This window comes from Mesorhizobium sp. WSM4819 (assembly GCF_055811215.1).
Genome location: NZ_JBVVQO010000005.1, coordinates 56,082 through 111,815, shown reverse-complemented (window position 1 = coordinate 111,815; position 55,734 = coordinate 56,082). Strand labels below are relative to the sequence as shown.

Genomic DNA, 55,734 nt, shown 5'->3' with positions numbered 1-55,734 from the left:
GCGAGCTACCATTTCACCTGGGATCTCGAATTCTTCGGCTACACCGATCCCGGCCTGACTGCCTTTGGCTGGTGGAAATTCTACGCGCGCTGCATCGCTTCGACCTTCCTGTTCCTGGTCGGCGTCAGCCTGTTCCTTGCCCATGGCAAGCAAATCCGCTGGAACGGCTTCTGGAAACGCTTCGCCATGGTCGGCGGGGCGGCGCTCGCCATATCGGCCGCCACCAGGCTTGCCACACCCGACAGTTTCATCTTCTTCGGCATCCTGCACGAGATCGCGCTCGCCAGCCTGCTCGGCCTGGCGTTTCTGCGGCTGCCGGCGCTGCTGACGCTGGCTGTCGCAGCTTTCGTCATCACCGCGCCGCTCTACCTCAGGTCCGAGATCTTCGATCATCCGGCCCTGTGGTGGGTCGGCCTGTCGGCAACCAACCCGCGCTCCAACGATTATGTCCCGCTGTTTCCATGGTTCGGCGCTGTGCTTGTCGGTATCGCGGCGGCAAAACTCGCCTTCGCCTCCGGCGTGCTGACGCGGCTGGCGGGCCTGACGCCCGGCCGCTGGACAAATCCGCTGGTCTTTATCGGCCGGCACAGCCTCGCCTTCTATCTGATCCACCAGCCGGTGCTGATCGGCTCGCTCTGGCTGATTTCGCAAGTCATGCCGGCAGCGGTCGAAACCAGGCAGGTCACCTTCCTGAAAGAGTGCCAGGCATCGTGCGAGCAATCGCGCGACACGGAGTTCTGCAGCAGCTATTGTGTCTGCATGCTCGATACGCTCGAGGGCGAGGCCACGCTTGATCGGCTCTACCGCAACGACCAGGCTGCGGAATGGAAGGCGCATCTCGACGAGCTCGCCGGCGCCTGCACTGCCAAGGCCGACGGCACTTTGATGGAGGGAGGAGCACAATGACCGACCATCAGCAGAAACCGGGCCAACAGAAACCGGGACAGCAAAAACCGGGGTTTATACCGTGGCCGCCGCTGATCTATGTCGCGGCCATCGCCGTCAGCATCGCGCTTGGCTTGCTTTATCCGCTGCCATGGATCGGCGGCCTTTTGGGCGACATCCTGTTCGCTGCCGGCTGGGTGGCATTGTTCGGCGTCGTCGCACTCTGGTTCTCGGCGATCCGCATCATGATCCGGGCAAAGACGACGCTCCACCCGAACGCCGTGCCGGACCATCTGGTTACATCGGGCCCCTTCGCCGTCAGCCGCAATCCGATCTATCTGGCCAACACGCTGCTGATGATCGGCGTCGCCCTTATCTCGGGGAACGTATGGTTCCTGCCGCTGGCGATCATCGCCGCCTTCGCAACGCAGAAAATGGCGGTCGAGGGCGAGGAAAAGGTTCTGGCAACGAAATTCGGCAAGAAATACCGGGATTACGCGAAAACGGTGCGGCGCTGGATTTGAGGCAGCAGCCGATCAGGTGTTGACGCCGAGTTCCACCAGCCGCTCGACGCACGACTCTTCGGCCTGGTCGAGTTCGGCCAGGGTCTCTTCGAGATCGCGGCGCTTCTGGCGCAGATCCTCGCGCTTTTCCTCGATGCGCTTGATCATCAGGTTGAGCTGACCGACCTCGCCGGGCGGCTCCTTGTACATCTGGATGATTTCGCGGATCTCGTTGATCGAAAAGCCGAGCCTCTTGCCACGCATGATCTGGCGGATCAGATGCCGGTCCGATGGGCGAAATAGCCGCGTGCGGCCGCGCCGCACCGGCTGCACCAGCCCCTCGTCCTCGTAGAAGCGCAGCGTCCGCGTCGAAACGTCGAATTCGCGGGTCAGTTCGGTTATCGAATAATATTCCCGCATCATCACTCCAAATGCCCGGCCGCGCTGCGAGTTCCAACCATGCGGCCTCGCTATCCGCACGCGTGTCAGAATCGGCCAGAGGCTGTTCCAAAATCTCGCATAGCATTTACGTAAAAGTCAATTGAGCGGGCGTTGCTCACACGCCGAACCACCATGTGGCTAGGCCGAGAAAGGCAAAGAAGCCGACGACGTCGGTGACCGTCGTAACGAAGACCGCCGAAGCCACGGCCGGGTCGATCTTGAACCGGTCGAGCAGCAGCGGGATCAGGATGCCGGCAAGTGCGGCCACGAACATGTTGATGATCATCGCCGCGGCGATGATGCCGCCCAGATTGGGATCGCGGAACCAGGCGGCGGCGACGATGCCGATCAGGATGGCGAAGATGATGCCGTTGATGAAGCCCACCCCTATCTCGCGGCGGATGATGCGGCCGGCATTGTAGATGTCGAGGTCCCTGGTCGCCAGCGCCCGCACCGTGACCGTCATGGTCTGCGAGCCGGCATTGCCGCCCATGCCTGCGACGATCGGCATTAGCACCGCCAGCGCCACGATGTGCTCGATCGTGCGGTCGAACAGGCCGATCACCGAGGCCGCCAGGAATGCCGTCAAAAGGTTGACGAGCAGCCACGGAACGCGCGAGCGCGAGGTCGAAAGGATGCTGTCCGACAATTCTTCGTCGCCGACACCGCCCATGCGCAGCAGATCCTCCTCGGCTTCCTGCTGGATGACGTCGACCACGTCGTCGATGGTCAGCACGCCGACCAGCCGCTCGTTCTCGTCGACGACGGCAGCGGAGAGAAGGTCGTATTGTTCGAATTCGCGCGCCGCCTCCTCCTGGTCCATCGTCGCCGGAATGGCGTGCCTGGTCTCATGCATGACCTCTTCGACCTTGATCGAGCGCTTGGTGCGCAGGATCTGGTCGAGGTCGATGGCGCCGAGCAGCTTGAAGCTCGGATCGATGACGAAAATCTGGCTGAAGCGGTCGGGAAGGTTGTTGTCCTCGCGCATGTAGTCGATGGTCTGGCCGATCGTCCAGAATGGCGGCACCGCGACGAACTCGGTCTGCATGCGGCGGCCGGCGGTCTCTTCGGGATAGTCGAGCGAGCGGCGCAGCCTGATCCGCTCGGTGAACGGCAGTTGCGACAGGATCTCGTCCTGGTCTTCCTTTTCGAGATCCTCGAGAATGTAGACCGCGTCGTCGGAATCGAGGTCCTGCACCCCCTGGGCAATCTGGGCGTTGGGCAGGCTGTCGACGATGTCGCGGCGGATAGCCTCGTCGACCTCGGTCAGCGCGGAAAAATCGAAGTCGGCGCCCAACAATTCGACCAGCGCGCGGCGCTGTTCTGGATGAAGCGCCTCGATCAGGTCGCCGAGTTCCGATTGGTGCAGGTCGTCGACTTCACGCTTTAGCGTCAGCGTGTCGCGATCGGCGATCGCGGCGCCGATCTGGGCAAGGAACGACGACAGAATGGCGCCATCCTCGCCATAGATGTCGGCGCTGTCCTCAGCGGTCCTGGCGCCGGTCGTCTGTTCGTCCTGCCCTTCCACAAGCGCCTCCCGCCATTCAGAATTCCGGAAAAGCTGCGTGTCAGGTCTAGCGCATGACCATGAAAATCGGAATCGATTTCCAGAAAGGATCATGAGCAGCGTCAAATTGCTACAGCGTCTGTCAGATTTCGAGGTCGATGTCAGCCGGCGCAATCATCCACCAATCGCACAACGTCTTCGGCTCTCCCATAAGCGTCGCGCCGAGGCTCCTCGGTATGTTCCCTATCGGCGTCTCTGGGGGCTACCATTGCGGGCGGAGTCAATATTCTCACCGACGTGCCACCAGCCTTGGCGGCCGCCCGGCGCTTTCGACATTTGCGGATGGCGGCTGGAAACCTTATATAATCCAACTTGTGCATGCTGCGGCGTGCGCAGATCAATCGTAGAGAAGGATACAGATGCCGGACTCGGATGCGGCGATACCTCGAATTGCTCTCATTTCAACCCACGGCTACGTAGCAGCCAATCCGCCACTCGGCGCGGCCGATACCGGCGGACAGGTGGTCTATGTCTTGGAACTTGCCAAAAAGCTGGCCCAGTTGGGTTATGCCGTCGATATCTGGACGCGACGATTTGAAGACCAGCCTCCTGTCGATGACGTGGCCGACGGGGTTCGCGTCCTGCGTGTCGCCTGTGGCGGACCCGATTTTATTCCGAAGGAATATCTCCACCGCCACCTTCTCGAGTGGTGTGAAAACGCGCTGCGCCTGATTCGCCGGGAAAACCTCTCCTACGACTTCATCAACTCTCACTACTGGGATGCGGGCGTGGCGGGGCAGCGACTGTCGGAAGCGCTCACTGTCCCGCACATCCATACGCCGCATTCGCTTGGCATCTGGAAGCAGCGCCAGATGAAGACGGACTACCCTGACAAGGCCGATACATTCGAGGCCGAGTTCAATTTCAGCGAGCGCATCAAGCACGAAACGATCATCTATCGAAGCTGCGCCATGGTGATCGCAACAACGCCGCCGCAGGTCGACATGCTGGTCGAGGACTACAGCCTCGAGCGCGACCGCGTGCACATGATCCCGCCCGGTTACGACGACAACCGGTTCTTCCCCGTCAGCGAGGCGTCTCGCCGGTTGATCCGCCATCGGCTCGGCTTCGAAGGGCGAACGGTCCTGGCGCTCGGCCGGCTCGCCACCAACAAGGGCTACGACCTGCTGATCGATGCGTTTTCCGTGGTGGCGCCGCGTGTGCCGGATGCGGTCCTGAGGCTCGCTGTCGGCGGCGAGAACATGGACGAGCAGGAACAGAAGATCCTCAACCAGCTCAAGCAACAGGTCGAACAGCTAGGCTTGCAGGATCGTATCGTCTTCTCCGGCTATGTTGCCGACGAGGACCTGGCCGACACCTATCGGGCGGCGGACATGTTCGTCCTGTCGAGCCGCTACGAGCCGTTCGGCATGACCGCGATCGAGGCAATGGCCTGCGGAACGCCGACCGTGGTTACGATCCATGGCGGCCTCTATCGCGGGATCAGCTATGGCCGGCACGCGCTTTTTGGCGATCCGTTCGACAAGGAAGATCTCGGCATCACCATCGTCAAGCCGATGAAGCACCAGCGCCTCTACGGCCGCCTGGGCCGCATGGGCGCGCACAAGGCGCGCAGCCTGTTCACCTGGACAGGCATCGCGCAGCAGCTGGTCAGCCTTGTCGAAGGCCGTCCGGTGCTGAAGGCGGTCGACGATCATGACTGGGACGAGCCGTGGAACGACGGCGATTGAAACCGATCGCGCTTTTGTCGAGTGATCTCGACGGGACCCTGGCGGGCGACGCGCCGGCGACGTCACGATTTCGGTTGAAATGGCAAGCGCTCGATCCCGAGCACCGGCCGGTTCTCGTCTACAACAGCGGTCGCCTGGCCGACGATATCTTGAACTTCGTCGACGAAGTCGCTCTGCCGGCGCCGGACTATGTGATCGGCGGTGTCGGCACGATGCTCGCCGGTCCGCGGCACACCTCGCGCCCCACACACTTTACTGATTTGGGGCATTTTACCCAAAGATTTTCGGAAGGCTGGTCGCTTGAAAAGATCGATGCGGTGCTCGGGTCGCTCAAAGACACCGTCCGCCAGCCCGACGGCTATCAACACGCCTTCAAATCGAGCTGGTACCTGCTCGACGCAAGTCCGGAAGCCCTTGCCAGCATCGAGCGTGCTTTGGCCGAGGCCGGCCTGTCGGTGACGATGGTTTATTCGAGCGGACGCGATCTCGACATCCTGCCGCGCTCAGCAGACAAGGGCCAGGCGCTGGCCTGGCTGTGCAATGAGCTCGGCATCGGCCTCGATGAGGTGGTCGTCGCCGGCGATACCAACAACGACCGCAGCATGTTCGAGCTGCCCGGTGCGCGCGGGATTGTCGTTGCCAATGCGCTTCCCGAACTGCTTGACATGGCGCGGGCCAACCCGCTGATCTACAGCGCCAAGGAACAGTTCGCCCTTGGCGTCGTCGAAGGCCTCGTTCATTGGTCGGTGTTTGCGGACGCCCGATCCTGAACTGGAAATATTTATCTCCTTGTCACGGTTTGAGCGCCCATACCGTCGCGTGTAGTACGGCGCCCGCTTCGGCGATGAGACGTGCCGATTGCACCGGCTCAAAACCGCTGATCCGCTTCGTGCCAGCCCAACGACCGCGATCCGCAAAAACCTCGATCGATCCGTAGTCGAGGAATATCCGCAGCCGTTTTGGACGGGCTCCCTTGGCAATATAGTGGGGGGATTCCACTGCGTCGTCTCCATGACGAATGGCAAGTCCCTCGTCGTCGACGACAACCTTGAGCCGGACAGTTGGATGTTGCAGCTTCAGGTGGAAATGGGCACCCGGCTTTTCCAGCTCGAACAGGATTTCGACGGCGCCGTTGATAAAGCTTACCTGCTCTCCGGCTGCGAGGCGTGTCCGGTCCAGAATATGGCTCCGCAGGCTCTCGGCAGCGCCGATGGGCGGGGTGTGCAACTCGCCTGCAGACAGATGGATATTGCGAGGCAACGTCATGGCTGTGGGGAAATCGATTGCCGGCCCGGTGTCGGCCCAGTTGGCAAGCCAGCCTATGCCGACAATGGCATCGCCGTCGGCGAAGGCCTGGAAGGCGTAATTATCCGTCCCGAAGTCCAGTTCCTGTTCGAATTCCTTGGCAAAGGTCCGACCATCGAACCAGCCGACAATGGCCATTGTCAGGTTCTTGCGCCGGGTCGACTGGTCTTCACTGTTCATCAGCCCGAGAATCAGGACCCAGCGCGTCGCTGGGTCGGTCGCAGGCCCGTCGAGCGGCAGCAGACAGGGACATTCGATCGCCGTCGTACGATAGTGTTTCTCGACCAGAAGCTTGCCGACATACGTCCAGCCGGTGGCGGCCGTATGGTCACGGGTTTCGTAGAGCAGGACAACGCCGCCTTCTTCGCTCTGGCTGCCCAGCAGCATTTTCCAAAGGCCATCCGGTCCCCTGAAGACGTATGGGTCACGAAAATCCGCTGTCAATCCCTGGTCAAGCGGGCGGTATGGCAGGATGACATGCGCGTCTCCCGCCATGATGAGGTCGCTGGAAGTGGCCGTGAGTTGGATCTGCTGTTCCGGGATACGGTCCTGTACCTGCTCGGTGAAAAAGACGCGAATGCCCGGGCCATCGGCAAGCGGGATGGCCGAGCCGGAATAGGCGCCGCCCCGTTTGTCGGGCCTGGCGGTGAGATCTTCCGACGGAAACAGGAAGATTGGCATGTGACGCCACCGCAAATAATCGGAAGAGACGGCGTGCCCCCAATGCATCGTGTTCCAGCGAAGGCCATGCGAATAATGCTGATAGAACAGATGTGGGCGGCCTCCAAACCGGCCAAATCCGTTCGGATCGTTCATCCAGCCGAACGGCGGACGAAAATGATAGCTGTCGGGGATGTTCGGTGGGGCATTTCCCGGATTGGTGTGGAGAACTGTAATGCCGGTCTCCAGCACGTCGGCCAATGCGAACCAGTAGGCAACCGAAACCGAGGTCTGATCCGCATCGTAATCCAGTTCGACACTGCCGCCGCCGAAGACGTGAAAAATTCTGAACTCATGCTCTTCGGCGTTCGCGACGCTCACCTCGCCGAACTTGCCGCGAACGTTGGAAAACGACAGCGAGCCTGGAACGTCCGGCCTGGTCGCCTTGAGCCAGATATGGAAGGTGGCGTTGACCGGCAGATCGGCATGCAGGCTTCGAATGGTGTTCCCGGCCGCAATCCTTACCTGGCTGTCACTCATAAATAGGGCTCCGTTGCGTGCGGCTTTCCCAGGAAATACCGGATGCTCGACCTGGAATGCATTGCAGAAGGTTAAGGCTGGATTTTGACTTTGGCAAAGTCATTCCCCAGGATCGACAGTCCTTGAGGTCGATCGCCGCACGGATCGCCGCCTGCAGCTGCTGAACTCGCGGCGTAAGAAGGTTGACGGCTCGCAGAGCGTGATTGCATTGTCCGACGGCGCAACACCTTCTCTTTCCGCGGGTTTCGACCCGCGGCGCAATCCCGTGCAGCCATTGTCCAGATCGGCCAACCAGTTGTCCGCATACGATGGAACGACGAACGGGACCTCCGGACCGACTGCCGGGTTGGATCGGACGGTCGGTCCTGCGCTATGATTGAAAGCTGGATTTAGGAGGAGCTCATGGCCATCGGCCCTGACACCAAAGGCGTCTACACCATTGCCCCGACGCCGTTCGAGGCGGATGGCAAGATCGACTGGGAATCGCTTGATTCGATGGTCGATTTCTACGAGCGCTGCGGCGTCGATGGGATGACAATCCTCGGCATCATGGGTGAGGCCCCGAAGCTCGACGCCGGCGAATCGCTGGAGATCGTCAAGCGTGTCGTGGCGCGCACCAGGCTGCCGGTCATCGTCGGCGTCTCCGCCCCCGGCTTCGCCGCCATGCGCAGCCTTGCGCGCGCCGCGATGGAGCTTGGCGCGCAGGGCGTGATGATCGCGCCGCCGCCGGCGCTGCGCACCGACGACCAGATCGTCACCTATTTCCGCAACGCATCCGAAGCGGTCGGCGAGGATGTTCCTTTCGTCCTGCAGGATTATCCACTGACCCTTTCGGTCGTCATGACGCCGGCCGTCATCCGCCGCATCGTCACCGACAACCCGGCCTGCTTCATGCTCAAGCACGAGGACTGGCCGGGCTTGGAGAAGATCAGCGCGCTGCGCGGTTTCCAAAAGGACGGCTCGCTGCGGCCGCTGTCGATCCTTGCCGGTAATGGCGGCCTCTTTCTCGACTTCGAGATGGAGCGCGGTGCCGACGGCGCGATGACCGGCTATGCCTTCCCCGATATGCTGGTCGACATGGTGAAACTGTCCGCCGCCGGCGAGCGCGACAAGGCGCACGATCTTTTCGACGCCCACCTGCCCTATCTGCGCTATGAGCAGCAACCCGGCGTGGGACTTGCGGTACGCAAATATGTGATGATGAAGCGCGGCGCCATCGCGTCGGACGCCCAGCGCAAGCCGGGCAGTGCATTGTCGGCGGCGGCCAGACAAGAGGTCGACTATTTGCTCATGCGGCTGGAAAATCGCGTCCGCAAACAAGCCTTGAGATAACGCACTAGCGGGCGATTTGCCGCGCAATCACATCAATATATAGCCGCTTGCCTGGAAAGCACATTTTTCGCCGCGCATTGCCAAGTGTCCGTTTCGCGGCACGGTTCGGTCTTTGAAGCAGCTGGCATGTAACGGCGGGTCAAACCACGCGGTGAGGGCGCGGCATTCCGCATCCAACCAGCAACGGGTTCGCGTAGTGTTCAGTTTGCACAAACAGTCTTGGAAGGACTGCAAGGAAACAAAAAAACGCACATAAAAATAACAGCTTACTGGATAAAGCTGGTGCGGTCGAGAAGACTCGAACTTCCACGGGTTGCCCCACAGCGACCTCAACGCTGCGCGTCTACCAATTCCGCCACGACCGCACGTGGTAGGAGCCGGAACGAACCGGCTCGCGGCGTGTAGCAAATCGTTTCCGGCGAAACAAGGGCGCGTCGCGCAATAAATGCCCGCGCTTCGGCATAACCCTCCAAAGAGCTGAAACGCGCTCGCAACTGGACGTTTCAGCCGATTGCCGCCATATGTGGGGCTAATGCATGTCGCCCAAAAGTGCGCAGCGGTTTTGGGACAACGACATGCACAAATCAAGAATCTAAAGCGCGCCACGGTTCCCTTCAAACGCGGCGCGCTTTAGACGAGACACACCATGACAGAACGCAGCCAGATCGCCACGTCGTTCCTGCCCCTGCCCGGTTCGGCGCCGGTCGAATGGCGGATCGAACCCGGCCTCACCGCCTATCCGGATGCGCTTGCCGTGATGGAGGCGCGTGCCGAAGCGATCCGAGGCGGCGGCGCCGGCGAGATGGTCTGGCTGGTCGAGCACCCGCCGCTCTACACCGCCGGCACCAGCGCCCGCATCGAGGACCTGATCGAGCCCGACCGTTTCCCGGTGTTCGCGGCAGGACGCGGCGGCGAATACACCTATCATGGGCCAGGCCAGCGGGTCGCTTATGTGATGCTCGACCTGAAGCGGCGGCGCGAGGATGTTCGCGCCTTCGTCGCGGCACTTGAACAATGGATCATCGGCACGCTCGCCGCTTTCAACGTGCGCGGCGAACGGCGCGAGAACCGTGTCGGCGTCTGGGTGGTGCGGCCGGATCGCCCCGCCCTGCCCGACGGATCGCTCGCCGAGGACAAGATCGCCGCCATCGGCATCAGGCTGAGGCGCTGGGTGAGCTTTCACGGCATCGCCATCAATGTCGAGCCGGATCTCAGCCACTTCAGCGGCATCGTGCCGTGCGGTGTGCAGGACCACGGCGTCACCAGCCTCGTCGACCTCGGCCTTCCCCTGGCAATGGCCGATCTCGATCTTGCGCTGAAATCTGCCTTCGAGGATGTCTTCGGACCCACCGCAGCTCTGCTTGTCGAAACGGCTTGCAAGGCCGGCTGACGAAGCGGCGCTGAACCACCGAGCTCCGATGCCGCCCCTCACCCCGCGAAGAACGAGGCGCGCTGCCTCACATCGCTCCGATCCAGATCGCCATGGAAATGAGAAACGTGCTCATGCAAACCAGAGACACGACATCCTGAACAAGACCGGTCATAACGCTCTCCTGTTTTCAGTATGTTCGTATTTTGTTCTGAATTTGTTCGGATGTCAACGGCGGCAATCCGAGCGTGGCACGGATTTCGGGCGATCAGTTCGGCACGGTTAAGGAAAGGTTGAGAGCGGGTTTCTCTGTTTCCGCGCTGGCTGCGTGCGGGGAAACACGGTCGCTGGTGATCAGCCCGTTAGGTGTGTCGAGATTCAGGTCAGGCCGCGCCGACAATGGTGGCTTCCGAGAACCGGAGCGGAGCGTACTTCAGTACGTGAGCCCACATGACCCGAAATCAAGATCGATTTCGGTCATGCGCGAAATCAAAGTTCTACAGCGTCCTTTGCGCGCCCAAGAGGGCGCGCGGCGCTGTAGGGAAGCGCAGGAAACCGCCGTTCGCAGGCCGGTTGAATATCGATACACCTAAAGCGGAACAACCTTGCCGTCGGCGAGCGTGACGCGACGGTCCATGCGCGAGGCAAGCTCGTGATTGTGGGTGGCGATCAGCGCCGCCAGGCCCGACTGCCGGACCAGCGCCCCCAGTGCCTCGAACACATAGGAGGCGGTGACCGGGTCGAGGTTGCCGGTCGGCTCGTCGGCCAGCAGCACCAGCGGCGCATTGGCAACGGCGCGCGCGATGGCGACGCGCTGTTGCTCGCCGCCGGACAGTTCGGACGGCCGGTGCTGCGCGCGTTTGCCGATCTGCATGTAGTCGAGCAGTTGCGCCGATCGCTCGGCGGCCTCCTTGCGCGGCAGCCCTTTTATCAGTTGCGGCATCATGATGTTTTCCAGCGCCGTGAACTCCGGCAGCAGGTGATGGAACTGATAGACGAAGCCGACATCGTTGCGGCGGATCGCCGTGCGCTCGTCGTCGGAAAGCCGCCCGCAGGCGCGGCCGGCCAGAATGACATCGCCGGCGTCCGGCCGCTCCAGCAGTCCGGCGGTATGCAACAGCGTCGATTTGCCGGTGCCCGAAGGCGCCACCAGCGCCACGATCTCACCGCGCTTCAGCGAAAAATCGGCGCCGTTGAGGATGGTCAGCTTGCGCGGCCCCTGGACATAGTGCCGCTCGACGCTCTTCAGCTCGATAATGGCCTCGGCCATCATTCATACCTCAGCGCTTCGACCGGATCGAGCCTGGCCGCGCGCCATGCCGGAAACAGCGTCGCCAGGAACGACAGCACCAGCGCCATCAGCACCACCGAGATCGTCTCGCTGGCGTCCATGCGGGCAGGCAACTGGCTCAGGAAGTAGAGCTCGGGATTGAACAGCCTTTCGCCGGCCAGCCAGGAGAAGAACTGGCGAATGCGCTCGACGTTCAGGCAGATGATGACGCCGAGGAGGACGCCGGCGAGGGTGCCCACCACGCCGATCGCCGCCCCCGTCATCAGGAAGATGCGCAGGATCGCGCCGCGCGTGGCGCCCATGGTGCGCAGGATGGCGATATCGTGGCCCTTGTCCTTGACCAGCATGATCAGCCCCGAAATGATGTTGAGCGCCGCGACCAGCACGATCAGCGTCAGGATCATGAACATGACGTTGCGCTCCACTTGCAGCGCATCGAAGAATGTCCGGTTGCGTTCTCGCCAGTCGACCATGGTGATCGGCCGCTGCGACGCCTCCTCGACCTTCAGCTTCAGCGCGTCGACATTGTCGGGATTGTCGACATAGATTTCGATCGCCTGGGCCAGGCCATCCATGTTGAAATAGAGCTGCGCTTCCGAAAACGGCATGTAGACAATGGAGCTGTCATATTCCGACATGCCGACCTCGAAGATCGCCGTGATCGGGTAACCCTTCATGCGCGGTGTCGTGCCGAGCGGCGTCACATCGCCGTCGGGCGCGATCAGCGTGATGGTGTCGCCGAGCACAAGACCGAGATTGTCGGCCATGCGGCTGCCGATGGCGACGCCCTCGCCTGTGTCGAAGCCGGCGATCGAGCCCTGCTTGATATTGTTGGCGACGATTGAAATCTTGCCCAGGTCCTCGCCGCGTATGCCGCGCACCAGCGCCCCTGATCCGCCGCCGACATTGCCTTGCGCCAGCACCTGCCCGTCGATCAGCGGAATGGCGTATTGGACGCCGGGCACGCCGTTGATGCGGCCGGCGATCTGCGCATAGTCCTCCAGGGGCATCTCGAGCGGCTGCACAATCAGATGACCGTTGACGCCGAGGATGCGCGTCAGAAGCTCGGCGCGAAAGCCGTTCATGACAGCCATCACCACGATCAGCGTGGCGACGCCCAGCATGATGCCGAGGAACGAGATCGAGGCAATGACGGAGATCACCGTCTCCTTGCGGCGCGAGCGCAGATAGCGCCACGCGACCATGCGTTCGAACACGGAAAAAGCTCCGGCGGCCATGGGTTTAGCTGCTGCCGCTCCACTCATGCGGCAAGACCGAAGCGTTTCTTCACGTCCGCGACCGGCAGCGTTTCACGCTCGCCGTTCCTGCGGTTCTTGATCTCGACCTCGCCGGCGGCCACGCCGCGCGGCCCGACGATCACCTGCCACGGCAGTCCGATCAGGTCGGCTGTGGCGAACTTGCCGCCCGGCCGCTGGTCGGTGTCGTCGTAGAGCACGTCCTTGCCGACGGCGACAAACGCCGCATAGAGTTCATCGCAGATGCGGTCGCAGTCGGCGTCGCCGGCTTTCATATTGATCAGGCCGATGTCGAAAGGCGCCACCGCCTCCGGCCAGATGATGCCGTTGTCGTCGTGGCTGGCCTCGATGATCGCCGCGACCAGCCGCGTCGGGCCGATGCCGTAGGAACCTCCGGAAGCAAAATGATCCTTGCCGTCGGGCCCGGTCACCTTGGCGCCCATCGGCTTCGAATATTTGTCGCCGAAATGGAAGATGTGGCCGACCTCGATGCCGCGCGCCGAGACGCGATCGCTTGTCGCGACCTTCTCCCACGCCGCCTCGTCGTGCATCTCGTCGGTCGCCGCATAGGGCGTCGTCCATTTCTTGACGATGTCGCCGATCTCGGCATCGTTGGAGAAGTCCGTGTCCGCCCCCGGCACGTCAAGCGCGAGATAGTCGCGATGGCAATAGACCTGGCTCTCGCCGGTGTCGGCCAAGATGATGAATTCGTGGCTGAGATCGCCGCCGATCGGCCCGGTGTCGGCACGCATCGGGATTGCCTGCAGCCCCATGCGCGTGAACGTCCTGAGATAGGACACGAACATCCTGTTATAGGCCGCCCTGGCGCTTTCGAAGTCGAGATCGAAGGAATAGGCGTCCTTCATCAGGAACTCTCTGCTGCGCATGACGCCGAAGCGCGGCCGCACCTCGTCGCGGAACTTCCACTGGATGTGATAGAGATTGAGCGGCAGATCCTTGTAGGACTTCACATAGGCGCGGAAAATCTCGGTGACCACCTCCTCGTTGGTCGGCCCATAGAGCATGTCCCGATCCTGCCGGTCCTTGATGCGCAGCATCTCCTTGCCATAGTCGTCATAGCGGCCGCTTTCGCGCCACAGCTCGGCCGACTGGATGGTCGGCATCAGAATCTCAAGCGCGCCGGCCCGGTCCTGCTCCTCGCGAACGATCCGGCAGACCTTGTCCAGCACCCTCTTGCCGAGCGGCAGCCAGGAAAAACTGCCTTGCCCCTGCTGGCGGACCATGCCGGCGCGCAGCATCAGCCGGTGCGAGACGATTTCGGCCTCGCGCGGATTTTCTTTAAGGATAGGCAGGAAATAGCGCGACAAACGCATGGACCGGTCCGTGAGAGAGAGGATTGCCGCACCGGAATCGGCGCAGCGCAGGCTTGCTTGCCCCGGCTTCATAGCCATTTCATGACGGAATGGAAACCCGCCTCCCCCAAGCCAACTGGCAGCCAACTGGGCGGCCACTGGGGCGTCGCAAAGGCGCCGCAGTGCCGGGTTCGCCTTGCTGGTCGTTTTGCAAGCAACGCCTGCCATACTATTGTGCAGTGCAGCACGAGATTGCTTATTTCCGGGCAAAATTCTGCGTGACATTTTCACCCGGCTTGGTCTAATGTGCGCCGATAAACGAGAGGGCGGAAAGAAATCTGCTCTCCTACGCGGTCAAAGTCTTGGGAGGATGCGATCTAGGCGCGGTTACTCGCTGCCGCCGGATACCGGAAACAGATCGGACGCGTTTAAATTGCAAGGCCTCGTGCCTTGCATTTTTTTTGTGCAATCATTTGGTTAGCACGACAAATTGCTAAACCACTTTACCTGGTCCCCAGGACAGCCGGTTCGGAACCTGCATTGGCTTCCACCCCGGATTGGTGCTCGCATGCAAGATGTGGCCAGCCGTACCCGGCGGTCTAGTTTTCGGGACTCCGGCTGAAATCCGGCACGATGTGCGGGATGTCGTCGATGCCGAGGCCGAGGCCCCGCGTCATGCCATAAAAGATGCCAAGCAGAACCAGCGTGACGATCGTCGTCCGCAGCACCGCGCGCAGCATATGCGGTCCGCGCGGCGCGCTGGATACCGTGCCCAGCGTCACGTCCTCATCCTCGTCCTGCGTCCTCAGGCTGAACGGCAGGATGGCGAACAGCACCACCCACCATGTGATGAAGAACAGGGCGAGAAATGAAACCCAGCTCATGCTTGCTCCAGTTCGACCAGCGTGCCGAAGAAATCCTTGGGATGCAGGAAAAGCACCGGCTTGCCGTGCGCGCCGGTCTTCGGGTTGCCGTCGCCCAGGACGCGGGCGCCGCTGGCCTTGAGGTGATCTCGCGCGGCAAGAATGTCGTCGACCTCATAGCACAGATGATGCATGCCGCCCGAGGGGTTCTTCTCGAGGAATGCCGCGATCGGCGAACCCTCACCAAGCGGCTCCAGCAATTCGATCTTGGTATTGCCGACATCGACGAACACCACCGTCACGCCATGCTCCGGCAGCGCCTGCGGCGCCGTCACCCGAGCGCCGAGCGTGTCGCGATAAGCCGCTGTCGCCGCAGCCAGATCCGGCACGGCAAGCGCGACATGGTTCAGGCGTTCAAGCATTGGTTTTCCTCAGGGCAGTAAGGCAATAGGGCAGTATGGAAGTAGGGAAAAACGACTTTCTCCCCCTACTGCCGTACTGCCCTACTCCCCTATTCCCTTACCTTGTGACGAACACCGTCACCAGCGGCTTCTTGCCCCAGGCTTCATTGGCGGCGCCACGGACGGCGCGGCGCACTGCCTCCTGCACAAGGTCGAGATCTCTTCGGCGCTGACGGGGGATGGAGTCCACGGCGCCGATTGCCGCATCGATCATCAGGTCCTCCAGGCTCTCGCCGCGGCCATCGGCCTCGGCGACGCCGATGGCGACCAGATCGGGATCGCCGGCGAGCTCATATTTGTCGTCGAGCACGACATTGACCGCGACATGGCCGGCGAAAGACAGCTTGCGCCGGTCGCGAATGCCCATCGCCTGGTCGGTGCCGATCAGCCTGCCGTCCTTGTAGATGCGGCCGAACGGCACCTGGTCGATGATCGCCGCAGCACCGGGATAGAGCCGCAGCATGTCGCCGTTGCGCACCTGCGCCACCTGGCCGATGCCGGACACCGACATCAGCGATCCCTGCGCCACCAGATGCGCCGCTTCGCCATGCACGGGAACGCCGATCTGCGGGCGCACCCATTCATACATCTTGCGCAGCTCGCTGCGGCGCGGATGGCCCGAGACATGCACCAGCGCATCACCGTCCTCGATGATCTTGATGCCGAGATCGATCAGACGGTTCTTGATCTCGAGGATGCCCTTCTCGTTGCCGGGAATGGTGCGCGAGGAAAACACCACCGTGTCGCCTGCCGTCAGCGACACCGATTTCATCTCCTCGCGCGACAGTTTCGCCAGTGCCGCAAGCGGCTCGCCCTGGCTGCCGGTGCAAATGATGACGAGGTTCTCGCGCGGGATGAACCCAAAATCCTCCTCGGCGATGAATTCGGGCAGCCCAACCATGTAGCCGAGCTCGCCGGCAACATCGATGACGCGCTTCAGCGAGCGGCCGAGCACCAGGCACTGCCGGCCGGCATCGCGTGCCGCCTTGGCAATGGAGACGATGCGTCCGACATTGGAGGAAAAGGTGGTGACCGCAACGCGGCCCTTGGCGCTCTGGATGACGCCCTTGAGGCCCTCGCCAACCGCGACTTCCGACGGCGACACCCCTTCCCGCAGCGCATTGGTGGAATCGCAGATCAACGCCAGCACGCCGTTGTCGCCATAGGCGCGAAAGCGCGCCTCGTCGGTCAGCGGACCGATCGTCGGCGCCGGATCGATCTTCCAATCACCGGTGTGGATGACGGTGCCGGCCGGCGAGGTGATCGCCAGCGACATCGGCTCGGGGATCGAATGCGCGACCGGGATGGCCTCGATCTCGAACGGGCCGGCGCTGAACTTTTCACCGGCGCGGTAGATCGTCACCGGGATCTTTGGTGCGCCCTGCTCGCCCTGCCGCTTGGCTTCCAGCAATCCAGCGCCGAACGGCGTCATCCAGACCGGCGCCTTGAGCTTCGGCCATGTGTCGAGCAGCGCGCCGTAATGGTCCTCATGCGCGTGGGTGATGACGATGCCGCGCAGATTGGCGACGTTCTCCTCGATGAAGCGCGTGTCGGGCAGCACCAGGTCGACGCCAGGCAGGCTGGCATCGGGAAAGGTCACGCCGACATCGACGACGATCCATTCACGCGCATTGGCTGGCCCGTAGCCATAGAGGGCGAAGTTCATGCCGATCTCGCCGACGCCGCCAAGCGGCACGAAGACGAGTTCGGCGTTTTCCGCTGTCGCCATGATCATTCCTTTCCTGGCCGGTCAACCCAAGCCCGTCAAAATCTGGGGCCAGTCAAACCTGAGCCCGTAAAAAACTTGGCCTGTCAAAACCTTGGCCTGCCAAACCTGGGGGGCCCGTCAAACCTGGGCCGACGCGACCGCACCGAAATGCACGTCGCCGGCGGCGATCGTCAGAACCGAACCCTCATCGTCGCGGATCACGAAACGGCAGTCCTCGTCAATGGTCTCGAACGTGCCGCGCACCACATTACCGTCAATTCTGACAGCAACCTGCCCGCCAAGCCCTGCCGCGCGCGCCAGCCAGCGCCGCCTGACGGCGGCCAACCCGCGCCCATCGTTCCACAGCCGCGCATTCTCGCTCCAGGCATCCGACAGCGCCAGAAACAATGTCTCGGCATCGCAAGCAGCGCCCAGCGCGCCAAGCGATGTCGCGGGATAAGGCAAATCCTTGGGGTATGCCACAACATTGACACCGATGCCGACCGCCACCGCAAAGCGATCGCCTTGGAGTATCGCCGATTCCAGCAGGATGCCGGCAAGCTTGGCGCCGGAGGCAAGCACATCGTTCGGCCATTTCAGCTCGAAACGGTTTTTTCCATCGCTGCCGCCGTCGAGGCCGATTGCGATCCTGCCCTTCGGCACGACGGCGTCGAGCGCATCGGCCAGCGCCAGCCCGGCGACGAAGCCGAGCGTCGCGGCGAGGCGAAGCTCGGCATTGGTGACCACCAGCAGCGTCGCCGCCAGATTGCCCTCGGGGGTCGCCCAGACCCGGCCGCGCCGGCCACGCCCGCTTTCCTGTTTTTTCGAAACGACCCAGAGCTTGCCCGGATCTCCCGCCCGCGCACGGTCGAGCGCCAGCGCATTGGTGGAACCGACGGTGTCATGTGCCTCGAGCCGGAACCCTTCCGAGGCCGCTGTTGGAGCCAGCCGAAATGCCATCCCGTCAGAAGAATGTCTTGGCGGCGGCTTCGGCATAGGTGCCGATCGGCCCGCCGATCAGCACATAGAACAGCACGAAGGCGCCGCAGACGCCAAGCACGATGCGAAGCTCGGTCGCCATCGGCACGAAGCCGCCGACCGCTTCGTCGAACCACATGATCTTGATGATCCGCAGATAATAATAGGCGCCCACCACCGAGGCCAGCACGCCGATGATCGCCAGCGCGTAGAGGTTGGCGTTTATGGCGGCAAGGAACACGTACCACTTCCCCCAGAAGCCGGCGAGCGGCGGAATGCCGGCCAGCGAGAACATCAGGATGGTCAGGATCGTCGCCATGATCGGATTGGTCGACGACAGGCCGGCGAGATCGCTGATCTGTTCGACATTGCCTTCCTTGCGCCGCATGGCGAGGATGAAGGCGAAGGTGCCGAGCGTCATCACCAGATAGATCAGCATGTAGATGGCGACGCCGCGCACGCCGGCCTGGCTGTTGGCGGCGAGGCCGACCAGGGCGTAGCCCATATGGCCGATCGAGGAATAGGCCATCAGCCGCTTGATGTTGGTCTGGCCGATAGCCGCAAAGGCGCCGAGCAGCATCGAGGCGATCGAGATGAAGACGATGATCTGCTGCCAGTCGGCGGCGATCGGCTGGAAGGCGTCCATGGTGACGCGCACGATCAGCGCCATCGCCGCCATCTTCGGCGCCGCCGCGAGGAAGGCCGTCACCGGCGTCGGCGCGCCTTCATAGACGTCGGGCGTCCACATGTGGAACGGCACCGCCGATATTTTGAAGGCGAGGCCGGCCAGCACGAAGACCAGGCCGAACACCAGGCCAAGCTGCCGCTCGCCGCCGCCAAGTGTTGCGGCGATCTCCTGGAAGCCGGTGTTGCCGGTGTAGCCGTAGACGAGGCTGATGCCGTAGAGCAGCATGCCGGACGACAGCGCGCCGAGGACGAAATATTTCAACCCCGCCTCGGTCGAGCGCAGATTGTCCCGGTTGATCGCCGCCAGCACGTAGATTGCCAGCGACTGCAGTTCGAGGCCGAGATAAAGCCCGATCATGCCGTTGGCCGAGATCATCAGCATCATGCCGAGCGTGCACAGCAGGATCAGCACCGGATACTCGAACTTGTCGAAATGCTCCGCCTTGGCGAAGCGCATCGACATGACCAGCGTCACCGCCGACCCGACCAGCGCCAGCACCTTCATGAAGCGGGCGAAGGGATCCTGGACGAAGGCTTCGCCGTAAGCGTTGCCCTGCCCGGTGGAAAAGATCGTCCAGACGCCGGCAACCACCAGGACGGCCACGGCAAGGCCGCTGACCGTGGTGGTGGTGTTTGCGCGCGAATAGGCGCCGAGCATCAGCAGCGCCAGGGCGCCGACGGCGAGGATCAGCTCTGGCGTCGACAGCGACAGGCTGGAGAGAAGGTCCGGCGTCATGGTTCGCAAACCTCTCGGGTCAGTTCGCCGCCGCGGTCTGCGCGGTGTCGATGGATGCGGTGACATTGGTGACGAGCGCCTTGACCGATGCGGCGGTCGCGTCGAAGACCGGCGCCGGGTAGACGCCGAAGAAGATGACCAGCACGGCCAGCGGGTAGATGATCACCTTCTCGCGCGTCGACAGGTCGAGCAGGCCTTTCAGGCTGTCCTTGGTCAGCGCGCCGAAGATCACCCGGCGATACAGCCACAGGGCATAGGCCGCCGACAGGATGACGCCGGTGGCGGCGAAGAACGCCACCCAGGTGTTGACCCGAAACACGCCGAGCATGGTCAGGAACTCGCCGACGAAGCCGCTGGTGCCGGGCAGGCCGACATTGGCCATGGTGAAGATCATGAACACGGTGGCGTATTTCGGCATGTTGTTGACCAGCCCGCCATAGGCGTCGATGTCGCGCGTGTGCATGCGGTCGTAGATGACGCCGACGCAGAGGAACAGCGCGCCGGAGACCAGGCCGTGCGACAGCATCTGGAAAATCGCCCCCTGGACGCCTTCCTGGTTCATCGCGAAGATGCCCATGGTGACGAAGCCCATATGGGCGACCGACGAATAGGCGATCAGCTTCTTCATGTCCTCCTGCATCAACGCCACCAGCGAGGTGTAGATGATGGCGACGACGGACAGCGCGAAGACCAGCGGCGCAAACATCTCCGAGGCGATCGGAAACATCGGCAGGGAGAAGCGCAGGAAGCCGTATCCGCCCATCTTGAGCAGGATGGCGGCCAGGATCACCGAACCGGCCGTCGGCGCCTCGACATGCGCGTCCGGCAGCCAGGTGTGCACCGGCCACATCGGCATCTTCACGGCGAAGGAGGCGAAGAAGGCGAGCCATAGCCAGGTCTGCATGGAGGCCGGGAAGTCGTGCGTCAGCAGCGTCGGGATGTCGGTGGTGCCGGACTGGAAGAACATCGCCATGATGGCGAGCAGCATCAGCACCGAGCCGGCCAGCGTGTAGAGGAAGAACTTGAACGAGGCGTAGACGCGCCGCTTGCCGCCCCACACGCCGATGATGATGAACATCGGGATCAGGCCGGCTTCGAAGAAGACGTAGAACAAGACGATGTCGAGCGCGCAGAACACGCCGATCATCAGCGTCTCCAGCAGCAGGAAGGCGATCATGTAGGCCTTGACGCGCTTCTCGATCGATTCCCACGAAGCCAGGATGCAGAGCGGCATCAGGAAGGTGGTCAGGATGACGAACAGCATGGAGATGCCGTCGACGCCCATATGGTAGGAGATGCCGGAATCCAGCCAGGCAAATTTTTCGACGAACTGGAAGCCGGGCTCCGCATTGTCGAAGCCGGTCCAGATGAACAGCGAGATGATGAAGGTGATACCAGTCGTCCACAACGCGATGGCGCGGATGTTGCGGCGGGCATTCTCGCTGTCGTCATTGATCAGCAGAATGAACAGCACACCAACCAGCGGCAGGAAGGTGACCAGCGAGAGGATCGGCCAGGCGGTCATCAGAGCATCATCCAGGTGACGAATGCGGCAACGCCGATCAGCATGGCGAAGGCATAGTGATAGAGGTAGCCGGTCTGCAGCTTGACGACCCGGTTGGTGACGTCGACGACGCGCGCAGAAACCCCGTCAGGACCAAGTCCGTCGATCACGGTGCCGTCGCCGGTCTTCCACAGGAAGTGGCCGAGGCGTTTTGCCGGCCGCACGAACAGGAAGTCGAAGAGTTCGTCGAAATACCACTTATTGAGCAGGAAGGCGTAGAGCCCGCGATGCTGCGCCGCCAGGTTCTTCGGCATTTCCGGCGCGCGGATGTAGAATTGCCAGGCAATCGCAAAGCCGATCAGCATGGCGACGAAAGGCGACAGCTTCACCCAAAATGGCACTTCGTGGATGTCGTGCAGGATGTGATTCTCCGGCAGCGTGAACAGCGACGCCTTCCAGAACTCGGCATAGCCCTCGCCGATGAAGGCGCCATGGAAGATCACGCCGGCGAACAGCGCGCCAGCCGCCAGGATGTACAGCGGCACCAGCATGACCGGCGGCGATTCATGGACGTGGTGCATGACCTCGTGGCTCGCCCGCGGCTGGCCGTGGAAGGTCATGAAGATCAAGCGCCAGGAATAGAAGCTGGTGAAACAGGCAGCGACGACCAGCAGCACGAAGGCAAGGCCGGCGACCGGATTGTGCGCGGCAAAGGCGCTTTCGATGATCGCGTCCTTGGAGAAGAAGCCGGCGGTGCCGATGACCGTCACCGGAATGCCGACGCCGGTCAGCGCCAGCGTGCCGATCACCATCATCCAGTAGGTCTTCGGAATGAGCGTTCTGAGGCCGCCCATCCTGCGCATGTCCTGTTCATCCGAGACGGCGTGGATCACCGAGCCGGAGCCAAGGAACAGCAGCGCCTTGAAGAAGGCATGCGTGAACAGATGGAAGATGGCCGCGCCATAGGCGCCGACGCCGAGCGCCACGAACATGTAGCCGAGCTGCGAGCAGGTCGAATAGGCGATGACGCGCTTGATGTCGTTCTGGACAAGGCCGACGGTCGCCGCGAAGAAGGCGGTGAAGGCGCCGATGAAGGTGACCACGATCAGCGCCGAATGCGACAGTTCGAACAGCGGCGACAGCCGCGCCAGCATGAACACGCCGGCCGTCACCATGGTGGCGGCATGGATGAGCGCCGAGACCGGCGTAGGGCCTTCCATGGCGTCGGGCAGCCAGGTGTGCAGCGGCACCTGGGCCGACTTGCCCATGGCGCCCATGAACAGCAAGAGGCAGACGACGGTCATCGCAGCCTGCTTGTCGAGCGCATAGCCGAGGAAGGTCAGCACGGCAGCGCCCTGCGAGCCGCCTTCGGCCGGAATGAACGTCGCCGCATTGGCGAAGATGGTGCCGAGATTGACCGAGCCGAACAGCACGAACACGCCGAAGATGCCGAGCGCGAAACCGAAATCGCCGACGCGGTTGACGACGAAGGCCTTGATCGCGGCGGCATTGGCCGACGGCTTCTTGTACCAGAAGCCGATCAGCAGATAGGAGGCGAGGCCGACGCCTTCCCAGCCGAAGAACATCTGCACGAGGTTGTCGGCCGTCACCAGCATCAGCATGGCGAAGGTGAACAGCGACAGATAGGCGAAGAAGCGCGGCCGGTTCGGGTCGTGATGCATGTAGCCGATCGAGTAGATGTGGACCAGCGCCGACACCGTGTTGACGACGACCAGCATCACCACCGTCAGCGTGTCGATGCGCAGTGCCCATGCGGCTTCCAACCCGCCCGACTGGATCCAGCGCAGCACCGGCACGGTGAACACCTCGCCCTCGCCGAAGCCGACGGCGAAGAAGGCGACCCACGACAGCACGGCTGATATCACCAGGAAGCCGGAGGTGATGTATTCGGACGCCTTGGCGCCGAGCGACGTGCCGAACAGGCCGACGATCAGGAAGCCGAGCAGAGGAAGGAAGACGATGGCCTGATACATGGTGGTTTCCGTCAACCCTTCATCATATTCACGTCTTCGACCGCGATCGAGCCGCGGTTGCGGAAGAAGACGACGAGAATGGCGAGGCCGATCGCCGCTTCAGCCGCTGCGACCGTCAGCACGAACAGCGCGAACACCTGTCCGACGAGATCGCCTAGCGCTGCCGAGAAGGCGACGAAATTGATGTTGACCGCAAGCAGGATCAGCTCGATCGACATCAGGATGACGATGATGTTCCTGCGGTTGAGAAAAATGCCGAACACGCCGAGCGTGAACAGGATCGCCGATACGGTCAGATAATGTGCGATGCCGACGACCATCTCAGATTCCTTCGCCCGTCTTGACCTTGCGGATTTCCATTCCCGTTGCCGGCGTGCGGCCGACCTGGGCGGCGATCGACTGCCGCTTGATGCCCGGCTTGTGGCGCAGCGTCAGCACGATGGCGCCGATCATGGCGACCAGCAGCACAAGGCCGGCAATCTGGAAATAGTAGAGGTAGTCGGTGTAGAGGATGTCGCCGAGCGCTGCCGTGTTCGAACGCGCGGCAAGGTCCGGAGTGGGTTTTGCAACCGTTGCCGCCAGTTGCGGCGCGAATGTATAGCCGCCGAGTACGACGATCAGCTCAGCCGCCAGGATCAGCCCAACCAGCGCGCCGATCGGCGCGTATTGCAGGGCGCCTTCCTTCATCTCGGCGAAATCGACGTCGAGCATCATGACGACGAACAGGAACAGCACCATGACCGCGCCGACATAGACGACGAGCAGGATCATCGCCAGGAACTCGGCGCCGGTCAGCATGAACAGGCCGGCGGCATTGAAGAAGGTCAGGATCAGGAACAGCACCGAATGCACGGGATTGCGCGCCGAAATGACCATGAACGCCGACGCCACCGCGACAAATGCGAAGAGGTAGAAAAAGGCCGCCTCTAATCCGTTCAGCATGGGTTCCCCCGGGTTCCTGGTCCGAACAGGACGCCCGTCCTGTTCGATGTTTGCCACCGCCTCCGGTCGGCAAGTTTCGTGTTCCTTAGACGAGGCCTCTCGCCCCGTCCATGCGTCAAATGTCAGCGGTACGGCGCGTCCAGCGTGATGTTGCGCGCCAGTTCGCGCTCCCAGCGGTCGCCATTGGCCAAGAGCTTGTCCTTGTCGTAATAAAGTTCCTCGCGCGTCTCGGTCGCGAATTCGAAATTCGGCCCCTCGACGATGGCGTCGACCGGGCAGGCTTCCTGGCAGAAGCCGCAATAGATGCACTTCACCATATCGATATCATAGCGCACGGTGCGGCGGGTGCCGTCGTTGCGACGCGGACCGGCCTCGATGGTGATCGCCTGCGCCGGACAGATCGCCTCGCACAATTTGCAGGCGATGCAGCGTTCCTCGCCGTTCGGATAGCGGCGCAGCGCATGCTCGCCGCGAAAGCGCGGGCTGATCGGCCCCTTCTCGTGCGGATAGTTGATCGTCTCCTTCGGCGCGAAGAACTGGCGCATCGACAGGAAGAAAGCGCTGACGAAATCCTGCAGCAGCAGGGATTTTGCGGCTTGGGCTAGAGCAGACATCACGCAAACCCCGTGATCTTGAGGAACGCGGCGACAATCACCACCATCGCCAGCGAGATCGGCAGGAAGACCTTCCAGCCGAGCCGCATCAGCTGGTCGTAGCGGTAGCGCGGCACGAAGGCCTTCACCATCGAGATCATGAAGAACACCAGGCAGACCTTGAGCACGAACCAGATCAGCCCCGGCACCCAGGTGAAGGGAGCGAAGTCGAAGGGCGGCAGCCAGCCGCCGAGGAACAGGATGGTGGCCAGCGCGCACATCAGCACGATGGCGACATACTCGCCGAGGAAGAACAGCAGGAACGGCGTCGACGAATATTCGACCATATGGCCGGCGACGAGTTCCGATTCGGCTTCCACCAGGTCGAAGGGCGGGCGGTTCGTTTCGGCCAGCGCCGAGATGAAGAAGATGACGAACATCGGGAACAGCGACAGCCAATGCCAGTCGAGGAAGGTATTGGGCAGGCCAACCCTTGTGCCAAGGCCGTCCTGCTGCGACAGCACGATGTCGGACAGGTTGAGCGAGCCGACGCAAAGCAGCACCGTGACGATGACGAAACCGATCGAGACCTCGTAGGACACCATCTGCGCGGCCGAGCGCAGCGCGCCGAGGAACGGATATTTCGAGTTGGACGCCCAGCCGCCCATGATCACGCCATAGACTTCGAGCGAGGAGATGGCGAAGACATAGAGGATGCCGACATTGACGTTGGCGATCGCCCAGCCCTCATTGACCGGGATCACCGCCCAGGCCGAAATCGCCAGAACCGCCGAGACCAGGGGCGCCAGCAGAAAAACGCCCTTGTTGGCGCCGGACGGAATCACCGGCTCCTTGAACACGAACTTCAGCAGGTCGGCGAAAGCCTGCAGCGTGCCCCATGGGCCGACGACGTTCGGGCCGCGGCGCAACTGCACCGCCGCCCAGATCTTGCGGTCCGCGTACAGGATGTAGGCGACGAAGATCAACAGCACGACGATCAGCACGACCGACTTCAGCAGGATGAGCAGCGCCGGCAGCACGTAGAAGGAGAAGAAGGTGTCCATGCTATTCCGCCGCCTGCCTAAAACCGTTTTTCGCCAGCGCCGAGCATTCCGCCATCACTGCGGAAGCCCGCGCGATCGGGTTGGTCAGGTAGAAATCCTTGACCGGCGAGGTGAAGGCGTCCTTGCCCAGCCGCCCGCCGAGCTTCGCCACCTCAGCGATATCGTCGGCATTGCCGGCCGCGACCTGGTCGATGCGGGCAAGATGCGGGTATTCGCCATAGAGCTTTGCGCGCAGCTGCGGCAGCGAATCGAACGACAATCTCTTGCCCAGCACATCCGATAGCGCCCGCAGGATCGCCCAGTCCTCGCGCGCATCGCCCGGCGCGAAGCCGGCGCGGTTGGTCTGTTGCACCCGGCCCTCGGTGTTGACGTAGGTGCCCGACTTTTCGGTATAGGCGGCGCCCGGCAGGATGACGTCGGCGCGGTGCGCGCCGTGGTCGCCATGCGTGCCGATATAGACGACGAAGGCGCCGCCGGTCCTGGCCATGTCAATCTCGTCGGCGCCGAGCAGGAACAAAACGTCCATCTCGCCCAGCATGCCGGCGACGTTCTTGCCGCCCTCGCCCGGCACGAAGCCGACATCGAGACCGCCGACACGCGCCGCCGCAGTGTGCAGCACGGCAAAGCCGTTCCAGTCGGCTCTCGCAGCATTGACGGCCAGGCTGAGCTTCGCCGCCTGGCCGAGCACGGCCGCGCCGTCCGAGCGCGACAGCGCGCCCTGACCGACGATGACAAGCGGATGCGTCGCCTGCTTCAGCACCTGGAAGAATTTGCCGTTGCCGTCGGCCAAATCCTTCAGCGATTCCGATCCGGCGCCGAGCTGCTCATAGTCGTAGCGCGTATCGCCGACATCGCCGATGACGCCGACCGGCAGGTTGCCGAGCCGCCAGCGCTTGCGGATGCGGGCGTTGAGCAAGGAAGCCTCGAAGCGCGGATTGGCGCCGATGATCAGCACCGCGTCGGCCTGCTCGATGCCCTCGATGGTCGGGTTGAAGAGATAGCTTGCCCTGCCGAGCGACGGATCGAGCGCCGCACCGTCCTGACGGCAGTCGGTGTTCTTCGAGCCGAGCGACGCCATCAGCAGCTTCAGCGCATAGATCTCCTCGACGGCGGCAAGATCGCCCGATATGGCGCCGATCTTGTCGGGCGCGGTGCTCGACACCGCTTCCTTGATCGCGGAAAAAGCCTCGGCCCAGCTTGCCGGGGCCAGCTTGCCGTTCTTGCGGACATATGGCCGGTCGAGGCGCTGGGTGCGCAGACCGTCCCAGATGAAGCGGGTCTTGTCGGAAATCCACTCCTCGTTCACCGCCTCATTGGTGCGCGGCAGGATGCGCATCACCTCGCGGCCTCTGCTATCGACGCGGATCGCCGAGCCGACGGCGTCCATGACATCGATGGATTCGGTCTTGGTCAGTTCCCACGGCCGCGCCTGGAAGGCGTAGGGCTTGGAGGTCAGCGCGCCAACCGGGCAAAGGTCGATGACGTTGCCCTGCAGTTCCGAGGTCATCGCGCTTTCGAGATAGGTGGTGATTTCGGCATCCTCGCCGCGGCCGATCAGGCCGAGCTCGGAAATGCCGGCAATTTCGGTGGTGAAGCGGACGCAGCGCGTGCAATGAATGCAGCGGTTCATGATCGTCTTGACCAGCGGCCCGATATATTTGTCTTCGACCGCCCGCTTGTTCTCGTGATAGCGCGAGGAATCGACGCCGAACGCCATCGCCTGGTCCTGCAGGTCGCACTCGCCGCCCTGGTCGCAGATCGGGCAATCGAGCGGATGGTTGATCAGCAGGAATTCCATCACGCCTTCCCGGGCCTTCTTGACCATCGGCGTGTTGGTGAAAATTTCCGGCGTTTCGCCATTTGGTCCCGGACGCAGATCGCGCACGCCCATGGCGCAGGACGCCTGCGGCTTGGGCGGCCCGCCCTTCACCTCGATCAGGCACATGCGGCAATTGCCGGCGATCGACAGCCGCTCATGGAAGCAGAAGCGCGGCACTTCGGCGCCGGCGTCCTCGGCTGCCTGCAGCAGCGTGTAGTGGTCGGGTACAGTAATCTCTTTCCCGTCGACCTTGAGCTTTGCCATCAATTGCCCCCGGCGGTCTTCGCCGTCTCATATGCCTGGAACAGGTCTTCAAGGCTGATGCCGTTGATCATCATGCCCGCAACCTGCGCGTTTTCTATCTTCACGTTGCTCATGTTCACGTTGGTGAAATACGCGTTCGAAAGATTGGCGTCTTCCACCTTGGTGTTGCTCAGGTTGGTGCGGTGGATCCTGGCCGCCGACAGGTTGACGTCGTGAAACCGGGTGTTCGACATGTTGACGTCATCGAAACTGGAATTGCTGACGATGGCGTTGCGCACGTCGAGAACATCGCGCCTGTCGTGGACCTCCATCGCGTCGCCTACCTCTCGGCCTTGGCGGCCAGCGCCGCTGCCTGGCCAAGCCAGTTGTCGCGACCGATGCGGCCCTTGAACGACAGATAATCGTCGACCCAGGCGATCTCTTCCGGCGTCCATGTCGCGATCTGGCCGTAGGTCCAGATGCCCAGGCCGTTCAGCACCTGTTCCAGCTTCGGCCCGATGCCCGATATTGCCTTGAGGTCTGCCGGGTTTTCCGGACGATCCATTGCCTTGGGCTGCTTGAAATCCTCCGGCATCAACCCGGCCGGTGCGGCAGCCGCATCCACCACGCTGCGTGCATCATCCATGCTGTTCGCGGCTATGTCATTCACGTTCCTGGCGAAGGACTGCGCCTCGGCGATCAAGGTTTTCGTCGCCGCGCGCGCCTTGGTCGAGGAGCTTGTCCCTGTCTGCGAAAAGCGTTCTACCCTGGCATCGAAATCGTCGACGATCGGCTGGAAGAGCCGCTGCGAGGCCTCGGCGGCTCCCGAGAGCACGCCCATCCACAACCCAAAGGCATGATTGGCAAGCCCGATGCCGAGCGCCGACATCGCTGCCGCACCCGCGACAGGGTGCGCCAGGAGATTGACGGCGCTGGCCATCTCCTTCGGCATCATCCTGGTCAGGTCCTGGTTCATCTTCTCGAACGGGTCCAAATCTGGCATCAAATGTTCGGGTCTCGAATTCAGCGACATAGGTAGTCTCCTGGTCGTTTCTTCCGTATGCCCCGGCCTGTTTCCTCAAATCGGGCACTGGCCCGTATTTCAGATCGGGCATTCGCCCGTCTTTCAACTCTCGTCTATTCCGCCGCCACCATCACCGGCTCTGCCCGGTGCGCATTGCGCGAAAACTCGTCGATACGCCGCTCCACCTCGCCGCGGAAATGCCGCATCAGGCCCTGGATCGGCCACGCCGCCGCATCGCCCAGCGCGCAGATCGTGTGGCCCTCGACCTGTTTGGTCACGTCGAGCAGCATGTCGATCTCGCGCTTCTGCGCCTCGCCGCGCACCAACCGTTCCATCACCCGCCACATCCAGCCGGTGCCTTCGCGGCACGGTGTGCACTGGCCACAGCTCTCGTGCTTGTAGAAGTAGGAAAGCCGGGCGATCGCCTTCACGATATCGGTCGATTTGTCCATGACGATGACAGCCGCCGTGCCGAGACCCGATTTCAGGTCGCGCAGCGCATCGAAATCCATCGGCGCGTCGATGATCTGCTCCGCCGGCACCAGCGGCACCGAAGCCCCGCCCGGAATGACCGCCAGCAGATTGTCCCAGCCGCCGCGAATGCCGCCGCAATGCGTCTCGATCAGCTCGCGGAACGGGATCGACATCGCCTCTTCGACGGTGCACGGCGTGTTGACGTGGCCCGAAACGCAGAACAGCTTGGTGCCGACGTTGTTGGGCCGGCCAATGGACGAGAACCAGGCAGCGCCACGGCGCAAAATGGTCGGCGCCACCGCGATCGACTCGACATTGTTGACGGTCGTCGGGCAGCCATAGAGGCCGACATTGGCCGGAAACGGCGGTTTCAGCCGCGGCTGGCCCTTCTTGCCTTCGAGGCTTTCGAGCAGCGCCGTTTCCTCGCCGCAGATATAGGCGCCGGCGCCATGATGCATGTAGATGTCGAAATCGTATCCGGACGTGTTGTTCTTGCCGATCAGCTTGGCCGCATAGGCTTCGTCGATGGCGCGCTGCAGCGCCTCGCGCTCGCGGATGAACTCGCCGCGCACATAGATGTAGGCGGCGATCGCGCCCATGGCGAAGCCGGCGATCAGGCAGCCCTCGACCAGCGTATGCGGATCGTGGCGCAATATGTCGCGATCCTTGCAGGTGCCGGGCTCGGATTCGTCGGCATTGACGACGAGATAGCTCGGCCGGCCGTCGCTCTGCTTGGGCATGAACGACCATTTTAGCCCGGTCGGGAAGCCGGCGCCGCCGCGGCCGCGCAGGCCTGATGCCTTCATCTCGTTGACGATCCAGTCGCGCCCCTTGGCGATGATGCCGGGCGTGTTGTCCCAGGCGCCGCGCGCCATCGCACCGGCCAGCGACTTGTCGAAGCGGCCGTAGATGTTGTTGAAGATGCGGTCTCTGTCCTGAAGCATTGTTCGTCCCTCAGACCGGCTTCTTGCCGAAGACGCGGATATATTCGGCGACCCCGCCCTTGGCCAGCGCCTTGGCCTGCTTGACCCAATCTTCGTGCTCGATGCGGCCGTGGAAACTGAGATAGCCATCGACCCACTCGCGCTCGGCCTTCTTCCATGACGCGACTTGCGCATAGGTGAAGATACCAAGCGAATGCAGGATGCCTTCGATCTTCGGGCCGACGCCCGAGATCAGCTTGAGATCGTCGACCAGTGCCGGCCTTGCGATGCCGGCCGGACGGTTCTTGTCCTCGAGCGAAGGTTTGCCCGTCTTGGCACTGGTCGTCTTGACGGGTTTTTTGCCGGCAGCGCCGATCGGCGCTTCCTTCAACTCCGGCGCCTTGAAAGCAGCCGTCGGCTCAGCCTTGGTCTTGGGACCGCTGCGCTGTTTCAAAACTTTTTCGACTTGCGGCGCGGCCTTGTTGGCATTGGCCGCCGAATGCCGCGGTGCTCTGACGCTCGCCGCCTTTTCCGTCTCTGGTGCGACCTTTGCCGGGGAAGGCGTCTCCAGCGCCGGGCTGGTTTCGGGCGCATCGGTCTTCGGCTTGCTGGCTTTCGAAGGCGCAACGGGGGCCGCCGGTGCCTGTACGGCCGGAGCCGCTGGCGTCGCGACAATTGCCGCTGGTGCAGCCGCCCTGGCGGCCTTGGCAGCCGCCTTGGCTTCCCTGTCGCGGGTGGTCTTCAGGATTGCCTTTTCGCTCTTCAGCGTCGTCAGGCCGGTGATCGGCTCGGAGGTGATGCGGCCGTTCTGCGGCCCCGGCTTCACCGAGGCGCCCTTGCCGGCATCATAGAGGTCGATGATCTCGGCAAGCCGCTCCGGCGTCAGATCCTCGAAAGTGTCCTTGAAAATCATCACCATCGGCGCGTTGACGCAGGCGCCAAGGCATTCGACCTCTTCCCACGACAGCGTGCCCTTGTCGTTGGTGTGGAACTGGTCGTGATGGATTTTCGAGCGGCACACGTCCATCAGCGCTTCCGAGCCGCGCAGCATGCAGGGCGTGGTGCCGCAGACCTGGATATGCGCGCGGGTGCCGACCGGGTTGAGCTGGTACTGCGTGTAGAAGGTCGCGACCTCGAGCCCCCTGATGTAGGGCATATCGAGCATGTCGGAAATCGTCTCGATCGCCGCCTTGGTCACCCAGCCTTCCTGCTCCTGCGCCAGCATCAGCAACGGGATGATCGCCGACTGCTCGCGGCCCTTCGGATATTTCTTGATCCATTGCTTCGCCGCTGCCGCATTCGCCCGGTTAAAGGCGAAGGAGGCTGGCTGGAGGCTGGCTTCTGCGAGACGGCGGACTGACATTTATCGATCGACCTCACCAAACACGATGTCGAGGGAGCCGAGAACGGCGGTGACGTCGGCCAGCATGTGGCCGCGGCACAAAAAATCCATGGCCTGCAGATGCGCGAAGCCCGGCGCGCGCAGCTTGCAGCGATAGGGTTTGTTGGTGCCGTCCGAGACCAGATAGACGCCGAACTCGCCTTTTGGGGCTTCGACCGCCGCATAGACTTCGCCGGCCGGCACGCGATAGCCTTCGGTGTAGAGCTTGAAGTGATGGATCAGCGCCTCCATCGAGCGCTTCATCGCCGCGCGCTTCGGCGGCACCACCTTGCCGTCGAGGTTCGACACCGGCCCGCTGCCTTCCTTGCCGAGCAGCAGGTCGACGCACTGGCGCATGATTTTCGCCGACTGGCGCATCTCTTCCATGCGCACGAGATAACGGTCGTAGCAGTCGCCGTTCTTGCCGATCGGAATGTCGAAATCCATCTCGGCATAGCATTCGTAGGGCTGCGACTTGCGCAGATCCCAGGCGACGCCGGATCCACGCACCATGACGCCCGAAAAACCCCAGGCCCAGGCATCGGCCAGCGAGACGATGCCGATGTCGACATTGCGCTGCTTGAAGATGCGGTTGCCGGTGAGCAGTGCGTCGAGATCGTCGAGCGATTTCAGGAACGGGTCGATCCACGTGCCGATATCCTCGACCAGCTGCTGCGGCAGGTCCTGGTGGACGCCGCCGGGCCGGAAATAGGCTGCATGCATGCGCGAACCGCTGGCCCGCTCATAGAACACCATGAGCTTTTCGCGCTCGACAAAACCCCACAGCGGCGGCGTCAGCGCGCCGACATCCATTGCCTGCGTCGTCACATTGAGAATGTGCGACATGATGCGGCCGATCTCGCAATAGAGCACGCGGATCAATTGGCCGCGCTTCGGCACCTCGATGCCGAGCAGCCGCTCGGCGGCAAGCGCGAAGGCATGCTCCTGGTTCATCGGCGCGCAATAGTCGAGCCGGTCGAGATAGGGCACGGCCTGCAGATAGGTCTTGGCTTCGATTAGCTTCTCGGTGCCGCGATGCAACAGCCCGATATGCGGATCGACGCGATCGACGACTTCGCCGTCGAGTTCTAGCACAAGACGCAAAACACCATGCGCCGCCGGATGTTGCGGGCCGAAATTGATGTTGAAGTTGCGGACGGAGGTTTCAGCCATTTTGGCGTCTCAATTCGTCTTGGCTTTTTCGTCGCCTGGAAGGACGTAATCCGTCCCCTCCCAAGGGCTGAGAAAATCGAAATTGCGGAATTCCTGTTTCAATTCCACCGGCTCGTAGATGACGCGCTTGGCTTCGTCGTCGTAGCGCACCTCGACGAAACCGGTCAGCGGGAAATCCTTGCGCAGCGGATGGCCTTCGAAGCCGTAATCGGTCAGGATTCGCCTGAGATCGGGATGGCCCGAGAACAGCACGCCGTAGAGATCGTAGGTTTCGCGCTCGAACCAGTCGGCGCCCGGAAACACACCGGTGATAGACGGCACCACCGTCTCCTCGTCGGCCTGCACCTTGATGCGGATGCGAATATTCTGCTTCGGCGACAGCAGGTGATAGACGACGTCGAAGCGCTTGGCCCGCGATGGATAATCGGCGCCGCAGACGTCGATGATCGAGATGAACTGGCATTTTGGATCGTCGCGCAGGAAGCTCACCACCTCGATCAGATCCTGCGGCTCGAGCGAGATCGTGAGTTCGCCATAGGCAAGCACCGCATCGCCGATCCGGCCGCTCAGCTTCTCGCCGAGATAGGTCGAGAGTTCATTCAGGCTCATCATCGCGCTCACCGCTCGATCGTGCCGGTGCGGCGGATCTTCTTTTGCAACAGAAGGATGCCGTAGAGCAGCGCTTCCGCGCTCGGCGGACAGCCGGGCACATAGATGTCGACCGGCACGACGCGATCGCAGCCGCGCACCACCGAATAGGAATAGTGATAGTAGCCGCCGCCATTGGCGCAGGAGCCCATCGAGATGACGTAGCGCGGCTCCGGCATCTGGTCGTAGACCTTGCGCAGCGCCGGCGCCATCTTGTTGGTCAGCGTGCCGGCGACGATCATGATGTCGGACTGGCGCGGCGAGGCGCGCGGCGCAACGCCGAACCTCTCCGAGTCATAGCGCGGCATCGAGGTGTGGATCATCTCGACCGCACAGCAGGCAAGACCGAAGGTCATGAACATCAGCGAGCCGCTGCGCGCCCAGGTGATCAGCGCCTCGGTCGAGGTGACGAGAAAGCCCTTGTCGGCAAGCTCGTCGTTGATCTCGAGGAAGAAGGGATCATTCGCCCCCACCGGCTTTCCGGTGCTGGGGTCGAGAATGCCTTTTGGCTTCGGCGCGACGAGCGTGCCGGAATTGTCGCTCAATCCCATTCCAGCGCTCCTTTCTTCCATTCATAGGCAAAGCCGATGGTCAGCACCGCCAAAAACACCATCATCGACCAGAAACCGAGCATGCCGATCTGGCTGAAAGACACCGCCCACGGAAACAGGAAGGCCACTTCCAGATCGAAGATGATGAACAGGATCGACACCAGGTAGAAGCGGATGTCGAACTTCATGCGGGCGTCATCGAACGAGTTGAAGCCGCACTCATAGGCGGAAAGCTTTTCCGGATCGGGATTGCGGTAGGCCACCAGGAAGGGTGCGGCAAGCAGCGCCAGGCCGACGACCAGCGCCACGCCGATGAACAGGACGATGGGCAGGTACGAACTCAACAATGCGTTCATGCTGCAGCTTTCCGTTGGCGGCCAATCCACTCTGATTACAGCACCGGACCCACTTGCGGAAGCGTGACAGTTTAACCACTGAACCGTTTTAGGGGCTCTATGCTGCAACGCGGCGAGGGTTAGCGCAGGGCTTTCGGCGAAGCAAGTCAAACCTTGTTCAAAACACGGTACTCGACGGCATCTCCGGATAAACTGGTCCAATCCGCTCCTGTTTGATTTCCTTCGCGTTTTACTCCACTTTCTCTCCTGACATAGATGCCGCCAGAACCCTGCTAGCATGATGCGGAATCATCTCTCCCACCTTTGGTCGAACGCCGACAGAGTGCCGTCTGCATGAAGGAAAAAATCTCGAACGCCATGGCCCGGCGCATCGCGCTTGCCGCACAGGGGTTTTCCGATCCTCGCCCTAACGGCACGCCCGATCGCCGCCATCTGGCACGTGTGCTTGCCCGGACCGGTCTGCTGCAGATCGACTCCGTCAGCGCGGTGGTGCGTGCCCATTATATGCCGCTCTATTCGCGGCTTGGCCCCTACCCGCTCGCCCTGCTCGACAACGCCGCCGTGACGCGCAAGCGCAAAGTCTTCGAATATTGGGCGCACGAAGCCTCCTTTCTGCCGGTCGAAACCTATCCGCTGATGCGCTGGCGCATGGAACGGGCCGAACGTGGGGAGGAAATGTATAACGGGCTGGCCAAGTGGGGCCGCGAGCGCACCGCCTACATTGAAGACATCTTTCGCGAGGTCGTCGAACGCGGCCCGATCGCCGCTTCCGCCCTGGAAGGCCAGAAAGGCTCAGGCGGCTGGTGGGGCTGGAGCGACGCCAAGCACGCTTTCGAATGGCTGTTCTGGGCCGGCCGCATCACCACGGCGTCACGTCGTGGCTTCGAGCGGCTTTATGATCTGCCGGAGCGCGTGCTGCCGCCGGCAGTACTTGCCTTGCCTGTGCCCTCGCCTGAGGATGCGCACCGCGAATTGCTGCGCATTTCCGCCCGCGCCCACGGCGTCGCGACAGCAGGCGACCTGCGCGACTATTTCCGCCTCTCCCCCGCCGACATCAAAGGCCGCATCGAGGAACTGGTCGACGCCGGCGACCTCTTGCCGGTGACCGTCGAAGGCTGGAGCAAGCCCGCCTATCTTCACAGGAATGCCCGTTTTCCGCGCAAGATCGAGGCGCGCGCCTTGCTCGCTCCCTTCGATCCGGTAGTCTTCGAGCGGGCGCGTACGGAAAGACTGTTCGAGTTCCGCTATCGCATCGAGATCTACACCCCTGCCGAAAAGCGCCAATACGGCTATTATGTGCTGCCGTTCCTGCTCGGCGAAAGGATCGTGGCGCGCATCGACCTTAAGGCCGACCGCCCGGCCGGCGTGCTGCGCGTCCATGCCGCCTATGCCGAACCCGGCGCGCCGCCGCAAACCGCCGCCGAACTTTTTGAGGAATTGCAGCTGATGCAGGGTTGGCTCGGCTTGGAACGCATCGAGGTGACGCCGGCGGGGGATTTGGGCCAGGCTCTGGCGGATGTCGCGGTTTCGTGAGGTCGATGTCGGCGCTGCCCCTCACCTGCCTGCCGGCGTCCTCTCCCCGTATAGAGACGGGGAGAGGGATGCTATCATCGATGGTTTCGCCAATCGCCAGCGTGCAGGCGCCGCCGTTGCGGCCAGCTCTTTCTCCCCGTCACTATACGGGGAGAAATGCCCGGCAGGGCAATGAGGGGCAGCGCCGACGCGAAAATTGCCCCGCAGCGTTTCCCTCGCCGCGTCGTAGACGTGCGTTGACACGACTGCCTCCACAAGCCTAAATCCGGTTCAGACGGTCTCCTCTCGGCAAAGGGAGGAGCCAAGAGGGAATGCGGTGCGAAATCCGATTTCAAATCCGCGGCTGTCCCCGCAACTGTAAGCGACGAGCCAAGGCCGATAACCACTGGGAAAATCCCGGGAAGGCGGCACCAAGGCGATGACCCGCGAGCCAGGAGACCTGCCGTCTAGGACATAAGAATCCGATCGCCTGGCGGGTTTTCCGGGCAAGGAGCCTGATTTGGAACGCGACAGCAGTTTTTCGGCTGAGACAGCGGGCGTATTGCCCGGCGATGATGATGCTCTGGCCGACGTCACCGTGATCGTCTGCGCCTCCTGCCGTGACGAGACCGGCTCCGACGGCCATCCTCGCGCCGGCGAATTGTTGGCCGAAGACACGCGCCGCGCCGCCTCTGGCGAAAATATCCGTATCCGCAGCGTCGAATGCCTCGGCAACTGCAAGCGCCGCCTCAGCGCCGCTATCCTGCGCGACGGCTGCTGGAGCTATGTCTTTGGCGACCTGACCGCGACCAGCGGCGCCGATCTCATCACCGGCGCAAAACTCTTCGCCACCTCGACCGACGGCCTCATGCCATGGCGCGGCCGCCCCGATTGCCTGAAGCGCGGCCTCGTTGCCCGCATCCCTCCCCTCGACCTTTTGAAGGACCAGATATGACCACTTCCGTCTCGCGCGTGCCCTGCACCGTCGTCACCGGCTTCCTCGGCGCCGGCAAGACGACGCTGATCCGCCATCTGCTCGAAAACGCTGGCGGCAAGCGGCTGGCCATCATAGTCAACGAGTTCGGCGACATCGGCATCGATGGCGAGATTCTTAAGGGATGCGGCATCGACACCTGCCCTGAGGAAAATATCGTCGAGCTGGCCAATGGCTGCATCTGCTGCACCGTCGCCGACGATTTCGTCCCGGCGCTCGACCAGATCCTGTCGCTGACGCCCAGGGTCGACCATATCCTGATCGAAACCTCCGGGCTGGCCCTGCCCAAGCCGCTGGTCCAGGCCTTCCAGTGGCCGACGGTGAAGAGCCGGGTGACGGTCGACGGGGTCATTGCCGTGGTCGACGGACCGGCGCTGGCCGAAGGCCGCGTTGCCAACGACATGGACGCCCTGCAGGCGCAGCGCGCGCAGGACGAGACGCTCGACCACGACGATCCGGTCGAGGAGGTGTTCGAGGACCAGCTCGCCTGCGCCGACCTGATCATATTGTCGAAGAGCGACCTGATGGAGGCCACCGGCTCGGCCCGCGCCAATACCATCATCGGCAAGCACGCCGCCCGCGCGGTGAAGATCGTGCCGGCCTCGCAGGGCAAGGTCGATCCCTCCGTGCTGCTCGGCCTCGGCCTTGCCGTCGAGGACGACATCGAGAGCCGCAAGACTCACCACGATGACGAGCTCGATCACGAGCATGACGATTTCGACTCGTTCGTCATCGACATTCCGTCGATCGCCAATCCCGAAGAGCTGGCTTTGCGGGTCGCCACGGCGGCGGAAGAAGAAAACGTGCTGCGCGTAAAAGGCTTCGTCGAGGTCGGCGGCAAGCCGATGCGGCTGTTGCTGCAGGCAGTCGGGCCGCGCGTCAACCACTATTACGACCGCGCCTGGACCGCCGCCGACGATCGCCGCTCCCGCCTCGTCGTCATCGGCCTGAAAGGGCTGAACCGCCCGGCGATCGAGCGTATCCTCGCCGGCTGACCTCAGGCACGAGCCGCGATGCACATCCTCACCACCACATCCGCCTCGCTCGACGATCTTGCCGAGCCTGTCGATCTCAGGCAGACGCCTGCGGATGTCGTGGCGCTGTCCTTCACCGACAGCGATCTGGCCGGGCTGGCGGCGGCGTGGCAGGCGGACGCGGATCGCCTGCCGTCGATGCGGTTGGCCACCTTGCGCGATCTGCGCCATCCGATGTCTGTGGATCTGTGGATCGACAGCGTCGCCCGGCACGCCAGGGTTGTTCTGGTTCGCATCCTCGGCGGTTACGACTGGTGGCGCTACGGCTGCGACCAGCTCGCCTCGACCGCCCGCGCGCACGGCATAAAACTGGCGCTGCTGCCCGGCGAATGCCGCGACGAGGATCTGCGGCTGATCGAAGGCTCGACGCTGCCGCGCCAGGAGCTCGACGGCCTGCTTGGCTATTTCCGCGAAGGCGGCCCGGAGAATATGACGGCGCTGGTGCAGAGGCTGGCAAGTCTCGCCGGATCAGATGTGGCGGTCGCGGAGCCGGTTGTCGTGCCGAAGGCGGGATTTTATGAGCCGGAATTGGGGGTCGTAGAAAGACCGGACTTTTCAAATACCGGCCTTGCAGCCATAGAATCCGCCCCCATCATCTCCATCCTCTTCTACCGCTCGATGCTGCTCGCCGCCGACGTCGCGCCGATCGACGCATTGTTTGAAGCGCTGCGGCAGCGCGGCATGGCCCCCGTGCCGATCTTCGTCTCCAGCCTCAAGGACCCAGCCTCGCTCGCCTTTGTCGAACGCGCGCTCGCCACGCTGAAGCCGGCCGCGATCATCACCGCGACCGCCTTCGCCTCGGGTGCCGAGCCCGGCGTCGAAACCCTGTTTGACCGCGCCGGCGTTCCTGTCTTCCAGGTCATCGTCGCGACGACACGCCGCGATATCTGGCAAGACAACCAGCGCGGCCTGGCGCCCGCCGACCTGGCCATGCATGTCGTCCTCCCCGAACTCGACGGCCGCATTCTCGCCGGCGCCATTTCCTTCAAGGGCGAAAGCGAGGTCGATCCCGCATTGGCTTTCCGCGCCTTCGCCAACCGGCCGGAGCCGGACCGCGTCGCCCAGGTGGCGAACCGTGTCGAGGCGTTCGTGCGCCTGCAGCGCACGCCGCGCGAAAAGCGCAAGCTCGCCATCCTGATCCCCGACTATCCAAGCGCGCCCGGCCGCACCGGCTACGCCGTCGGCCTCGACGTGCCGTCCAGCGTGCTGGCGATGCTGCACGACCTGAGCGAACAGGGCTACGTCGTTGAAGGGATTCCGCAAACGCCGCGTGAATTGCTGGATGAGTTGGAGCGTGGTGGCGAAGGCTTGGGGCTGAAGGATTATCTCGACTTCTCGGCGGAATTGCCTGCAGCGGCCATCGCTGAGGTGACGGCCGCATGGGGTAAGGCCGAAGATGAAACAGGTTTGCGCGAGGCACCCCCCTCTGTCCTGCCGGACATCTCCCCCGCAAGGGGGGAGATTGGCAGTTCGGACGCCGTCGCTCGTTATACAACGCTGGTAGTTGGCGAAAGCGGGGATGAGAGCTCGATCTCCCCCCTTGCGGGGGAGATGTCCGGCAGGACAGAGGGGGGTGCCTCGCGCCAACATCCGAGTCTGGCAAACAGCAAACGCTTCCCCTTCCGCGCCGCCACCTTCGGCAACATCACCGTAGCACTTGCCCCCGACCGCGGGCGTTCAGTCGACCGTCGCGCCGACTATCACGACCCGACGCTGCCGCCGCGCCATGCGCTGATCGCCTTTGGCCTGTGGCTGCGCAAGATGCTCGATGTCCATGCCCTCGTCCATGTCGGCGCCCATGGCACGCTGGAATGGCTGCCCGGCAAGACAGTGGCGCTCAGCGAAACCTGTTTTCCCGAGATCGTCACCGGGCCCCTGCCCGTCATCTATCCCTTCATCGTCTCCAACCCGGGAGAGTCGGCACAAGCCAAGCGGCGCATTGCCGCCGTCACCCTCGGCCATTTGCCGCCGCCGCTGACCGGCGCCGGTCTGGACGAGAACCAGCAGCAGCTCGAGCGGCTGGTCGACGAATATGCCCAGGCTGAAGGGCTCGACCGCCGCCGCCGCGACCGCCTGGCGAGGCTGATCGTCGAAACCGCTGAAAAGACCGATCTCGCCTCCGAGGCCGGCGTCGCCGGAACCGACGCGCCCGACGAAGCGCTGCGCCGCATCGACGCCTGGCTCTGCGACCTCAAGGACTTCGCCATCAAGGACGGGCTGCACATCTACGGCCGCTCGCCCGAGGGCGAGGCCGATCCGCTGCGCCAGCAAAGTGCAGCAGCCGAGAAGTCAGCATTGATCGCGGCCCTCGACGGCCGCCATGTCGCTGCCGGGCCGGCCGGCGCACCGGCGCGTGGCCGGCGCGATGTGCTGCCGACTGGCCGCAACCTGTTCACATCGGATCCACGCACCATGCCGACGCCGACATCCTTCGATCTCGGCAGGGCGGCGTCCGACGAGGTCTTGCGCAGCTACATGCAGGCGCATGGCGACTGGCCGCGCTCGCTGGTCATCGACCTCTGGGGCTCGGCCTCTCTGCGCACCGGCGGCGAAGAGATCGCGCAAGGCCTGGCGCTGATGGGCTGCCGGCCGCAATGGGATGGCGCCACCGGCCGCGTCACCGGGATCGAAGTGCTGCCGCCGGCCACCCTTGACCGCCCGCGCGTCGATGTCACCTGGCGCATTTCAGGCCTGTTCCGCGACATGTTCCCGACCCAGATCGCCCTGATCGATGCGGCCGCCAACGCCGTCGCCGCCCGCGACGAGGACGCGACGGAAAACCCGCTCGCCGCAAAAACCCGCGCCGATGGCAAGGTCAGCCCGCGCATTTTCGGCACCTCGCCCGGCACCTACGGCGCCGGTATCGAGGCGTTGCTGTCGAGCGGCGACTGGGCGGCGCGCGAAGAAATCGGTCGCGCCTATCTCGACGCCACCTCGCATGCCTATGGCGGCGCCGAGGGCGAAGCGAATTCAGCGCCCGGCGCGTTCGAGGGTCGCGTCGCCGAGGCCGACCTCCTCGTCCATACCGGAGACGACCCCGGCCGCGACATTTTGGAAGGCTCCGCCGATGTCGCCTTCGTCGGCGGTTTTTCGGCAGCGCTTGCAGCGCTTGGCAAGAACGCCGACGTCATCGTCCTCGACACCACGGATCCGCAAAAGCCGAAGCCGCGCTCGCTTGGAGAAGCCGTATCTCGGGTCGTTCGCGCCCGCGCCGTCAACCCGCGCTTCATTGCCGGCCAGATGCGGCACGGGCCGCGCGGCGCTTCGGAATTCGCCGAGACGGTCGACCGTCTCGTCGGTTTCGCCGAGACCACCCATGCCATACCGGGCACGCTGATCGAGGCCGTGCACGACGCCTATCTCGGCGATCCCGAGGTGCGCGCCTTCATCCTGCGCGAAAATCCGGCGGCCGCGAAAATCATCGCCGAGCGTTTTTTGTCGGCGCGGCGGCGCGGTCTCTGGCACCCGCTGCGCAATTCCGTCGACGACGACCTCGCCGCCCTGATCGCCGAAGCCCGCGCGCTGGGGGTGGCGGCATGAACGCCTTCTCACGTCGCGGCGCCTGCCCTGCTTTGTCCGCGCCGATGCAGACCGGCGACGGGCTTCTGGTGCGGCTCAACCCGGTCGCTGGAGGACTCTCGCCGAAATCCTTGATCGGGCTCGGTGAATCCGCCTTGCGGCATGGCAACGGCATCATCGAAGTGACCGCGCGTGGCAGCCTGCAGATCCGCGGCCTGACGCCGGCCAGCGCCCGGCTGCTGGCAATGGAGGTCGACGCGCTCGGCATCGCAGTGCGCACCGGCGTGCCGGTCGAGACCGGACCGCTGGCCGGGCTGGATCCGCAAGAAGTTGCCGATCCACGCCCGCTGGCGGAGCGGATTCGGGCAGCGATCGAGGTAGCAGGCCTTCCGCCGCGCCTTGGCCCTAAGGTTTCGGTGATCGTCGATGGCGGCGGACAGTTGGCTATGGATGCGGTTACGGCCGATGTCAGGCTGGCTGCGGTGCGGATTGATGCCGGAACGCAGTGGCGGGTGGTTGTCGCTGGTGACGGGCAGAATGCGGCGCCGCTCGTCATGGTCGAGGAAGATGCTGCCCGTGATATCGCCATCGCAATTCTGAGGATGGTTGCCGAAAAAGGCCGCGAAGCCCATGCAAGGGATTTGACGGAGAGGCAGTTAGTATCCCTCGCAAGCTGGCATTCCTTCACACCCCCCTCTGTCCTGCCGGACATCTCCCCCGCAAGGGGGGAGATTGAGCTCTCATCACCGCTTTCGCCAATCACTGGCCTTGCAGGACGAGCGGCGGCGTCGGAACTGCCGATCTCCCCCCTTGCGGGGGAGATGTCCGGCAGGACAGAGGGGGGTGCGCAGGATCGCCTGCCTGTCAAATTGTCCGAACCAATACCTTGGCCGATCGGCCTCTTTCCTCTCGCCAGCAACACGGCCGCCCTCGGCATCGGCCTGCCCTTCGGCAGCATGCCGGCGCAAAAACTCATCGGCCTCACGAAACACGCCCTCACCCTTGGCGCGGCCGAAATCCGCCTGGCGCCACGACGCGCACTGCTTTTCATCGGCCTCTCCCCGACCGCCTGCCACGCGCTTCAGCAGGCCGCCGCCAGCCTCGGCTTCGTCACCGATGCTGCCGACCCGCGCACGAAAATCGCCGCTTGCCCCGGTGCGCCGGCCTGCGCCTCCGGCCGGATCGCCGCGCGCGACATCGCCGAGACCGTCGCCGCCGAAAACCGCGACCTCCTCGATGCCTCCGTCACCCTCCATATCTCCGGCTGTGCCAAGGGCTGCGCCCATCCCGGCCGGGCGGCGCTGACACTGGTCGGCGGCGATAACGGAGCCGGACTTGTCGTGGACGGGACGGCAAAGGCCCTTCCCGCCGGATACAGGCCAGGCTATGACGCCGCGCGCAGCGTTGGCCGCATTGCCGCAGCGATCCGCGAAGCACGATTTCGAGGCGAGTCCACCGCCGCCTGCCTGACAAGGCTTGGCGCGGCCGGTGTCACCGAACCCTACCGACAGGAATGAACATGCCCGCCCCCTACGACTACATCCATGACGGCACGGCGATCTATGAGCGCTCCTTCGCCATCATTCGCGCCGAGGCCGACCTGTCGCGCTTTTCCAATGCCGAAGCCGATGTCGCCATCCGCATGATTCATGCCTGCGGCCAGGTCGAGGCCGCACGGCAGTTTGTTTTTTCCAGCGATTTCGTTGCCGCCGCCCGCGCGGCACTGGCGGCCGGCGCGCCGATCTTCTGCGATGCCGAGATGGTCTCGCACGGCATCACCCGCGCCCGGTTGCCGGCCGGTAACGAGGTGATCTGCACGTTGCGCGACCCGCGGACGTCCGACATAGCGAAAAAGATCGGCAACACCCGTTCGGCCGCAGCCATCGACCTGTGGGGCGAGCGCATGGCCGGTTCGGTCGTCGCCATCGGCAATGCGCCGACCGCACTTTTCTACCTGCTGGAAAGGCTGCGCGACGGTGCGCCGAAACCGGCTGTCATCATCGGCATGCCGGTCGGTTTCGTCGGTGCTGCCGAATCGAAGGACGCGCTGGCCGAGAATTCCTACGGCGTTCCCTACGCGATCGTGCGCGGCAGGCTGGGCGGCAGCGCCATGACCGCGGCCGCCCTCAACGCATTGGCGAGGCCGGGCCTGTGAACGCGATTGTAAAAGGCAGGCTTGTCGGCGTCGGCACCGGTCCCGGCGACCCCGAATTGCTGACGCTCAAGGCCGTGCGCGCGCTGGCCGAGGCCGACGTCGTTGCGCATTTCGCCAAGCGCGGCAACAACAGCAATGCGCGCGCCATCGTCGGCGCGCATTTTCGTCCTGATTTGATCGAGTTGCCGCTGCTCTATCCCGTCACCACCGAAATCGACAAGGATCACAGCGATTACCGGTCGCAGATAGCGGATTTCTACGAGGAGTCGGCCGAAAAGGTCGCCGAGCATCTCAGCGCCGGCAGGATGGTCGCGGTGCTTTCGGAAGGCGACCCGCTGTTCTACGGCTCCTACATGCACCTGCATGTCAGGCTGGCGCACCGCTTTCCAACAGAGGTCATTCCCGGCGTCACCGCCATGTCCGGCTGCTGGTCGGCGACCGGAACGCCGATCGTCCAGGGCGACGATGTATTGACCGTGCTGCCGGGCACGATGAGCGAATTCGAGCTGACGCGCCGCCTCGCCGACACCGATGCCGCTGTCATCATGAAGGTTGGCCGCAACCTGCCCAAGATCAGGCGCGCGCTGGCGGCGACCGACAAGCTGGCGCGTGCCGTCTATGTCGAGCGCGGCACCATGCCGGGCGGCGTTTCGATGCGGCTGGCCGACAAGCAGGGCGACAACGCGCCCTACTTCGCCATCGTGCTGGTCGCCGGCTGGTCAGGCCGGGCCGCCGCATCGGGAGCCGAAGCATGAGTGGCCGCCTGACCGTTGTCGGCCTTGGGCCCGGCAATGCCGACCAGGTGACGCCGGAGGCAAGCCGCGCCGTCGCCGAGGCAAGATTCTTCTACGGCTACAAGCCGTATCTCGACCGGCTCGACATGCGCCCGGACCAGACCCGCGTCGCCTCCGACAATCGCGAGGAGCTGTCCCGCGCCAAGGATGCGCTGGCAATGGCTGCGCAAGGCCACAATGTCGCCGTTGTCTCGGGCGGCGACCCCGGCGTCTTTGCCATGGCGGCAGCCGTCTGCGAGGCGATCGAGGCCGGCCCGGCCGAATGGCGTGCCGTCGACGTTTCGATGCTGCCCGGCATCACCGCCATGCTCGCGGTCGCGGCCCGCATCGGCGCACCGCTCGGCCATGATTTCTGCGCCATCTCGTTGTCCGACAATCTAAAGCCATGGGATCTCATCGAATTGCGGCTGCTGGCTGCGGCCGGCGCTGGCTTCGTCATCGCGCTCTACAATCCGATCAGCAAGGCACGCCCCTGGCAGCTTGGCCGCGCCTTCGAATGCTTGACCGCGATCCTTCCGGGCACCACGCCGGTCGTCTTCGGCCGCGCTGCCGGCCGTCCCGACGAGTGCATCGAGGTTGTTCTGCTGGCGGACGCCGATGCGGAAAAAGCCGACATGGCGACCTGCATCATCATCGGCTCGCCGGAAACCAGGATCATCAAGCGCGGCGAAAAACCGGCGCTGGTCTATACGCCGCGTTCGGCAGCGGGCCCAAGAAAATGACCGACCAGAAAATGATCGACCATCGCGGCAAGCGCTTCGACGGTTTCCGCCGACGCGGCATCCGGCAGCGCCGGCCTGCGGATCATGACCACCTCGATGCCGAGTGCCCGCGCTGCGGCGATCTTGCCATAGGTCGCCTCGCCGCCGCTGTTCTTGGACACGACGACATCGATGCGGTGTTCCCGAAGCAGTGCCTGTTCGTCGGCTTCCCGGAACGGCCCGCGCGCCAGGAGATAGGCCGCGTCGGGCACAGCGAGCCTTGGCTCGACCGGGTCGACGCTGCGGATCAGATAATGATGCTGGGGCGCCGCCTCGAAGGCGGCGACCTCCTGCCGTCCGAGCGCCAGGAAAACGCGACGCGGCACAGGGCCCAGCGCCGTCACCGCGCTGGCGACGCTGTCGACCAGCGTCCAGCGGTCACCTTCGGCCGGCTCCCAGCCTGGGCGCCTGAGCGCGACGATCGGCACGCCGGCCTCTCGCGCCGCTGCCGCGGCATTGGCGGAGATTTGCGCCGCATAGGGATGCGTCGCGTCGACCAGCAGCTCGATGCGGGTTTCGCGAAGAAAAGCCGACAGCCCGTCGGCGCCGCCAAAACCGCCAGTGCGAATCGGAACGCCTTGCGCAACTGGGCTTTCGGTGCGGCCGGCCAGCGACAACGTGACCTCAAGATCGGCGCGCGCAACAAGCTTGCCCGCCAGTTGCCGGGCTTCGGTGGTTCCGCCGAGGATCAGAATGCGCTTCATTGGCACCACGTCAGGCCACGCCGAGCAGCCCCTCACCCTCACCCTTACCCTCTCCCCGTGAAGGACGGGGAGAGGGGGACGCCAGCGTTGCGGCCAGTTCCCTTCTCCCCGTCACTATACGGGGAGAAGGTGCCGGCAGGCGGATGAGGGGCGGCGCCGCATGTCAAACAATAAACAGCCGACACCAAAATGGCTCACAATCGTCGGCATCGGCGAGGACGGTGTAGCGGGTCTCGGCGACGAGGCCAAGCGGCTGATCGCCGAGGCCGAATTCGTCTTCGGCGGCACGCGCCACCTTGCGCTCGTCGTGTCGCTCGCCAAAGGCGAAGCCCGTGCCTGGCCGACCCCTTTCGATGCCGAGATGCGCGACGTGCTGGCGCTTTCCGGCAGACGCGTCTGCGTGCTGGCGTCGGGCGATCCGTTCTTCCATGGGGTCGGCGCCACACTCGCCCGCAAAATTCCTCCCCAGGAGATGCAGGTCATCCCCGCCGCTTCTGCCTTCTCGCTGGCCGCCGCCCGCCTCGGCTGGGCGCTGCAGGATATCGAAACCATTTCGCTGCACGGCCGCCCGCTCGACCTGATCCGGCCGTTGCTGCATCCGGGCACCCGCATCCTTGCGCTGACCTCGGATGGCGATGCGCCGGCGGCGATTGCGCGCCTGTTGACCGAACTCGACTTCGGCGTCTCGCGGCTGACGGCACTGGAGGCGCTGGGCGGCCCGAACGAAAGGTTTCGCTCGGCGCGGGCGGACGCATTCGACATCGAAAAAATCAATCCGCTCAATGTGCTGGCGGTCGAAGTTGACTCAATTTCGGATGCACGCATCCTGCCGCTGACATCGGGCGTTGCCGATCATTTGTTCGAGCATGACGGCCAGATCACCAAGCGCGAAGTGCGCGCCATCACCCTGTCCGCCCTCGCCCCCAGGCGCGGCGAGTTGCTGTGGGACATCGGCGCCGGCTCCGGCTCGATCGGCATCGAATGGATGCTTTCCCATCCGACGATGCGCGCCATTGCCATCGAGGCCGATCCAACCCGCGCCGCCCGCATCCGCCGCAACGGTTCCGCCTGCGGCGTTCCCGATCTTGCCGTCGTCGAAGGCTCGGCGCCGCAGGCGCTCGCCGGATTGGAGACGCCGGACGCGATCTTCATCGGCGGCGGGGGCAGCGATACCGGCGTGCTGGAAACGGCCCTCGAGGCGCTGCCTGCTGGCGGCCGGCTGGTCGCCAATGCGGTGACGCTGGAGATGGAGGCGCTGCTTCTCGCCCGTCACGCGTCGCTCGGCGGCGATCTCACCCGCATCGCACTATCCCGCGCTTCGCCGGTTGGCTCGATGCAGGCCTGGCGGCCGGCCATGCCGGTCAGCCAATGGAGCTGGGTCAAGCCATGATGGTCGCGGGCATCGGCAGCCGCAAAGGCGTGAGTGTGCAGGACGTTCTTGCCGCCATAGAAGCCGCGCTTGAAGTTCATGGGCTGGCGATGACGGCACTGTGTGCCTTGGCGACGACCGAATTCAAACGCAGCGAAGTGGCCATTCTTGCTGCCGGCCGTAAACTCGATCTCCCGGTCATAGTGGTGGATGTTGCTGGCTCTGAACCGTCGCTCCCCCTCACCCGGCCTCCGCTTCGCTCGGCCGACCTCTCCCCGAGGGGAGAGGAGATCACGCACGCTGGCGCCAGTCTCTTCTCCCCAGCGGGGAGAAGGTGGCCCGAGGGGGCCGCTTTGCTCAGCCGTTCCGACCTGTCGCAGGCGCGTGCCGGCACGCCGTCGGTTTCCGAAGCGTCAGCGCTTGCCGCCGCCGGCAAAGGCGCAAAACTGCTCGGGCCGCGCACCGTGCTTGGCCCGGTCACCTGCGCCATCGCCATCAGCGGAGACGCCGCATGACCGTCCACTTCATCGGCGCCGGTCCCGGCGCGGCCGACCTCATCACCTTGCGCGGCAGCCGGCTGCTGGCAAGTTGCCCAGTCTGCCTCTATGCCGGCTCGATCGTCGCCCCGGAATTGTTGCAGCACTGCGCGCCCGGCACGAGGCTGATCGACACCGCGCCGATGTCGCTCGACGAGATCGAAGCGGAATATGTGGCGGCCCACCAGGCCGGCCACGATGTCTCCCGCCTGCATTCCGGCGACCTGTCGGTGTGGAGCGCCGTCGCCGAGCAGATCCGCCGGCTGGAGAAGCACGGCATCGCCTATACGCTGACGCCGGGCGTGCCCTCCTTCGCGGCTGCCGCGGCAGCGCTTCGCCGCGAGCTGACCATTCCCGAAGTCGCGCAAAGCCTGGTGCTGACCCGCATCTCCGGCCGCGCGTCCAAAATGCCGCCCGGCGAGACGCTGGCCGGCTTCGGCCGCACCGGCGCGACGCTGGCCATCCACCTTGCCATCCACGCCATCGACCGGATCGTCGCCGAGCTGACGCCGTTCTATGGCGCCGATTGCCCGGTAGCGATCGTCTTCCGCGCCTCCTGGCCGGACGAGCGCGTGCTGACCGGCACGCTGGCGACGATCGAGGCGCAATTGGCCGCCGACCCGATGGAGCGCACGGCCATCATCTTCGTCGGCCGCTCGCTGGCGGCGGAAGGCTTTGGCGAGAGTTCACTTTACGACGCCCACTACCAGCGGCGTTTTCGCGGACGGGACGGATTGTGAACGACGGCACCGGAAACAGCGGTGGAAACACCACGATCGAACAGGCTTTGGCCCGGCTGAACTTCAAGCCGCGCCAGCTTGAGCCCGGCCATGTCTGGCTGGCCGGCGCCGGCCCCGGCGATCCCGGCTGCCTGACGCTGGAAGTGCTGGCCGCACTTGGGCAGTGCGATGCCCTCGTCTACGACGCACTGGTCTCTCCCGATATCGTGGCAGTGGCGTCGGGCGCCGAGCTTTTTTACGCCGGCAAGCGTGGCGGCCAACCGTCGATGAAGCAGGACGACATCACCGCTTTGCTGGTGCGGCTGGCGCACGAGGGCCGCCGCGTCGTCAGGCTGAAGGGCGGCGACCCTTATATTTTCGGCCGCGGCGGCGAAGAGGCGCTGGCGCTGGCGCGCGAAAACATCCCGTTCCGCGTACTGTCCGGCCTGACTTCGGGCCTCAGCGCGCTTGCCGGGGCCGGCATCCCGGCCACCATGCGCGGCATCAACAAGGCGGTGATCCTGGCCACCGGCCACGCCGCCGGCACCGACGACGACCTCGACTGGGCGGCAATCGCCCGCACCGGCCAGCCGGTCGTCGTCTATATGGGCATGGCCAATCTGCCGCTGATATCAGCCTCGCTGCTTGGCGGCGGCCTGCCGCCTTCGACGCCTGCTGCAGTGATCGTCGCCGCGACGACGCCGCAGGAGCGCATCGTCGTCGCCACGCTTGCCACCATCGCCGAGGAGGCGGCCGCCGCCGGGTTGACCGCGCCGGCGCTGATCGTCGTCGGCGGCATCGTCGCGATGCGCGCGGCATTGGCGGGCGAGCCATGACCCGCGCGATCATCATCGGCGCGCCGCGCTCGGGCTCGGGCAAGACCAGCGTCACCATCGGTATATTGCGCGCGCTCGCCCGGCGCGGCCTGATGGTGCGCGGCGCCAAGTCCGGCCCCGACTATATCGACCCCGGCTTCCACACCGCTGCGACAGGCCTTTCCGGCGTCAATCTCGACAGCTGGGCGATGCCGCCTGATTTGCTCAACGCGCTGGCCGGCGACGCAACTGAAGATGCCGATTTCATCTTCCTCGAAAGCGCCATGGGCCTGTTCGACGGGATTCCGGCTGCTCCAGGCCGCACCGGCTCGGCCGCAGACCTTGCCCGGCTGTACGGCCTGCCGGTGCTGCTGGTGCTCGACGTTTCCGGACAGTCGACCACGGCGGCAGCCGTCGCCAAGGGTTTTGCCAGCTATGACCCTGATGTGCGCATGGCCGGCGTCGTGCTCAACCGGCTGGGCAGCGAACGTCACCGCCGTCTCTGCAGCGACGCCATCGAGGCGATCGGCCTGCCGGTGGTCGGCGCGATCCTGCGCGATCCCTCGCTCAACCTGCCGGAGCGGCATCTCGGCCTCGTCCAGGCCGGCGAATACGAGAATTTGATGGTGCATCTCGACCGGCTGGCCGACATGGTCGAACGCTCGCTCGACCTCGACGCCATCATGGCGCTGGCGGCGCCATTCGCGCCCGCTTCCGGCAGTTTCGACGACGCGCTGCCACCGCCCGGACAACGCATCGCACTGGCAGAGGATGCCGCCTTCACCTTCCTCTATCCGCATGTCGCCGCGCATTGGCACAAGGCAGGGGCTGAAATCATCCGCTTCTCGCCGCTTGCCGACGAAGCGCCCGGCGAAAATTGCGATGTCTGCTGGCTGCCCGGCGGCTATCCCGAGCTTCACGCCGGCCGCCTTGCGGCGGCTGCGAATTTCAGGGCCGGCATCGAGGCGTTTTCGGCAACACGGCCGGTGCATGGCGAGTGCGGCGGCTTCATGGTGCTTGGCAAAGCGCTGGAGGACGCATCGGGCGAGACGCACGCGATGCTCGGCCTGCTCGGCCACTCGACCAGTTTTGCCAAGCGAAAGATGAATCTCGGCTACCGCGAGGCGCGGCTGCGCGCCGATTGCCCGCTGGGAGCCCAAGGCGCGCTGATCCGCGGCCACGAATTCCACTACGCACAGATGATTGCCACCGGCAGTGACGAATCGTTGGCCGACCTCGCTGACGGCCAAGGCAATCCGCTCGGGGCCTCCGGTTACCGGCGCGGCCATGTCAGCGGCACATTCTTCCATGCCATTGCGAGAGGCTAGAGCACGATCCCGAACCGGAGGACCGCGCCAGCGAAAAGTGGGAACCGATTTTCGGAATAGATCATGCTCAAACTCGAGGACATGCCCCCTTCGCTTCGCCAAGCGCTCGAAGACATCGCGCTCTGTGTCGTCTTCTTCACACGGCTGCCGCTGCCGGTCATTGATTTCCGGGACCGCAGCCTTGCTGCCGGGATCTGGGCGGCGCCGGTCGCTGGCCTTGCCGTCGCTCTGATCGGCGCCCTGGTTTACGCGGTCGGGACCTGGCTCGGCCTTGCCGCCGGCCCGGCAGCAGCACTGACCTTGGCCGCGACCTTGCTCGCCACCGGCTGCATGCATGAAGACGGGCTTTCGGATGTCGCCGACGGCTTTGGCGGCGGCAAAACGCGCGAGAAAAAACTGGAGATCATGCGCGACAGCCGCATCGGCGCCTATGGCGCCTGCGCGCTCGCCCTGTCGCTGCTTATCCGCTGGAGCGTGCTTTCGGAATTCGCCGGCCCGGCCCAGATGTTCTGGGCTCTGATTGCCGCGCATGCCGCCTCGCGCGGCTTGTTCGGCGCTTTCATGCATCTTTTGCCGGCGGCGCGCAGCGACGGCCTCTCGGCCGATGCAGGCCCCGTCTCGGCCGAAACCGCCATTGCCGGCGCCGCGCTCGGCGCCGTCGCGCTGCTGGCGCTAGGGTTCGGTGGCGCGGTCGCCGCGCTTATCCTGCTCGGCCTGTTGTTTGCCGCGTTCCGCGAGCTGTGCCGCAGCCAGATCGGCGGCCAGACCGGCGATACGGTCGGCGCGCTGCAGCAGTCTGGCGAAATCGCAATCCTGCTCGTCGCTTCCGCTTTCCTTTCCTGACTCTGTTTCGGAGATTTTTGCCCCATGCCTTTCAAATCGCTTGATGAATTGCGAGCGGCCTGCCTCGATCTGCCTGCCGGCAGCGAAGCCGCGGCAAATGCTGTCGACCGCCGCCAGGACACGCTGACCAAGCCGCAAGGCAGCCTTGGCCGATTGGAAGCCATAGCCGCATGGCTGGCCCGCTGGCAGGGCCGCGACATGCCGCAGCTCGACCGCGTCAAAGTGTTCGTCTTTGCCGGCAACCACGGCGTCACCGCACAGGGGGTGTCGGCCTTCCCGTCGGAGGTCACCGTGCAGATGGTGGCGAATTTCGCCGGCGGCGGCGCCGCCATCAACCAGCTTGCCCGCATTGCCGGTGCGGAGCTCGATGTCATTCCGCTCGACCTCGATTATCCGACCGGCGATTTCACGCAAGTGCCGGCAATGGACGGCGAAGCCTTCCTCGCCGCCGTCTCGGCCGGCTACGCCGCGGTGACAAAAGACCTCGACCTCGTCTGTTTCGGCGAAATGGGCATCGGCAACACCACGCCGGCGGCCGCCATTTCGGCCGCCCTTTTCGGCGGCGGCGCGGAAAAATGGACCGGGCGCGGCACCGGCGTCGACGATGCCGGCCTGGTGCGTAAGATCACCGCCATCGAGGCCGGCCTCAAGCGCCACGCCGAAGCTCTTGCCGACCCGCTGGGGATCGCAGCAGCCCTTGGGGGGCGCGAACTCGCCGCCATTTTCGGTGCGACGCTGGCGGCGCGCCATTCAGGCGTGCCGGTGCTGCTCGACGGCTTCGTCTGCACCGCCGCCGCCGCACCGCTGGCGAGATTGCACCCGGCCGGCCTCGCCCACACACTTGCCGCCCATGTCTCGGCCGAATCCGGCCATCGCCGGCTGCTCGAGGCGCTCGGCCTGCCGCCGCTGCTCGACCTCGGCATGCGGCTCGGCGAAGGCTCCGGCGCCTGCCTCGCCGTCAACATCGTCCGCTCGGCGCTCGAATGCCATGCGCGCATGGCAAGCTTTGCCGAGGCCGGTGTTTCGGAGAAGTAATCTCGTCAACCTGAATCAAGTCTCGGCCGATTGCTCGATGGATCACGGCAGCCCTGGGGAACCTGGCCGGCCCGAGCACGTTGTGGCCGGTCAGCCCGGGTTACGCATGCAACAGCTTTTCCAGGAATTCGGCCATCCGACATACGTCCCGTTTCCCGTCATTGCGGCGAGGCTTCTGCTGGCGTCGATCTTCGGTGCGGCGATCGGGTTCGAACGCGAATGGCGAAATCGGCCTGCCGGGCTTCGCACCCATATCCTGGTCTGCGTGGCAGCGGCTACCTTCGGTATTCTGACGATTGAAATCATTCACGCGCCGATGTTTCAGCAGGATTCCGTGAGGGTCGATCCGATTCGTGTTGTCGAAGCGGTTACCGCCGGCGTCGCGTTCCTTGCTGCCGGAACGATTTTGTTTTCGAAAGGCGAGGTTCACGGGCTGACGACCGGTGCAGGCATGTGGCTGTCCGGGGCAATTGGCGTGGCCTGCGGGCTCGGTCTGTGGCAAGTGGCGGCGCTCGGCACGCTTTTGGTGCTGGTCGCGGCAGGCCTTCTCTACAGTTTTGCCCACAAGTCCGGTATTGGCGAGAAAGCCGGACCAGAAAAGCCCAAGTCGGAAGAAGACGTGCCCAAGCCGCCCAAAGGCTGAGGCTGCAACTGGGGCTGAGGCTGCAACTGGAACCGAACGCGAATTGGAAACCAACCGTCGGGATTGGGAACCGCTATGTTCGCGACACTCTTTCCAGGTAGCGAAAAGCGGGTAATATCAACGGATTAAATGGTGGGTGCGACAGGGATCGAACCTGTGACCCGCTGATTAAGAGTCAGCTGCTCTACCAACTGAGCTACGCACCCACTCGCCGGTAAAACCAGCGTCGGCGGGCATATAGCCGCCGCCATCCGCCATGTCCAGCCCTGCCGGATTCATTTCCCGACAAATCGCGCCGGGTTTCGTCATCCTAGGGCGGAGCGAACGCGAAGCGGAGCAGAGACCCTAGGATCCATGCCGTAACAGTCGCCCAAAATGCAGCGGTGTAGAATGCGCTCATGCGCACAAGAGCCGCACGGTTTCGATCTGAGAGCCCACCACTGCAGAAGACGGACGGCTGCATGGAAACCTAGCCCGCACCGCCGGAGCACGGCCGCTCGGTTACGGCATGGATCCTAGGGGGTCTCCGCGACGTCGCTTCGCTCCTGCTACGCCCTAGGATGACGAAGGATGGTGTGTCAGACGAACAGCTTGCCTTCCGCCACCTTGACGGCATGGCCGCCGATGCGGGCGGCGGCCAGTTTGCCGCCTTCGACATTCAGTTCGAGGCGGATGCGCGAAGGCCGCCCCATCTCCAGCCCTTGTTCGATCCAACGCTGGGAAACACCCTCTCTCGGGCCGTCGAAATGCATGATCGCGCCGGCGAAGGCGGCGGCCGCCGAACCGGTCGCCGGATCTTCATAGGATGGATTGCCCGGCACGATCATGCGGACATGGAAGGCGCTGTCGTGGTTCACCGTCTCGCGGCAATAGACATACGGGCTGGCGAGGGCCCAATCGCTCTTGCGGGGCGCCAGTTCCGACCACGCCTGGTTATCCAGCCTTATCCGGGCCGCCGCCTCCAGATCGGCGACCGGAATGGTCACGTAGGGCACGCCGGCCGACCAGAACGAGACGCGGTGGTTTTCGAAGCCGACTTCGTGCGGCCCCAGGCCAAGTGCCGCCCCGATCGCTTCCGGGTCGGCGGACAATTCCAGCCGCTCCGGCAGCTTGGCCAAGTCGAACTCGGCAAAGATGGCGCCATCGTGCTTGCTGACGGCGCAGCGCACCGGGCCGATATTTTCTTCCAGGACGAAGATGCCGGCGGTGTCGCCATCGCCAGCCATTTCGGCAAGCGCAATCGCAGCGCCCACCGTCGGATGGCCGGCGAACGGCATCTCATACTCGGGTGTGAAGATGCGGATGCGGGCGCGGTGCTTGGGATTGTCGGGCGGCAGCACGAAAACGGTTTCCGACAGGTTGAACTCGCGCGCGATGGCCTGCATCGCCGCCGTGCCCAGCCCTTTGCCGTCGAGAACGACGGCCAGCGGATTGCCGGCCAGCCGCTCGGTGGTGAACACGTCGTAAAGCAAGTAATTCCGGGTCAGCATTGTAGAAAGCCTTCTGCCTCAATCCCAACAGGGGCCCAAACATGGGCGAAATTTAATTTGATATTTGAACCATTCGGCCTGATCAGTGCACCGGTTGGGACATCACTGGTATTATAGGGGTCCGGCGTGGACCAGATTGTCAATCTGCCAAAGACGGAATCCACTTCCGACATAAAGACGGCACTCGGGCTCGACCGCCTGGGTCTGAAGAAGAAACGGCGTCGCGGCTGGCTTTATGGCCTGCTTGTGCTGGTCGTCGTCGCCGCAAGCCTGGCGGGGTACCAATGGTATGCCGCGTCTCCCGCCAAGATCGACTATACCACTGTGCCGGCCGCTGTCGCCGATCTCACGGTCGAAGTATCGGCGACCGGCACGCTGCAGCCCCTCACCCAGGTCGACATTTCGAGCGAACTGTCCGGCGTCGTCCGCTCGGTCGCGGTCAACGAGAACCAGCAGGTGAAGCAGGGCGATGTGCTGGCGGCGCTCGACACCGCCAAGCTGGAGGTGCAGATCGAGCGTGCCGAGGCTTCCGCCAAGGCGGCGGCCGCCAATGTCGAGACCGCCATCGTAACCCTCACCGAAAACGAAAGGGCGGTTGCGCGCGCGGCGGCGCTCACCAAGCGCGGCATGGCGACTGACCAGTCGCTTGAAGCGGCGACAGCGACGCGCGACCGCTCAAAGGCAGCGCTCGACAGCGCCAAAGCCAATCTGGCCATCGCCAATGCCGATCTCAAGGCGCAGCAGACGGACTTCGCCAAAAGCACCATCTATGCGCCCATCGACGGCATCGTTCTGACGCGCTCGGTCGATCCCGGCCAGACGGTTGCCTCCTCGCTGCAAGCGCCGGTGCTGTTCGTCATCGCCGCCGACCTGAGGAACATGGAGTTGAAGGCAGCGGTCGACGAGGCCGACATCGGCGCGGTCAAGCCCGGCCAGCATGCCCGCTTCACCGTCGACGCCTTTCCCGAGCGGCCGTTCGATGCCGAGATCCGCGACATCTCCTATGCTTCGGTCACCACCGACGGCGTCGTCACCTACGACGCGCGGTTCGAGGTCGACAACAACGAGCTTCTGTTGCGGCCCGGGATGACTGCCACCGTTTCGGTCGTCACCAGGCAGGCCAAGGGCGTGCTCACCGTGCCGTCGACAGCTTTCCGCTACCGGCCGGCGGTATCTGCTGCCCGAGCGTGGAGCCTGAGCGACCTGTT

General features: G+C 63.9%; 51 protein-coding genes, 2 tRNA genes and 1 riboswitch (2 of these 54 running past the window's edge). Of the genes, 23 read left to right on the top strand and 30 right to left on the bottom strand.

Annotated features, from left to right (window positions below; all coding sequences use genetic code 11):
• Together AC0L18_RS07070 and AC0L18_RS07065 are read left to right on the top strand one after the other, a co-directional pair.
• Window positions 1-906, top strand: the 3' portion of a protein-coding gene (locus AC0L18_RS07070) for a heparan-alpha-glucosaminide N-acetyltransferase (RefSeq protein ID WP_473491260.1). 87 nt of this gene lie to the left of the window's left edge; 906 of the gene's 993 nt are visible here — the last part of the coding sequence; the start codon falls outside the window, past its left edge; its stop codon occupies window positions 904-906.
• On the top strand, window positions 903-1,409 hold the full coding sequence (locus AC0L18_RS07065) for a methyltransferase family protein (RefSeq protein ID WP_473491259.1): 507 nt from the start codon (window positions 903-905) through the stop codon (window positions 1,407-1,409). Before AC0L18_RS07070 ends, AC0L18_RS07065 begins: the two co-directional genes overlap by 4 nt.
• A 12-nt stretch (window positions 1,410-1,421) precedes the next feature.
• Here the strand turns inward: AC0L18_RS07065 and AC0L18_RS07060 are convergent, their stop codons facing one another.
• Window positions 1,422-1,808, bottom strand: a complete 387-nt coding sequence (locus tag AC0L18_RS07060; protein ID WP_023685221.1) for a MerR family transcriptional regulator — start codon at window positions 1,806-1,808, stop codon at window positions 1,422-1,424.
• A 136-nt stretch (window positions 1,809-1,944) separates the two neighbouring features.
• Window positions 1,945-3,357: a magnesium transporter gene (gene mgtE / locus AC0L18_RS07055; RefSeq protein ID WP_473491258.1), complete on the bottom strand. Its 1,413-nt coding sequence runs from the start codon at window positions 3,355-3,357 to the stop codon at window positions 1,945-1,947.
• A gap of 398 nt (window positions 3,358-3,755) precedes the next feature.
• Here mgtE and AC0L18_RS07050 point away from each other — a divergent pair, with 398 nt between their 5' ends.
• Both AC0L18_RS07050 and AC0L18_RS07045 read left to right on the top strand, forming a co-directional pair.
• Window positions 3,756-5,087, top strand: a complete 1,332-nt coding sequence (locus AC0L18_RS07050) for a glycosyltransferase (RefSeq protein ID WP_473491256.1) — start codon at window positions 3,756-3,758, stop codon at window positions 5,085-5,087.
• Window positions 5,084-5,857 (top strand): HAD-IIB family hydrolase, encoded by a 774-nt coding sequence (locus AC0L18_RS07045; protein ID WP_473491255.1) that lies wholly within the window; start codon window positions 5,084-5,086, stop codon window positions 5,855-5,857. The genes AC0L18_RS07050 and AC0L18_RS07045 overlap by 4 nt, the downstream gene beginning before the upstream one ends.
• 22 nt (window positions 5,858-5,879) lie before the next feature.
• Here AC0L18_RS07045 and AC0L18_RS07040 read toward each other — a convergent pair whose 3' ends face one another.
• On the bottom strand, window positions 5,880-7,592 hold the full coding sequence (locus AC0L18_RS07040) for a GH32 C-terminal domain-containing protein (protein ID WP_473491254.1): 1,713 nt from the start codon (window positions 7,590-7,592) through the stop codon (window positions 5,880-5,882).
• Between the two features lie 402 nt (window positions 7,593-7,994).
• Here AC0L18_RS07040 and AC0L18_RS07035 point away from each other — a divergent pair, with 402 nt between their 5' ends.
• Window positions 7,995-8,924, top strand: coding sequence for a dihydrodipicolinate synthase family protein (locus AC0L18_RS07035; protein ID WP_473491253.1), 930 nt, complete (start codon window positions 7,995-7,997; stop codon window positions 8,922-8,924).
• Between the two features lie 280 nt (window positions 8,925-9,204).
• Here the strand turns inward: AC0L18_RS07035 and AC0L18_RS07030 are convergent.
• Window positions 9,205-9,289, bottom strand: a tRNA-Leu gene (locus AC0L18_RS07030).
• Between the two features lie 281 nt (window positions 9,290-9,570).
• Between AC0L18_RS07030 and lipB the strand changes: the two genes are divergently transcribed.
• Complete coding sequence (lipB, locus tag AC0L18_RS07025) at window positions 9,571-10,314, top strand: lipoyl(octanoyl) transferase LipB (RefSeq protein WP_473491252.1); 744 nt, start codon at window positions 9,571-9,573, stop codon at window positions 10,312-10,314.
• A 568-nt stretch (window positions 10,315-10,882) separates the two neighbouring features.
• On the opposite strand, the gene AC0L18_RS07020 is transcribed toward lipB, so the two are convergent.
• The 23 genes from AC0L18_RS07020 to AC0L18_RS06910 form a co-directional block, all read right to left on the bottom strand.
• Window positions 10,883-11,566 (bottom strand): ABC transporter ATP-binding protein, encoded by a 684-nt coding sequence (locus tag AC0L18_RS07020; RefSeq protein WP_473491251.1) that lies wholly within the window; start codon window positions 11,564-11,566, stop codon window positions 10,883-10,885.
• Window positions 11,563-12,849 carry a lipoprotein-releasing ABC transporter permease subunit gene (locus AC0L18_RS07015; RefSeq protein WP_473491250.1) on the bottom strand — a complete coding sequence of 429 codons (1,287 nt, stop codon included), beginning with the start codon at window positions 12,847-12,849 and terminating at the stop codon, window positions 11,563-11,565. Before AC0L18_RS07015 ends, AC0L18_RS07020 begins: the two co-directional genes overlap by 4 nt.
• On the bottom strand, window positions 12,846-14,174 hold the full coding sequence (gene proS, locus AC0L18_RS07010; RefSeq protein WP_473491248.1) for a proline--tRNA ligase: 1,329 nt from the start codon (window positions 14,172-14,174) through the stop codon (window positions 12,846-12,848). The genes AC0L18_RS07015 and proS overlap by 4 nt, the downstream gene beginning before the upstream one ends.
• A gap of 578 nt (window positions 14,175-14,752) precedes the next feature.
• Window positions 14,753-15,037: a DUF1467 family protein gene (locus AC0L18_RS07005; RefSeq protein WP_023798870.1), complete on the bottom strand. Its 285-nt coding sequence runs from the start codon at window positions 15,035-15,037 to the stop codon at window positions 14,753-14,755.
• The gene (mce, locus tag AC0L18_RS07000; RefSeq protein ID WP_473491247.1) at window positions 15,034-15,438 is read right to left on the bottom strand and encodes a methylmalonyl-CoA epimerase; all 405 of its coding nucleotides are present in this window, start codon (window positions 15,436-15,438) and stop codon (window positions 15,034-15,036) included. The genes AC0L18_RS07005 and mce overlap by 4 nt, the downstream gene beginning before the upstream one ends.
• 97 nt (window positions 15,439-15,535) lie before the next feature.
• Window positions 15,536-17,206, bottom strand: a complete 1,671-nt coding sequence (locus AC0L18_RS06995; protein WP_473491245.1) for a ribonuclease J — start codon at window positions 17,204-17,206, stop codon at window positions 15,536-15,538.
• A 117-nt stretch (window positions 17,207-17,323) separates the two neighbouring features.
• On the bottom strand, window positions 17,324-18,145 hold the full coding sequence (locus AC0L18_RS06990) for a biotin--[acetyl-CoA-carboxylase] ligase (protein WP_473491244.1): 822 nt from the start codon (window positions 18,143-18,145) through the stop codon (window positions 17,324-17,326).
• A 4-nt stretch (window positions 18,146-18,149) separates the two neighbouring features.
• Window positions 18,150-19,586, bottom strand: coding sequence for an NADH-quinone oxidoreductase subunit NuoN (gene nuoN, locus AC0L18_RS06985; RefSeq protein ID WP_473491242.1), 1,437 nt, complete (start codon window positions 19,584-19,586; stop codon window positions 18,150-18,152).
• A 19-nt stretch (window positions 19,587-19,605) separates the two neighbouring features.
• Window positions 19,606-21,111: an NADH-quinone oxidoreductase subunit M gene (locus AC0L18_RS06980; RefSeq protein ID WP_091594338.1), complete on the bottom strand. Its 1,506-nt coding sequence runs from the start codon at window positions 21,109-21,111 to the stop codon at window positions 19,606-19,608.
• Window positions 21,111-23,084, bottom strand: coding sequence for an NADH-quinone oxidoreductase subunit L (nuoL, locus tag AC0L18_RS06975; RefSeq protein WP_473491241.1), 1,974 nt, complete (start codon window positions 23,082-23,084; stop codon window positions 21,111-21,113). Before nuoL ends, AC0L18_RS06980 begins: the two co-directional genes overlap by 1 nt.
• Window positions 23,085-23,095: 11 nt before the next feature.
• Window positions 23,096-23,404 carry an NADH-quinone oxidoreductase subunit NuoK gene (gene nuoK / locus AC0L18_RS06970; protein ID WP_023798863.1) on the bottom strand — a complete coding sequence of 103 codons (309 nt, stop codon included), beginning with the start codon at window positions 23,402-23,404 and terminating at the stop codon, window positions 23,096-23,098.
• Between the two features lies 1 nt (window position 23,405).
• A complete protein-coding gene (locus tag AC0L18_RS06965) occupies window positions 23,406-24,026 on the bottom strand; it encodes an NADH-quinone oxidoreductase subunit J (protein ID WP_023798862.1) in 621 nt (206 codons plus the stop codon).
• 122 nt (window positions 24,027-24,148) lie between these two features.
• Window positions 24,149-24,640: an NADH-quinone oxidoreductase subunit NuoI gene (nuoI, locus tag AC0L18_RS06960; RefSeq protein ID WP_473491240.1), complete on the bottom strand. Its 492-nt coding sequence runs from the start codon at window positions 24,638-24,640 to the stop codon at window positions 24,149-24,151.
• Window positions 24,640-25,683, bottom strand: coding sequence for an NADH-quinone oxidoreductase subunit NuoH (nuoH, locus tag AC0L18_RS06955; protein WP_023798860.1), 1,044 nt, complete (start codon window positions 25,681-25,683; stop codon window positions 24,640-24,642). Before nuoH ends, nuoI begins: the two co-directional genes overlap by 1 nt.
• 1 nt (window position 25,684) lies before the next feature.
• Window positions 25,685-27,766: an NADH-quinone oxidoreductase subunit NuoG gene (gene nuoG, locus AC0L18_RS06950; RefSeq protein WP_473491238.1), complete on the bottom strand. Its 2,082-nt coding sequence runs from the start codon at window positions 27,764-27,766 to the stop codon at window positions 25,685-25,687.
• Window positions 27,766-28,077: a pentapeptide repeat-containing protein gene (locus AC0L18_RS06945; RefSeq protein WP_128180400.1), complete on the bottom strand. Its 312-nt coding sequence runs from the start codon at window positions 28,075-28,077 to the stop codon at window positions 27,766-27,768. Before AC0L18_RS06945 ends, nuoG begins: the two co-directional genes overlap by 1 nt.
• Before the next feature lie 8 nt (window positions 28,078-28,085).
• Window positions 28,086-28,778, bottom strand: coding sequence for an NADH-ubiquinone dehydrogenase subunit (locus tag AC0L18_RS06940; RefSeq protein ID WP_023798857.1), 693 nt, complete (start codon window positions 28,776-28,778; stop codon window positions 28,086-28,088).
• Between the two features lie 104 nt (window positions 28,779-28,882).
• Window positions 28,883-30,187 carry an NADH-quinone oxidoreductase subunit NuoF gene (gene nuoF / locus AC0L18_RS06935; protein WP_027156088.1) on the bottom strand — a complete coding sequence of 435 codons (1,305 nt, stop codon included), beginning with the start codon at window positions 30,185-30,187 and terminating at the stop codon, window positions 28,883-28,885.
• Between the two features lie 10 nt (window positions 30,188-30,197).
• A complete protein-coding gene (locus tag AC0L18_RS06930) occupies window positions 30,198-31,529 on the bottom strand; it encodes an NADH-quinone oxidoreductase subunit E (protein WP_473491237.1) in 1,332 nt (443 codons plus the stop codon).
• The gene (locus tag AC0L18_RS06925) at window positions 31,530-32,720 is read right to left on the bottom strand and encodes an NADH-quinone oxidoreductase subunit D (protein WP_027156090.1); all 1,191 of its coding nucleotides are present in this window, start codon (window positions 32,718-32,720) and stop codon (window positions 31,530-31,532) included.
• Between the two features lie 9 nt (window positions 32,721-32,729).
• The gene (locus tag AC0L18_RS06920; RefSeq protein ID WP_128246478.1) at window positions 32,730-33,332 is read right to left on the bottom strand and encodes an NADH-quinone oxidoreductase subunit C; all 603 of its coding nucleotides are present in this window, start codon (window positions 33,330-33,332) and stop codon (window positions 32,730-32,732) included.
• Window positions 33,333-33,337: 5 nt separating this feature from the next.
• Window positions 33,338-33,919 (bottom strand): NuoB/complex I 20 kDa subunit family protein, encoded by a 582-nt coding sequence (locus tag AC0L18_RS06915; RefSeq protein ID WP_023798851.1) that lies wholly within the window; start codon window positions 33,917-33,919, stop codon window positions 33,338-33,340.
• Window positions 33,910-34,275, bottom strand: a complete 366-nt coding sequence (locus AC0L18_RS06910; protein WP_023798850.1) for an NADH-quinone oxidoreductase subunit A — start codon at window positions 34,273-34,275, stop codon at window positions 33,910-33,912. The genes AC0L18_RS06915 and AC0L18_RS06910 overlap by 10 nt, the downstream gene beginning before the upstream one ends.
• 333 nt (window positions 34,276-34,608) lie before the next feature.
• Between AC0L18_RS06910 and AC0L18_RS06905 the strand changes: the two genes are divergently transcribed.
• The 8 genes from AC0L18_RS06905 (at window position 34,609) to AC0L18_RS06870 (ending at window position 45,005) form a co-directional block, all read left to right on the top strand.
• Complete coding sequence (locus AC0L18_RS06905; protein WP_473491236.1) at window positions 34,609-35,808, top strand: winged helix-turn-helix domain-containing protein; 1,200 nt, start codon at window positions 34,609-34,611, stop codon at window positions 35,806-35,808.
• A 258-nt stretch (window positions 35,809-36,066) separates the two neighbouring features.
• Window positions 36,067-36,269, top strand: a riboswitch (cobalamin riboswitch).
• 38 nt (window positions 36,270-36,307) lie between these two features.
• Window positions 36,308-36,742 carry a DUF1636 family protein gene (locus AC0L18_RS06900; protein WP_473491235.1) on the top strand — a complete coding sequence of 145 codons (435 nt, stop codon included), beginning with the start codon at window positions 36,308-36,310 and terminating at the stop codon, window positions 36,740-36,742.
• Window positions 36,739-37,776 (top strand): cobalamin biosynthesis protein CobW, encoded by a 1,038-nt coding sequence (cobW, locus tag AC0L18_RS06895; protein WP_473491233.1) that lies wholly within the window; start codon window positions 36,739-36,741, stop codon window positions 37,774-37,776. Before AC0L18_RS06900 ends, cobW begins: the two co-directional genes overlap by 4 nt.
• Window positions 37,777-37,794: 18 nt before the next feature.
• Window positions 37,795-41,355 carry a cobaltochelatase subunit CobN gene (locus AC0L18_RS06890; protein ID WP_473491232.1) on the top strand — a complete coding sequence of 1,187 codons (3,561 nt, stop codon included), beginning with the start codon at window positions 37,795-37,797 and terminating at the stop codon, window positions 41,353-41,355.
• Window positions 41,352-42,851: a precorrin-3B synthase gene (gene cobG / locus AC0L18_RS06885; RefSeq protein ID WP_473491231.1), complete on the top strand. Its 1,500-nt coding sequence runs from the start codon at window positions 41,352-41,354 to the stop codon at window positions 42,849-42,851. The genes AC0L18_RS06890 and cobG overlap by 4 nt, the downstream gene beginning before the upstream one ends.
• Window positions 42,848-43,489, top strand: coding sequence for a precorrin-8X methylmutase (locus AC0L18_RS06880; protein WP_473491230.1), 642 nt, complete (start codon window positions 42,848-42,850; stop codon window positions 43,487-43,489). Before cobG ends, AC0L18_RS06880 begins: the two co-directional genes overlap by 4 nt.
• Window positions 43,486-44,244, top strand: a complete 759-nt coding sequence (locus AC0L18_RS06875; RefSeq protein ID WP_473491229.1) for a precorrin-2 C(20)-methyltransferase — start codon at window positions 43,486-43,488, stop codon at window positions 44,242-44,244. The genes AC0L18_RS06880 and AC0L18_RS06875 overlap by 4 nt, the downstream gene beginning before the upstream one ends.
• Window positions 44,241-45,005: a precorrin-3B C(17)-methyltransferase gene (locus AC0L18_RS06870; protein WP_473491227.1), complete on the top strand. Its 765-nt coding sequence runs from the start codon at window positions 44,241-44,243 to the stop codon at window positions 45,003-45,005. The genes AC0L18_RS06875 and AC0L18_RS06870 overlap by 4 nt, the downstream gene beginning before the upstream one ends.
• On the opposite strand, the gene AC0L18_RS06865 is transcribed toward AC0L18_RS06870, so the two are convergent.
• Window positions 44,969-45,748, bottom strand: a complete 780-nt coding sequence (locus AC0L18_RS06865) for a cobalt-precorrin-6A reductase (RefSeq protein WP_473491225.1) — start codon at window positions 45,746-45,748, stop codon at window positions 44,969-44,971. The two genes, AC0L18_RS06870 and AC0L18_RS06865, sit on opposite strands and share 37 nt — an antisense overlap.
• A gap of 160 nt (window positions 45,749-45,908) precedes the next feature.
• Here AC0L18_RS06865 and cbiE point away from each other — a divergent pair, with 160 nt between their 5' ends.
• The 8 genes from cbiE (at window position 45,909) to AC0L18_RS06825 (ending at window position 53,036) form a co-directional block, all read left to right on the top strand.
• Window positions 45,909-47,138: a precorrin-6y C5,15-methyltransferase (decarboxylating) subunit CbiE gene (cbiE, locus tag AC0L18_RS06860; protein ID WP_473491224.1), complete on the top strand. Its 1,230-nt coding sequence runs from the start codon at window positions 45,909-45,911 to the stop codon at window positions 47,136-47,138.
• The gene (locus tag AC0L18_RS06855; RefSeq protein ID WP_473491223.1) at window positions 47,135-47,632 is read left to right on the top strand and encodes a cobalamin biosynthesis protein; all 498 of its coding nucleotides are present in this window, start codon (window positions 47,135-47,137) and stop codon (window positions 47,630-47,632) included. The genes cbiE and AC0L18_RS06855 overlap by 4 nt, the downstream gene beginning before the upstream one ends.
• Window positions 47,629-48,393 (top strand): precorrin-4 C(11)-methyltransferase, encoded by a 765-nt coding sequence (gene cobM, locus AC0L18_RS06850; protein ID WP_473491221.1) that lies wholly within the window; start codon window positions 47,629-47,631, stop codon window positions 48,391-48,393. The genes AC0L18_RS06855 and cobM overlap by 4 nt, the downstream gene beginning before the upstream one ends.
• A complete protein-coding gene (cobA, locus tag AC0L18_RS06845) occupies window positions 48,390-49,208 on the top strand; it encodes a uroporphyrinogen-III C-methyltransferase (protein ID WP_473491220.1) in 819 nt (272 codons plus the stop codon). Before cobM ends, cobA begins: the two co-directional genes overlap by 4 nt.
• Entirely contained in the window at window positions 49,205-50,515 is a 1,311-nt protein-coding gene (locus tag AC0L18_RS06840; protein ID WP_473491219.1) for a cobyrinate a,c-diamide synthase, read from the top strand. The genes cobA and AC0L18_RS06840 overlap by 4 nt, the downstream gene beginning before the upstream one ends.
• 63 nt (window positions 50,516-50,578) lie before the next feature.
• Window positions 50,579-51,358 carry an adenosylcobinamide-GDP ribazoletransferase gene (cobS, locus tag AC0L18_RS06835; protein WP_473491217.1) on the top strand — a complete coding sequence of 260 codons (780 nt, stop codon included), beginning with the start codon at window positions 50,579-50,581 and terminating at the stop codon, window positions 51,356-51,358.
• A 24-nt stretch (window positions 51,359-51,382) separates the two neighbouring features.
• Window positions 51,383-52,393 (top strand): nicotinate-nucleotide--dimethylbenzimidazole phosphoribosyltransferase, encoded by a 1,011-nt coding sequence (gene cobT, locus AC0L18_RS06830; RefSeq protein ID WP_473491216.1) that lies wholly within the window; start codon window positions 51,383-51,385, stop codon window positions 52,391-52,393.
• Window positions 52,394-52,499: 106 nt separating this feature from the next.
• Entirely contained in the window at window positions 52,500-53,036 is a 537-nt protein-coding gene (locus tag AC0L18_RS06825; RefSeq protein WP_473491389.1) for an MgtC/SapB family protein, read from the top strand.
• A gap of 130 nt (window positions 53,037-53,166) precedes the next feature.
• Here AC0L18_RS06825 and AC0L18_RS06820 read toward each other — a convergent pair.
• Window positions 53,167-53,242, bottom strand: a tRNA-Lys gene (locus AC0L18_RS06820).
• A gap of 372 nt (window positions 53,243-53,614) precedes the next feature.
• Window positions 53,615-54,526: a PhzF family phenazine biosynthesis protein gene (locus tag AC0L18_RS06815; protein WP_473491215.1), complete on the bottom strand. Its 912-nt coding sequence runs from the start codon at window positions 54,524-54,526 to the stop codon at window positions 53,615-53,617.
• A gap of 126 nt (window positions 54,527-54,652) precedes the next feature.
• On the opposite strand from AC0L18_RS06815, the gene AC0L18_RS06810 reads away from it, so the two are divergent.
• Window positions 54,653-55,734 carry the 5' portion of an efflux RND transporter periplasmic adaptor subunit gene (locus tag AC0L18_RS06810; RefSeq protein ID WP_473491214.1) on the top strand. The gene runs 211 nt beyond the window's last position, so the window shows 1,082 of its 1,293 coding nt (coding positions 1-1,082); its start codon is at window positions 54,653-54,655; the stop codon falls past the right edge of the window.

What these genes read in the sequence shown, in the direction of transcription:
- AC0L18_RS07065 (WP_473491259.1), top strand. Translation starts at nt 903, where the DNA reads ATGACCGACCATCAGCAGAAACCGGGCCAACAGAAACCGGGACAGCAA.
- AC0L18_RS07060 (WP_023685221.1), bottom strand. Translation starts at nt 1,808, where the DNA reads ATGCGGGAATATTATTCGATAACCGAACTGACCCGCGAATTCGACGTT.
- AC0L18_RS07050 (WP_473491256.1), top strand. Translation starts at nt 3,756, where the DNA reads ATGCCGGACTCGGATGCGGCGATACCTCGAATTGCTCTCATTTCAACC.
- AC0L18_RS07040 (WP_473491254.1), bottom strand. Translation starts at nt 7,592, where the DNA reads ATGAGTGACAGCCAGGTAAGGATTGCGGCCGGGAACACCATTCGAAGC.
- AC0L18_RS07035 (WP_473491253.1), top strand. Translation starts at nt 7,995, where the DNA reads ATGGCCATCGGCCCTGACACCAAAGGCGTCTACACCATTGCCCCGACG.
- lipB (WP_473491252.1), top strand. Translation starts at nt 9,571, where the DNA reads ATGACAGAACGCAGCCAGATCGCCACGTCGTTCCTGCCCCTGCCCGGT.
- AC0L18_RS07020 (WP_473491251.1), bottom strand. Translation starts at nt 11,566, where the DNA reads ATGATGGCCGAGGCCATTATCGAGCTGAAGAGCGTCGAGCGGCACTAT.
- AC0L18_RS07015 (WP_473491250.1), bottom strand. Translation starts at nt 12,849, where the DNA reads ATGAGTGGAGCGGCAGCAGCTAAACCCATGGCCGCCGGAGCTTTTTCC.
- proS (WP_473491248.1), bottom strand. Translation starts at nt 14,174, where the DNA reads ATGCGTTTGTCGCGCTATTTCCTGCCTATCCTTAAAGAAAATCCGCGC.
- AC0L18_RS07005 (WP_023798870.1), bottom strand. Translation starts at nt 15,037, where the DNA reads ATGAGCTGGGTTTCATTTCTCGCCCTGTTCTTCATCACATGGTGGGTG.
- mce (WP_473491247.1), bottom strand. Translation starts at nt 15,438, where the DNA reads ATGCTTGAACGCCTGAACCATGTCGCGCTTGCCGTGCCGGATCTGGCT.
- AC0L18_RS06995 (WP_473491245.1), bottom strand. Translation starts at nt 17,206, where the DNA reads ATGGCGACAGCGGAAAACGCCGAACTCGTCTTCGTGCCGCTTGGCGGC.
- AC0L18_RS06990 (WP_473491244.1), bottom strand. Translation starts at nt 18,145, where the DNA reads ATGGCATTTCGGCTGGCTCCAACAGCGGCCTCGGAAGGGTTCCGGCTC.
- nuoN (WP_473491242.1), bottom strand. Translation starts at nt 19,586, where the DNA reads ATGACGCCGGACCTTCTCTCCAGCCTGTCGCTGTCGACGCCAGAGCTG.
- AC0L18_RS06980 (WP_091594338.1), bottom strand. Translation starts at nt 21,111, where the DNA reads ATGACCGCCTGGCCGATCCTCTCGCTGGTCACCTTCCTGCCGCTGGTT.
- nuoL (WP_473491241.1), bottom strand. Translation starts at nt 23,084, where the DNA reads ATGTATCAGGCCATCGTCTTCCTTCCTCTGCTCGGCTTCCTGATCGTC.
- nuoK (WP_023798863.1), bottom strand. Translation starts at nt 23,404, where the DNA reads ATGGTCGTCGGCATCGCACATTATCTGACCGTATCGGCGATCCTGTTC.
- AC0L18_RS06965 (WP_023798862.1), bottom strand. Translation starts at nt 24,026, where the DNA reads ATGCTGAACGGATTAGAGGCGGCCTTTTTCTACCTCTTCGCATTTGTC.
- nuoI (WP_473491240.1), bottom strand. Translation starts at nt 24,640, where the DNA reads ATGTCTGCTCTAGCCCAAGCCGCAAAATCCCTGCTGCTGCAGGATTTC.
- nuoH (WP_023798860.1), bottom strand. Translation starts at nt 25,683, where the DNA reads ATGGACACCTTCTTCTCCTTCTACGTGCTGCCGGCGCTGCTCATCCTG.
- nuoG (WP_473491238.1), bottom strand. Translation starts at nt 27,766, where the DNA reads ATGGCAAAGCTCAAGGTCGACGGGAAAGAGATTACTGTACCCGACCAC.
- AC0L18_RS06945 (WP_128180400.1), bottom strand. Translation starts at nt 28,077, where the DNA reads ATGGAGGTCCACGACAGGCGCGATGTTCTCGACGTGCGCAACGCCATC.
- AC0L18_RS06940 (WP_023798857.1), bottom strand. Translation starts at nt 28,778, where the DNA reads ATGTCGCTGAATTCGAGACCCGAACATTTGATGCCAGATTTGGACCCG.
- nuoF (WP_027156088.1), bottom strand. Translation starts at nt 30,187, where the DNA reads ATGCTTCAGGACAGAGACCGCATCTTCAACAACATCTACGGCCGCTTC.
- AC0L18_RS06930 (WP_473491237.1), bottom strand. Translation starts at nt 31,529, where the DNA reads ATGTCAGTCCGCCGTCTCGCAGAAGCCAGCCTCCAGCCAGCCTCCTTC.
- AC0L18_RS06925 (WP_027156090.1), bottom strand. Translation starts at nt 32,720, where the DNA reads ATGGCTGAAACCTCCGTCCGCAACTTCAACATCAATTTCGGCCCGCAA.
- AC0L18_RS06920 (WP_128246478.1), bottom strand. Translation starts at nt 33,332, where the DNA reads ATGATGAGCCTGAATGAACTCTCGACCTATCTCGGCGAGAAGCTGAGC.
- AC0L18_RS06915 (WP_023798851.1), bottom strand. Translation starts at nt 33,919, where the DNA reads ATGGGATTGAGCGACAATTCCGGCACGCTCGTCGCGCCGAAGCCAAAA.
- AC0L18_RS06910 (WP_023798850.1), bottom strand. Translation starts at nt 34,275, where the DNA reads ATGAACGCATTGTTGAGTTCGTACCTGCCCATCGTCCTGTTCATCGGC.
- AC0L18_RS06905 (WP_473491236.1), top strand. Translation starts at nt 34,609, where the DNA reads ATGAAGGAAAAAATCTCGAACGCCATGGCCCGGCGCATCGCGCTTGCC.
- cobW (WP_473491233.1), top strand. Translation starts at nt 36,739, where the DNA reads ATGACCACTTCCGTCTCGCGCGTGCCCTGCACCGTCGTCACCGGCTTC.
- AC0L18_RS06890 (WP_473491232.1), top strand. Translation starts at nt 37,795, where the DNA reads ATGCACATCCTCACCACCACATCCGCCTCGCTCGACGATCTTGCCGAG.
- cobG (WP_473491231.1), top strand. Translation starts at nt 41,352, where the DNA reads ATGAACGCCTTCTCACGTCGCGGCGCCTGCCCTGCTTTGTCCGCGCCG.
- AC0L18_RS06880 (WP_473491230.1), top strand. Translation starts at nt 42,848, where the DNA reads ATGAACATGCCCGCCCCCTACGACTACATCCATGACGGCACGGCGATC.
- AC0L18_RS06870 (WP_473491227.1), top strand. Translation starts at nt 44,241, where the DNA reads ATGAGTGGCCGCCTGACCGTTGTCGGCCTTGGGCCCGGCAATGCCGAC.
- AC0L18_RS06865 (WP_473491225.1), bottom strand. Translation starts at nt 45,748, where the DNA reads ATGAAGCGCATTCTGATCCTCGGCGGAACCACCGAAGCCCGGCAACTG.
- cbiE (WP_473491224.1), top strand. Translation starts at nt 45,909, where the DNA reads ATGTCAAACAATAAACAGCCGACACCAAAATGGCTCACAATCGTCGGC.
- AC0L18_RS06855 (WP_473491223.1), top strand. Translation starts at nt 47,135, where the DNA reads ATGATGGTCGCGGGCATCGGCAGCCGCAAAGGCGTGAGTGTGCAGGAC.
- cobM (WP_473491221.1), top strand. Translation starts at nt 47,629, where the DNA reads ATGACCGTCCACTTCATCGGCGCCGGTCCCGGCGCGGCCGACCTCATC.
- AC0L18_RS06840 (WP_473491219.1), top strand. Translation starts at nt 49,205, where the DNA reads ATGACCCGCGCGATCATCATCGGCGCGCCGCGCTCGGGCTCGGGCAAG.
- cobS (WP_473491217.1), top strand. Translation starts at nt 50,579, where the DNA reads ATGCTCAAACTCGAGGACATGCCCCCTTCGCTTCGCCAAGCGCTCGAA.
- cobT (WP_473491216.1), top strand. Translation starts at nt 51,383, where the DNA reads ATGCCTTTCAAATCGCTTGATGAATTGCGAGCGGCCTGCCTCGATCTG.
- AC0L18_RS06825 (WP_473491389.1), top strand. Translation starts at nt 52,500, where the DNA reads ATGCAACAGCTTTTCCAGGAATTCGGCCATCCGACATACGTCCCGTTT.
- AC0L18_RS06815 (WP_473491215.1), bottom strand. Translation starts at nt 54,526, where the DNA reads ATGCTGACCCGGAATTACTTGCTTTACGACGTGTTCACCACCGAGCGG.